Here is a 57,500-nt window from a genome sequence, read left to right as displayed (position 1 = left end):
CACGCCATAGCGGGTGACAGCCCCGTATGCGAAAGTGAGACTTCAGGACTCGAGTAGGGCGGAACACGTGTAATTCTGTCTGAACATAGGGGGACCACCCTCTAAGCCTAAATACTCGTATGCGACCGATAGTGAACTAGTACCGTGAGGGAAAGGTGAAAAGCACCCCGATGAGGGGAGTGAAACAGTACCTGAAACGGATTGCCTACAAGCAGTAGGAGGGCTCATGTGGCCTGACTGCGTACCTTTTGTATAATGGGTCTGTGACTTAATGTATCAAGCAAGCTTAAGCCGTTAGGTGTAGGCGCAGCGAAAGCGAGTCTGAATAGGGCGCCAGAGTTTGATGTATTAGACCCGAAACCCGGCGATCTAGGCATGACCAGGATGAAGGTGCAGTAACATGCACTGGAGGTCCGAACCGATTAACGTTGAAAAGTTACCGGATGAGTTGTGTTTAGGGGTGAAAGGCCAATCAAGCCGGGAAATAGCTGGTTCTCCGCGAAAACTATTTAGGTAGTGCCTCGGATGGACACCGCAGGGGGTAGAGCACTGGATGGATGCGGGGGTCGCGAGACCTACCAACTCTAACCAAACTCCGAATACCTGCGAGTGATATCCGGGAGACAGACGGCGGGTGCTAAGGTCCGTCGTCGAAAGGGAAACAGCCCTGACCTACAGCTAAGGTCCCCAAGTCATCACTAAGTGGGAAAGCATGTGGAACTTCCAAAACAACCAGGAGGTTGGCTTAGAAGCAGCCATCCTTTAAAGAAAGCGTAACAGCTCACTGGTCTAAACAAGAGGTTCTGCGGCGAAGATGTAACGGGGCTAAAGTGATGCACCGAAGCTTAGGGTGTGCAGCAATGCACGCGGTAGCGGAGCGTTCCGTAAGCCTGTGAAGCGATCTGGTAATGGGTCGTGGAGGTATCGGAAGTGCGAATGCAGACATGAGTAGCGATAAAGAGGGTGAGATGCCCTCTCGCCGAAAGACCAAGGGTTCCTGCGCAAGGCTAATCCGCGCAGGGTGAGCCGGCCCCTAAGACGAGCCCGAAGGGGGTAGTCGATGGGAACCACGTTAATATTCGTGGGCCTGGTGGTGTGTGACGGATCTCGTGTGTTGTTCTCCCTTATTGGATTGGGAGGGCTTCGAAGAGGTTCCAGGAAATAGCCCCACCGTATAGACCGTACCCGAAACCGACACAGGTGGTCAGGTAGAGTATACCAAGGCGCTTGAGAGAAGTGTCCTGAAGGAACTCGGCAAATTGCCTCCGTACCTTCGGAAGAAGGAGGCCCTCACTGAGCGCAAGCTTTTTGAGGGGGCACAGGCCAGGGGGTAGCGACTGTTTAGCAAAAACACAGGGCTCTGCTAAGTCGGCTTCAAGACGACGTATAGGGCCTGACGCCTGCCCGGTGCCTGAAGGTTAAGTGGAGTGGTGCAAGCTGCGAAATGAAGCCCAGGTAAACGGCGGCCGTAACTATAACGGTCCTAAGGTAGCGAAATTCCTTGTCGGGTAAGTTCCGACCTGCACGAATGGCGTAACGACTTCCCCACTGTCTCCAGGACATGCTCAGCGAAATTGAATTCTCCGTGAAGATGCGGAGTACCCGCGGTTAGACGGAAAGACCCCGTGCACCTTTACTGCAGCTTCAGAGTGGCATTAGGAAAGAACTGTGTAGCATAGGTGGGAGGCTTTGAAGCGTTGGCGCCAGCTGACGTGGAGCCATAGGTGAAATACCACCCTGTTGTTTTCTGATGTCTAACCCAGATCCATGAAACTGGATCGGGGACCCTCTGTGGCGGGTAGTTTGACTGGGGCGGTCGCCTCCTAAAGAGTAACGGAGGCGCGCGATGGTGGGCTCAGGACGGTTGGAAACCGTCTGTTAGAGTGCAATGGCATAAGCCCGCCTGACTGCGAGACTGACAAGTCGAGCAGAGACGAAAGTCGGTCATAGTGATCCGGTGGTCCCTCGTGGAAGGGCCATCGCTCAACGGATAAAAGGTACGCCGGGGATAACAGGCTGATAACCCCCAAGAGCTCATATCGACGGGGTTGTTTGGCACCTCGATGTCGGCTCATCACATCCTGGGGCTGGAGCAGGTCCCAAGGGTTTGGCTGTTCGCCAATTAAAGTGGTACGTGAGCTGGGTTCAGAACGTCGCGAGACAGTTTGGTCCCTATCTGCCGTGGGCGTCGAAATTTGAGAGGAGTTGACCCTAGTACGAGAGGACCGGGTTGAACATACCTCTGGTGTACCTGTCGTTCTGCCAAGAGCGCAGCAGGGTAGCTATGTATGGACGGGATAACCGCTGAAAGCATCTAAGCGGGAAGCCTCCCTCGAGATAAGATTTCATAGAGCCGTCGGAGACCACGACGTTGATAGATCGGATGTAGAAGTGCGGTAACGCATGGAGCTAACCGATACTAATTGCTCTATTTGCGCTTGAGAGTCCCACCATCAACGACAGCACTGGGTGACCAGCGTGCATCGGACGATGGCTGCGGATGATTAAGCTCACGCCTAATAAACAACTACCATGCCTTCACTGCATAAACGTGCATCGATTTTACAAGAACATCTTGCCGCTCACCGGCTTCATTGCTTGGTGGCTATAGCGTCAGTGCCCCACCCGATCCCATCCCGAACTCGGCCGTGAAACCTGACTGCGCCGATGGTACTATCGCTCAAGCGATGGAAGAGTAGGTCGTCGCCAGGCATTGTAGCCGGTGAGCAGCAAAGATCACTTCAAAGAACCCATTCACATGTCACCTACCCTCGTTCCAACTCGGAACCGTCGCGGGGTGGAGCAGCCCGGTAGCTCGTCAGGCTCATAACCTGAAGGTCACAGGTTCAAATCCTGTCCCCGCAACCAAACCACAATCAACCAAGCCGTTTCAGGATATCCCGAGGCGGTTTTTTTGTGTCTTTTTTCCATAGCTTAAGCCTGTTCCAGAGCCCCCAAACACGTCCCATCCTAGCCCCTGAAATGCCACAACGTCGATTTGCAATCGGGGGTATTTTGGGGGGTATGTCTGTCGGACACCGACGGAGTACCCCCCAATGGCCCTGAAAGAACTCGAAGCGCGATACGCCACGAAGCGCGGCAAGGATTACAAGCTCGCTGACGGGGAGGGGCTTTACCTGCTCGTCCGGCCCAACGGCTCGAAGCTCTGGCGCTTCAAGTACCGCTATGCCGGCAAGGAGAAGCTGCTCTCGTTCGGGGCCTACCCGAAGATCAGTCTGGCTGATGCGCGGCTGCGCCGCGCCGAGGCCAGGGTCGCGCTGGGGCAGGGAACGGATCCGGGTGCCAGGGACAAGCCAGCCGCCGTCACGACGTTCGAGCAGGCAGCGCGCGCATGGCACGCCAACCGAGTTGCGTCGCTCGATGCCGGTCATGCCTCGCGGTTGCTGACCCGACTGGAGAACGATGCGTTCCCGGTGCTTGGGTCGTCCGACCTGCGGTCGGTCACCAGTGCGGAGGTGCTGGCGATGGTGCGCCGGGTCGAGGCGCGCGGCGCGCTCGATGTCAGCCGGCGCCTCAAACAGCATGTCAGCCAGATCTACCGCTTTGCGATCCCGCAAGGCTGGGCCGAGCGCGATCCGGCCGAGCATCTGACCGATCTGTTGAAACCCAAGCCGCGCACGAAACATATGGCACGGGTCGGGGCCGACGAGCTGCCCGCGCTGGTTCGGGCGATCGATCGCTATGATGGCGACGAGACGCCGAAGCGCCGCGCGATCACGCGCGCTGCGTTGATGTTCACGCTCCTCACCTGGGCACGCACCAACGAAACTCGTCTCGCACGCTGGGACGAGTTCGAGGGGCTGGACGGTCCTGAACCGCTCTGGCGCGTGCCGGCATCGCGGATGAAAATGGAGTGCGAGCATCTCGTGCCGCTGGCGCCGCAGGTCGTGGCGTTGCTGGCCGGCGTCCGCGAGCACGGTCGGGGCGACTATGTGTTCGCCGGCGACAAGCCCGGGCAGCCGATCTCGCAGAACACCATGATCTATGGCTGCTACCGCATGGGTTATCGCGGCCGGCAGACCGTGCACGGGTTCCGCGGGATCGCCTCGACCTGGGCTAACGAAGCGGAATGCTATCGGCCCGACTGGATCGAGCTCGCCCTTGCCCATGTCGAGCGCGACGAGGTACGCGGGGCTTATAACAGCGCGCTGTATCTGACGCCGCGCAGGCGCATGCTGGCGGCCTGGGCTGAGGATATCGACAGGATGGTGGCGTCAGGTGCCACCCACACTACAGCCAAAGACGATACTGTGGCAAAAGCCGAATGGGCTGTGTTAACGTAATCCGAGAGACAAGCGGACGCTCGTCTCATCGTAGAGTTCGCGGGTCTACTGTCGGCGACCCTGCAGGCGATTGGCGACGAGAACCGCCACCGTGAGGGAGGTGCTAATGCCGCCTAAGACGATTGAGCTCGCGCTGGACGGGAAATTATACGCGACCAAGGCGACGAAAATCAAAAATGACGAATCCGGAAAAGAACCGGTCATCGCGCGTCTTTATCGGATGCCTCGGCTGGTGGTTCCGGTATGACCTCCAGGGCCGTCTCGATTTTATAACAGTCGCCGGCGAGCCACAGCGAGATTGGGACCATCGGCAAGTCGTGTCCGAGGTCGTTTGCCTCGTAACGCCGGGTCTCGATGTGAGCCATGCCGACCCGCATCCTCGCCCGGTCGCCTCGCATCCGCTTCTCAAAGAGGGCTAGGAGGCAGCCGATCGAAAGACTCTTGCTTGATAGTGGCGATATTATGAAGCGCGCACCGCCGAACAAGTGGAGGCTTTCCTCGTAGCGCTCCATCGCTTGGAGCAGGCTGCGGTAGAGCTGAAAGGGATTCCATTCAGTGGCGTAAATCATGTCGCGGGGTGCGACAGCCATGCGGTCGAAGACCAGCTCGCCGAGCTCGCGAATGATGTTGTCGCCACGACGGGGATCCACCGACTGGAGCGGGAGGACGGGACACACGTCGTCGGGACTTATGCGGGAATAAATCCTCTCAAGCTGGCCCACGACGTCCTCCGCGAGCACGGGGAACCAGACCTTCGGCCAGTCGTGTGACGCTTCTTCCTCGAGCCTGATACCGAGGCTGGGCAAGGGGGCGAGGTCTACGTCGACCTCGCGTTTTGAGATGCTCTGGTCGATGAGCGAGCTCTCCGCGTAGACTATGTGCAGGTTTACCGAGGCCGCCAGCGGGGACGGCTCCGCTGGTCGAACAAATGCGGCCAGAAGTTGGTTGAGGAGCGTGAGGTAGACGAGACGCGGAAGTGTGCTGATGTCGAGGACAACATCGGTGTAGCGGCCGTCGTTACGCGCGACGTCCGCAAAGAGGTGGGCGGTGGCCCTCGATATGTCCCGTATCCCGTCCGCGTCGGTGGGACTGAGATCGCGAATTTCCATACTTTCGCCCGGGAACAGCGCGCGAAGCCCGTCCTCATTGATTGTGCGGAGGCGCACCGCCTCTTCGTCGGTCTCGAAGCATTTCGCCATCTCGATGGCGATGCAGTGGCGGTCCACCTGTGGCCGCTGCTTCAGGATGAGGTTGAGCGAGAAGAGGGCACGAGGATCAAACCCGCGCCCTACTATGACAAGCACCTTACTATTGTCCGTCAGGTGGTCGCGCCAGAAGCCTTGAAAGCTGTCGTCGCGAAAGAGGTTGTACTGGCTCCACCACATGCGCTTGTCCCGAACTAAAGGATAGTCGGCGTGGCCGATGTCTGGTGCCAAGCCCGCAGCCTCGCGATCGACGTCGGCCTCCATCCGCCGGTATGGTAGACGAGGTCAAAATGAGCGCATAGCAATCGATTAAGATAGAGCACGGTCCACATCTTGCCGTCTTGCCGCAACTCACGAACCTCGAAAAGGTTTTGCGCGATGCAGGCACTAAGGATGCGCGCGGTCTCCTGATAGGGATTGCGCGGGTCGCCTGAGGCCCGGATGAGCGCCTCGCGGTCGACCGGCGTAATGCCAATTCCGGTCACGCCGGGAGCATAAGGGGCGTTGGGTGCGAAAGTCTGTTCGTGCGCGAGCTTGCCGATAGCCGTAATAACGCGCTGCGCCTTCGCGCCCATTGGGAACGCCCTTGAGATCTCTCTGAACCGCTTCTCAGCGAGCTTGCGCAGGGCGCGGTCCTGATCGAACGGAGTGACCGTGATTGGTCCCTCGCCTCGAGCGACCCTGGCGGCGTGGAGGTGCTCGTAAAGAACGGCGCAGATTTGCAAGAATTCTTCGACGTTGTAGGAGCTTAGACGGACCACACGGTCGATCCCGTAGAAGTAGGGCAGGCCGAATTCGGAACTGATAAATTTAAGGGCGGCTTGCGGGAGCTTGCTTGTCTCGCGGTTCTCGCGCTCTTCCATGGGGAGGGGCTCGAGGTCGAGTGTCGCTTGGATTCTGTTCTGATCGCGAGCGATCAAGATGTTGGTCTTAGACCATTCGAGCGCCTGGGCCAGCAGATCGAGGGCCGTCGTCTGTTCGGCAGCAGCGATCCACGTTGCGTAGCGGTCGGACGATCTGCCTAAGTGATGGGCGCGGTCTCGCAGTGTCGAGACTGCGGTGGCGAGGCGGCCTTCAAACGCGAGCGGGTCAAGGGTGGAGCCTAGATGGTCGCCGAAACCTTCCGGATCGTCGCGCATTTGGCGCATACGGCGATCGGCGATTCCCGTCACAAACGCAATGAAGCGCCGGTCAGACAGCGCCTGCCATCCGCGCTCGATTTGTACGACCTCGAAGTCGCGACTCTGGATAGCGTCGCTGAAGATTTCCGCGGACTCGAGCACGGCCGTTCGCTCGGCCAGCCAGACCGGCGCAGACGAGCGGTGATCGAGCAGCTCCCTATAGAGCATTGCACGCTGACCCGGTCGCAATCGCTGAACGTCGTCGAACATGACGATCGGACGCACGTCGCAAACCCGTCCCCCGATAGAAAAGCGGACTTGAGACAGCCAAGTCACGGCGTCGAAACTCAGGTGCACGGGGGTGTCCCGGTCGGGCATATCTATCTGGTCAAGGACCGTCAGCAGGCGCGTCTCCACCGCCTCAGCCCAAGCGCGAAGACCCTGGGTGCCAGAGCCTCGCGGTATGATGCCTGCATCCAACAGGCTTAAATCGTAATCGAGCTCGACGCGCGACAGATCAGTCTGATACGAAAGGCCGTTCAACATGCAGATTGAACGCAATGTGCGCAGGACAATGCGAGCATTGACTAGTGCGCGGAACATGCCCCTAGCAGTCGGGTCCTGCTCGGGCGGCTGTAATTCGGAATAACCATTAGTACATGGTATGAGGATGCCCATTGCCCTGACCCCGTTGCCGTCGATCGCACCGATTGCGTGCAGCTGGCGGTAGATTTCATCGTACGGTTGCCTCTGGGCGTTGCGGTGAACTTGCAGCATGGGGCCGGGCGTGAAGATCCTCAGAAGCGAGGTCTTGCCGCCGCCTGGAGACGACCGCAGCACCATTGCACTGGTCGCGAACAGATCCCGCGGCATAATTTCTAAGACCTCCGGCGCAAAATCGCGCGCGAACAGCTCGTCCGTTGAGGAAAGCTCGGACGTGCGGACGGCGAACGCGTTGCGGACCATCAGCCTGCCGCCTTATGCCGTACGATGCGGGGGAACAGTCCGCGCCCACCGTCGTCGCCCGATCCCCAGAGCAAATAGAGGCTGTTGTTGGGCGTGTTGTGTCCAAGGACTAGTGGTAGGGCGCAACCAGCGAAGCCTCTCTTCACGTCCTTCGTCCCGCCCTTTAGCTCATGCTTATCCAGCGGGGCAGTTCGGTAGTACCTGTCCTGATCGGCGAGGCGGAGGAACGGTTGGTCTGTAGGGTTGCCGTCGGTCACCTTAATTGCCTCGGGCAGTTGGTACACGGTGATGAGTTCCGGCACGGTCGGGATCACGTGTTCCGCACAGAATTCGGTCAGTCCCTGGCGGATATGAGCGGCGGCGTCAGCGGTGGCAACATATAGTACGACTGTCATCCGGTAACCGGCGTCGCAAAACAGGGCGGAAGCCTCGCCTCCCGTCCCAAACTGCTTAAGCGCCTTTGGGATTTTGCCCTTCCACTCGCCGTCAGGCTCCTTACGGATGTAGCTAATCCCGCTGGCGGTGAAGTCATCGATGAGGAAGACGCGACCAAAGAACGCTTTAGGGTAGACTTTGCGTAGGTCGCCGATCAGCCCCTCCGTCTTGGCCGAGCTGGGCTCGTAGGCTTGCCACACCTGCTCGTTGTCGAGGTTAGCAGAGCGGCGGAACACGTCCATCCGGGCCCCGTCGCTGAGGCCGAAGAACAGGCTGCACCGGAGCGACCGGCGGAAGGCGTCGCTCTGGGCGACAGCGCCGAGGTGGTGGGTAGCGAGGAAAAGTTCGCCGGCAGCTTCTCGTATGAGCAGTGGCTTGATGTGGTCGGCATACGCCGCCTCGACCAGATGTCGCATTTCAGATTCGGAGATGTAAACGAGCCTACCCTTGACGAATTCGTAGGCGTCCTCCCTCTGCGACGAGTCGAACTGCTCAAGCCACAAGCCGAGCGTCTCGACGAATTTACGACCTGGGCCGAACTGCTGATACTCGTCGTACTTGAAGTTGGCCATACGATCGAGGAGCGGCAGTTCCTCCGCAAGACGCTGCTGGTCCCAGTCCATTACCCGGCGCAGCAGTCTTTCCGCCAGAACCTTTTGCATCAGCTTTCTCAGACCAATCGGACCGCGCCGATGCGACATCGATCATTAGTGGATCGATCCGGCCTTCTCGCAAGGTTTCCGGAACTCTTCAACCATAGTAAGCAAGCGAGTGATTCTTTCAGCGTCCTCGGTCGATCCGTCCCAGAGGCGGGCGAGCGCAGACAAAGGCCCAGGTGGAATTTCGGCCATTGAATGCTCCTCACCCGCATTATTTTTTGCATAATACGATAATGCGATAAGTGCCGGTGTCCAGCGGGCCTGCCCTTCACTCAGCGCGCGGTGTGCTGCGGACTGTGAAACACCCGCGGCTCGAGCTAGGCGAGCCTCGCTCCAGTGGTGATTTTTCCGGAAGGAGACAATTAGCTCGACGGCCTCCCGCGCTCCATCGGCGGAAGATGGCGGACGACCCTTTCTCCTCATTCCCAGTTGACCTCCGCCTTATTCGTGCATAGTATCTTATGCGATAATTAGCTATCATCGCAAGGGGCGGCATGCAGGACGAGATCCGGTTCTACCGCGCCAATGAAAAGCCATATGGGGCCTTCAGCAACCTTTATCGGCGTCCGGTTTTGTTCGAAGACACGATCTTCGCGACCTCCGAGCACGCTTACCAAGCTGGCAAGGCAAGGAAGACGGAGGTTCGCGCTTGGCTTCTTGCCGCGCCCTCGCCGGCACTTGTCGCAATGGCGGCGCATGGACTTTACAGCTGGGACATCGTCTCAGATTGGTCGAGAATAAAGTACAATCGCATGCGAGACGTCCTCAACGCGAAGTTCACGCAACACCGCGATCTCGCCGAGCTGCTCGTCGGCACGGCAGAGGCGCGTCTCATCGAGGCTGCGACCGTCGATAACGCAGTCAATCGAACATGGGGGGAGGTCAACGGGAAAGGGCGGAATATGCTCGGCGTCCTTTTGATGGAAGTACGCGCCGATCTCGCAGCCGGCCGCCTTAAAGTGCAGAGGCCTTTGGAACAGTCCGACGCCGCCGTTCGCGCCGCGATCGGTTGAAGCTTTCAATTTAGTCGGTCGTGCGCGAGAGGGGCGCATGACCTTTTATCAGGATCGATTGGACGCCATTTCGGAGACGCTCGACTATGCGCGGCGGCTCGATGTGTCGGCGCTTACGTCCACCATCAACACGCTCGGCGACCTTCCGGTGGTGACCATCGGATCAGGGGGGTCGCTCGTTACTGCCGCCCTTTTGGCTGACGAGATCGTGCGTCGCAACCGGGTGTCTGCCCGGGCCATGACGCCCCTAGAAGTGATTACCGACCCCCTTGCGGTCCATGGTGTCTGCGTCTGGTTGGTGAGTGCCGAGGGTAGCAATCCCGATATCGTCGCGGCAATGGAGGCGGTCGTCCGCGCAGAACCTGGCCGGCTCATTGTAATCTGCAACAAAGCCGACTCGCTTCTTGCTCAGGCCGCCCGCGACCGCCACCTCGAGCTTTTCGTTTTCCCCACTGAGGATCAGAAGGACGGTTTCCTCGCCACGCACACACTGATGCTCTCGACGGCGGCGATCCTGCGCGCCAGTCGTGGAGGCGACGACGCTATTCCACTGAGCAAACTGCCGGCGGCGGCCGGGGCGCTCTCGCGGGAAGGACCTGCGCTGTTCATGCGCGAGACTCTGTTCGTGCTATTCGATCCGTTGCTCGCCGATGCCGCGCGGTTGGTGGAGACTAACCTGTGGGAGGCTGCCGTAATGAACGTCGAGGCCGTCGACCTTAGGAACTTTGCGCACGGACGACATCTTTGGGCAGCGAAGCGAGGAGGGTCGCTCAGCATCCTAGTGCTTGCCACGGACGTTACGGCGTCGTTGTGGGCGGAGCTCGACCGTGAACTGCCCCCGTCGATCCCGCGTTCGATCGTCTTTTTTGATAGCGCCGACCCGTCCTTGGTTCTCTCCGGCCTTTGGACAGCGATGGTCGTCACCAATGTGGCGGGGTGGGTGAGGGGCATCGATCCGGGCAGGCCGGGCGTTCCCGATTTCGGACGACGTATTTACCATTCACCGGCTTTGCTCGGTGTCGCGGGCGCGGCGCCGGCAATCACGCCCGTTGCCCGCAAGGTTGCCAGTCGCGCCACTGCTTCGGCGGACCCCGAAGCTTGGCGCGACGCCGAAGCCGGTTTTAGGGCTCGTCTCTCCGCCACTTGGTTTGATGCGCTGGTCCTCGATTATGACGGCACGCTGGTTTGGTCGAACGCGCGGCAGGAGCCTCCCGGTTCCGCGATTGTCTCGGCGCTTCGAACCATGCTCGAAAGCGGAATACCGGTCGCCTTTGCCACGGGTCGCGGTGATTCAGTTGGTGTAGCGTTAAGGTCGTGCCTCCCGGAGCGCCTGTGGCCGAAGGTGATAGTCGGCTACTATAACGGTGGGCTGTGCATGAGCCTCGACGAAGCTGTCGATCGCGCCGGCTTGCCCATCAGTGACGGGCTGATGGCGATAAAATCGCAGCTCAACGAGCGCTTCGCCGCGGACGCGCTGACGATTAAGGATCAGACGGTCCAGCTGTGCATCACAAGTGACGTCTTCCCTGTCCGCTCGATCAGGGAGCTGGTGCTTGAGATCATCGCGGCCCAGTCTATCGAGGGTGTTTTGGTGTTGACCTCCGGCCACTCGGTCGACGTCCTTAAGGCGGGCACTGACAAGCGGAACGTTCTCGATGCCCTTGCGGCGCATTGTGGCAAGCCATCGCCGAACATCCTGCGGATCGGCGACTCGGGCGGCTTTCCCGGGAACGACTACTCGCTGCTCGATAGCCCGTTCGGCCTGAGCGTGGATCGGGTCAGTGGTGATCGCGAGGGCTGCTGGAACTTGCTGCCGGCGGGCATCCGGGGTCCGGATGGGTTGGTCGCATATCTCCAACGCCTGAGCATCAAGGGCAGTGGCTTTTCGATTGACGCAATGACACTATGAATCGATCAGCCAACGTTCTATATATGTTCCTATCACCTCGTTTTGGGCGGGAGCTTTAACGACTTGAGCCACTCAAATGTTCTTACCACCGGGTTTGTCGCCTTAGACGTGGTTTGCCAGAATGGTGCGGATCAGGTCCGCTTCGCTGCGGGCGGTTCGTGTGGAAATGTCAGCGCTACGCTCGCGGCGCTCGGTTGCGACGTTTCCTTGGTGTCGCGCCTTGGCGATGATGCCGAGGCCTCCTTCGTACTTTCGGATCTAGATGATGCGGGCGTGTGTCTGACCCATGTCCGCAGAGATCCGTCAATAGCCACACCTGTAGTGGTCCATGAAGTCATGCCCGGCGACGCCGATCACCGCTTCCTTCTGAACGATCCCGCATCGGGCGCCCGTTTCCCCCGATATTGCCCGTTGGAAGATGCGGATATTTTGGCGCTCCTTGCCTCGGCCCCGCCCCGCCTGTTCTACTTTGACCGCCTCTCGTCCCCCATCATCGCTGTGGCAAAATGGGCAAAGGCGGGTGGTGCACTGACCTTCTTCGAGCCGTCCGACCTGTCTTGCGATGTCGAGATCGCGGAGGTCGAGCCGTACGTCGATATTCTCAAAATATCGTCCCAAAGGGCACACGAGTTTGTTGGGCGGCTATTGTACTCGAGCCCGATCCAGATCCTCACCGATGGGCGTCGCGGCCTTGAGGTGCGGATGGGTGGGCACGAGGACTCGGAGCATCACCATCTCGATGCAGTCCGCGCGCCACTTCTAGTCGATTCGGCGGGTGCGGGGGATGCCGTTTCCAGCGGGGTGATCGCGACCATCTTGGAGAACTGGACCGGTGAGCTACCGACCCCCGATTTGATCCTGTTCGGTCTGCGCCTCGGCCAAAGCCTCGCCGCCCTGAACTGCGGCTTCGCCGGAGCTAGAGGCGCGCTCGGCAATCTCGGTTCCGCTAGCGTGATCAAGTATCTGCAGGGGACCGATCTCGCCATGTCCCAGCCGTGGAGCTCGGAGCCGATCGGTGGCATTGATCGCCTCCGGGCGCATCTGGCGTCTCATGGTCTGGAGCGGCGATACGCTGGTCTGCGTACAGGTTAAGCATATCGTGGGGTTTGTGCATATCTTTACGAGACATATGCCCTGATCAAGTATCAGAACCTCAAGTATTCGTCGATGAGCCATGGAAGTTGCAGTCTCTTGTGGCTGGCTTGGAAATAAGGATGCCACTAGGTCTTAGATGGCTTCGGTCGCATCACAGGGTCGGCGGGCATGATCACAGAATCCTCCCAGGAAATTCGACGCCAAACATCAACTGCTCGATCGTCGAAGTCGAGCCGCGGCTGGACGATCTGCCGATCCGATACCGTGAAAGGCATCTGCGACCACTTTGGTGCCGCCGCCTCCAAAAATGCCAGCTCCACCTCCGTGACGCGTGCGACGAGCGTGTCCACATCTATAGGATCGGCCTCCGCGCGCATCTTTCCGAGCGCCAGAGAAAGCATAGGCAGAGTGACTAGGCTCACGTCGAGGCCGGGTGTCACGATGTCGGGAGTGCCGAAGCACGCCCGTGCCAGTAGACTATGACGTATGTCCGCGTGCGCGACCGGCCGGCCCACAGCTCTGCTGGCGATTCGCTCCTGCACGTCGATGGGGAGATCTCGGAAGCTGCGGATCTGGGCGAGGCCTTTCTTCATCTGGTCGGCGAGATTGCGGGTCAGGCGGGCGCCATGGGGCGGCAGCATGCCCTTGGCTTGGATAAGAAGGACTGGTCCTCTCGGTCCTGCGACGATTAGGTCGAGCTCGCCGACATCGCCGCCGTTTCTGAACTTGACGTTAGGCTTAACCTTCCAGGCTCCGCTGTTCAGGAAGAGCGCCTGTGCCTGCCCGATCAGCACCGGCTCAAGATCCTTTGAGACGTGCGTGTCGAACTTGCTCTTGGGTCGATCCTTTCGCGTCCGGTTGGAACGGTCGGTCTGCTGGGCCTCCCCCTCTTTGACCTTGGCGGCCTGTTCGATAATGAAGGCGGAGACGAGATTGCGCAAATGGGTCTGCGTCATTACGAGCTCTGGTGAGAATACGAAGAAGTCGTCGAACCTGGCAAACGGGGGAAAGAACCCATCGCCGCCATGATGCCGGGCGGGCGTCCTGCGGAAGTCGATGCTAAGCAGTTCCAACATACGCTCGACCTGTGTCCGCTTTGTTTGCGAGAGCGTCACGAGCAGATCAATGAACGTTTCCGCATTGTAGCTGACGGAAATCCACTCGAGCGTCTCTTCCGACGAGCCTTTGACCCCATCGCGTAGGGCAAGCGACCATCCCATCTCCGCGCAGAACTCGGCATAGGCCAGAAGAGCCGTACGGATTAGGTAGAACGTCCTGTACTTGAAACCGAAAATATTACGCATGCCGGCCTCGGTGACGAGGTTCGGCTCCGCCATGCCCCCCAGCAGCCGTAGCATCTTGCGCTTGAGCAGCGCCTCGACCAGCACGGCGTCATGCTCGGGCGCCATGGCGGCAAGCGTGTCTAGCTCCGGATCAAGCTTTCGCGTTTCGGCCAGCGGAAAGACTAGTGCGAGCTCGCTGAGCAATATGTCGCGCGCCTCGAAGTCGGCGGACGCCGAGGTGTGGTGCTTGAGCTCGAACGTGACCCCATCGTCTGTGATATCGTACAAGTTCTTGTGGACTTCCGGCATTGTCTCCGAAAAGGCCATATAGCTCAGCAACTGAGTGAACTGACGACCGTCTGGATCCGCGGCCTGGAACGTCTCGATCATGTCGCTCGCGGATTCGCGGCTCGGCGCATTGGGCAGATTGACGATAATCCCTATGAGCGCGCTGAGACGCGTGACAAACCTGTCCGCCATCCCCGGGATTTCCGTAAGCCCCTGTACATTGGCATTGCGAAACTGGAATAGGTATCGGTGGAGACCGGCGAGAAAGGCTCGAGCGCTCAGGCTGCATATTGGAAGCGCGACAATATGACGGTCGACCCGGCCCTCGAAGTCTATCAGGGCCTTTTTCGCTGTCATCGCTTGATTCCTTCTAGGCCAACGGCTCGCATGGTCGCAGGGCAGATATCCTGATCACTCACGTACGGGGAAATATTTTCGACTTGTCACTCGATGTTTTCAACTCGTAGATCGTTACTTCCAACTAAACGAGTTGAAGCGGCTGCTGGGCCAGTCGATCAAACATCTTAAGCGCGCTGCTCACCATCGTTTCGAGAGCGCAGCTTTACCCGCGCCGCCCAGATTGCGGTCTCGTCATCGGCGTTGACAGTAACATTCACAGCCTCGCGCACAATATCGATGCGAACAGCCCGACCTTTACTCTCCCGCCCTTGGCAAGTAGCAGTTTCTAATAACCAGCTTCGACACGTCAGGGCGGTGACCGCGCACAATTGGTCAGGCGCGGCGGTGGTTTGCATCATAGAAAATTGGATTGCGCACCCAGTCATCGACCGCGGAGGCATGCCAGCCGACGCATCGCTCGCTGAGTTGCACGCTTTTTGGAAACGTGCCGCTCTGGACCTTACGGTAGAGCGAGGACCGGCTAAGCCCCGTGCGATCAAGGACGGCATTGAGGCGCAGGATGCGTTCGTGTTGGTCGGCCATAATATCCCGGGGATGCTGCGGTAAGAGGCGTCGAGCAGAAAATGCCTCCTTCCCTATAGGTGCAAGAGGTAGCTCGACGCCGGCGAGTGGTGGCGATGTAAAACCAGCCTTGGCGTAAGCATCCATCGGCAAAATTGGATGAGCGTCTGCCGCTTTGGCGACATCGTGCTCTACGCCGCTGGCGCGTCGCCGGGCCGCTATGCGTCCCGGTCCATCCGGATTGCGATCACTGACGTATTGGCCGTGCGTGCCGCCCGGCCATGCGGTCGATCGCTTGCGCGATCGGCGTGTGCCTCCGGCACGCGACCTGGCGGGGAGGGGCGTCGCTCTCCGGTAGGCCCGTCACGGCGGGTCGCAAGCCGGGCTTTGCCCGGCTCCTCCATTTCATTCCGGCCCTTAGGGTGCAACCCGCCGCTTGCCCGGGCCTGCCGGTCCGCTCCTGCCGCCCACCCCCGCCATTCCGGCGCCGGTTGCGGTGGTTTTGGAGAAGGTAAGATGAAGAACAGGACGCCACGGGATCGAGCGGGCCTCTATACAGAGGTGACGGCTCGCGTGATTGCCGGGCTTGAGGCAGGGCGGGTGCCCTGGGTTCAGCCGCGAAATGCAGCGGCGGGTGGTTGCACCATGCCGCACAATGCGTTGATCGGGCGACGACATTCAGGGATCAACGTGCTGATCCTGGGGGCGGCGATAACCAATGGGCGGTTCAGATCGCGACGCTGGCTGACCGGGTGGCAGGCTGAGGCAGCGGGCGGGACCGTGCGGCGCGGCGAGAAGGGAATTTTCCGCGCCGCGAGCGCTGCCAGCAAGGCGGCGGATCTCCTGCCTGGGTTCTGCCCTGACGCTGGCGATGCGATCGATCGGGAGGCGGGCGCATGATCGACCCACGAAACGCGCTGACGCGCGCCCAGCGGACGTCCGGGCAATCCACCATCTCCAACTCCGCCACGGACGACATCCCGGCCGACCCGGCACAACTTGCGACGATGGAGCGTGCGATGCGCGCGTTGCCGCGCCTCACGCGCGAGATCTTTCTCGCGCACCGGCTCGACCGCCTCGGTTACGATGAGATCGGACGGATCGTCGGCATCACGCCGCGGCAGGTCGAGCGGCACGTCGCGAGGGCTTTCCATCAACTCTCGCGTTACCTGAATGGCGACGAGCGCACGCCGTGGCAACGCCGCTGGCATTCCTTCCTTGCGCGACTTCGGAATTGACTGCCCGAACTGCACGCCGGTCAATCCAGGCGCAAGGCAGCCCGGTTGCGATCTGACGCCCGCGCGGGGCTCGTCCGATGGCAGCCGGGCGAGCCTGTGCTTTCCTGTCATGGCTCGCTAGGATCACCTCATGCGCGATACCCTCGACCATCTTCCCAAGTCCAAACAGCGCGAACTGGCGCACGTCGTTCGCGTGCTGTTCGAGAAGTTCGAAGCCGCGCACGCGCGCGGCAATCAGAAATGGGCCAAACAAGGGCGCATCCTGAAGCTGGTGCTGTACGGATCCTATGCGCGGGGCGACTGGGTCGATGATCCGGTTGGCGGCTACAAATCCGATTACGACATCCTCGCCGTCGTAAGCGACGAGCGCCTAACCGAGTTCGAGTTTTGGTCACCGGCCGAAGATCGGCTGATGCGGGATACGACGATTACCAATGCGCTGACCGCGCCGGTCAGCTTGATCGTTCATTGCCTGAATGACGTGAACGCTCAGCTCGAACGCGGGCGACCATTCTTCGTCGATATCGTTAAACAGGGTGTTGCGCTTTACGACGCCGAGGGGTTCTGTTTTGCCGCACCGCGCGATCTTCCGCCCGAGGAAGCACGCATCGAAGCGCAGGGCTATTTTCAAGAATGGTTTGAAAGCGCTGCCGCCTTTGCAAAGGGCGCAGCATATTATCGAGATATCGGGCGACCGAAAGAAGCTGCGTTCAATTTTCACCAGTCAGCAGAACGTTTCTATCACTGCGCTTTGCTTGTGATGACGCTCTACAGCCCAAAGTCGCACCGGCTCAATTTCCTGCGCTCGCAGGCCGAGCAGATCGCGCCGGAATTGATCGCGGCCTGGCCGCGCGACGACAGGTTCAGCCGGCGCTGTTTCGAGCTGCTCCGCCAGGCCTATGTCAACGCGCGCTATTCGCCGCATTACGAGATCGGCGATGACGAACTGCGCTGGCTAGGCGAGCGTGTCGCCGTACTGCAGGCACTGGTAAAACAGGTCTGCGAGGCGCGGCTCGCGCCGGGCGATCTTTGATCCCCCGGCACTTGCGCGTTCAGTCAAACTTGACCGCAAGTGGTGCGCGCTTTGGCTTTGCTGCGGGCTTTGCGGCTGTTGATCTTGCCGCGCGGCCTTTTTGCCCGAGGCCGATCTTCATCGCCATCGCGCGGCGCGCTTCCGAATAGCTCTCCGCGACCATCGGATAGTCGGCCTTCAGATTGTAGCGCTCGCGATATTGGTCGGGCGTAATGCCATTGGTGGTGAGATGACGTCGCAGGGTGCGGTACGGCTTGCCGTCGATCATCGAGATGATGTGATCCCTGGACGCCAGGGATTTGCGCACCGTCACTGCAGGCGTAAATGTTTCGGCCAAGGCGGCGCTATCCGTTGCGGCAGCACCGGTGCCCGCTGCACCGGTCAGTTCGCTCACCGTGGCATGCATTGCGCGCACGAAGGCCGGCACGTCTTCAGCCGAGACGCGATTGGTCGCGTTGCCAAGCCAGGCGATCGTCAGTTCGGCGGCAAGCACGACAGCGTTGGGTGAAAAGTCTTCGGTCATTCTGGCGTACCCTTATCTTTATTGTGGCAGAGGTTGTCGATTTGAACCGTGTCAGTTCCCACCATGCCCTGCACTCAAATCATTTAATGGGGATCGCGCAATAAAGCGACTGGTCACGCGGTGGAAGTATCGAAAGCCCGTTTTCCGCGCCGTCGCCACAGTGTCATCATCTCATCGCGATCGTCAGCCTGCAACAGCACCGTAATATCGAGCAACGCACCAAGGATAATCGCGCGATCGTCATCGACCAGATCGATGATGCCGGACTTTGCCACCAAACCACCGAGCTCGATCAACTGGCCCGTGCGCTCGCGGCGCGTCACGACCCAGGCCCGTATGTCTGTTCGCGCACGTCTAGCCTCCAGCCGATGTCGTGCCGCCTCCGCCCGGCGCAGCGCCGCCCGCGTGGTCGCGAGCAGGTCCAGCAGCCCGCGCCGTCCGCTGAAAGAAGGCCGCGCCGCGCTTGCGCCAGCTCTCCTTCGCGCTCGCGTCCCTGCTCTCGATTCCGGCGAGCAGAAGTCCGGCGAGTTGCTCCACGGAAAGCGCATCGGCCCCGGTTGCGATGACCAGCTCGCCTAGCTGATGCAGCCGGCGCTCCCTGAGCAGCTTTGCCTTGTCGCCAAGTGCCTTCAGCTCCGAATCGAAGTTACGTGGTTTGCGCATCGGATCCTCCTCAATTGCGTCTTGAGGACGCACCAGTTATCGAAGCGGTTGATCAGCGTAAACAGCGTGACATTTAGTGGGACGCGGCCGTCCCGAGATAAATGAATATTTTCGAGGGCGCGCTTATACGTCGTGCCGACGTCGCTTGTGTAGTGTAAGTGGATGGCCGTCATGGCGATCTACCATTTTTCGGCCAAGGTGATCTCGCGGGCCGCTGGGTCCAGTGCGCTGGCATCGGCTGCGTATCGTTCGGCGTCGCGGCTGCACGACCAGCGGCTGGGCCGCACCCACGACTTCTCCAACAAGGCCGGTGTCGTGCATTCCGAGGTGCTGTTGCCGGACGGCGCACCGGATCATCTGTCGGATCGCGAGCGGCTGTGGAGCGAGGTCGAGGCGGTCGAGGTGCGTAAGGACGCGCAGCTGTCGCGCGAGATCGAGTTCGCCATCCCGCGTGAGCTGTCGCAGGCGGACGGTATCGCGCTGGCGCGCGACTTCGTGCGCGACGAGTTCGTATCGCGCGGCATGATCGCCGATCTCAACGTGCATTGGGATATCGGCGCGGACGGTTTCGCCAAGCCGCATGCCCATGTGATGCTGACCACCCGAGAGGTCGGCGAAGAAGGCTTTGGCCCAAAGAACCGCGACTGGAACCGCACCGACCTGCTCGAGAAGTGGCGCGAGCGCTGGGCCGAGCATGTTAACGCGCGGTTGGCCGAGCTGGATATTGACGCGCGGGTCGATCATCGCTCGCTTGACGCGCAAGGCATCGACCTCGATCCGCAGCACAAGATCGGTCCCGCGGCGTCGCGCATGGCGGGGCAGGGACTGGAGTCCGAGCGCCTCGCCGACCACGCTGAGATCGCCCACGCCAATGGCGAGAAGCTGATCGCCAACCCAGCGCTCGCGCTCGACGCGATCACGCGCCATCAAGCGACGTTCACGACGCGCGACCTGGCGATGTTCGTGCATCGCCATAGCGACGGGAAGGATCAGTACGACCAGGTGTTGGCGGCGGTAAGGACCGCACCCGAGCTCGTGCAACTCGGCAAGGACGGGCGCGGCGAAGTTCGCTTCACCAGCCGCGACATGATCGAGACCGAGCAGCGGCTCGCGCGCGCGACCGACATCATGGCGAACCGTGACCGGCACGCTGTCTCTGACCGTGACCGCGACATCGCGCTCGCAAGGGCGGCGGCACGCGGCATGATCCTGTCATCGGAGCAGCGCAGCGCGCTGGAGCATGTCACTGCCGCCAAGGATCTGGGCGTCGTCATCGGCTATGCCGGGACGGGGAAGTCGGCGATGCTCGGCGTTGCGCGCGAAGCGTGGGAGGGGGCGGGGTATTCCGTCCACGGCGTTGCCCTATCTGGCATCGCCGCCGAGAACCTGGAGAGCGGCTCGGGCATCGCGTCGCGCACGATCGCGAGCATGGAGCATCAATGGGGGCAGGGCAGGGAGTTGCTCGACCGGCACTCGATCCTGGTGATCGACGAGGCCGGGATGATCGGCACGCGGCAGATGGAGCGCGTCGTGGCCGAAGCAGAAAAGCGCGGCGCCAAGGTCGTGCTGGTCGGCGACCCGCAGCAGTTGCAGGCGATCGAGGCGGGGGCGGCGTTCCGCTCGACCGCGGAACGTCACGGCAGCGTCGAGATCACCGACATCCGCCGCCAGCGCCAGGACTGGCAGCGCAGCGCAACGCGCGAGCTGGCGACGGGGCGGACGGCCGACGCAATCGCTGCCTATAACGAGCGGGGCAGCGTGCACGCCGCCGCCACGCGCGAGCAGGCGCGCGAGGAGCTGATCGACCGCTGGGACCGCGACCGGGCCGGCGCGCCGGATGCAACGCGGATCATCCTCACCCACACCAATGACGAGGTTCGCGAGCTCAATCTCGCCGCGCGCGAACGGCTTCGTGTGCACGAGCAGCTTGGCGACGATGTCGTCATCCATACCGAGCGCGGTGAGCGGCAGTTCGCAAGCGGCGACCGCGTCATGTTCCTGAAGAACGAGCGCGAGCTTGGCGTGAAGAACGGCACGCTTGGGCAACTCCAGTCGGTCACGCAAAGCCGCATGGCGGTGATGCTCGATGATGGTCGGTCGGTCGCGTTCGACGTGAAGGACTATAACCAGATCGATCACGGCTACGCCGCGACCGTGCACAAATCGCAGGGCGTGACGGTCGACCGGGTCCATGTGTTGGCGACGCCGGGGCTGGACGCCCACGCCGCCTACGTTGCGCTGTCGCGGCACCGCGACGGCGTAGACCTCCACTACGGCCGCGACGATTTCGCCGACCAGGGCAAGCTGGTGCGCGCGCTGTCGCGCGAACGCGGCAAGGATATGGCGTCGGATTATGGCCCCATCGTCGATCAGGAGCGGGGCGCATCACCACCGCCATCGCGCAATCCGTTCGAGGGTCTGAGGATCACGCCAGCAGTGCCGGCCGCGCCAGAAAGGACGCCGCTCGACAAAGCGGTCGAGCGTTATGCCCGTGCCGCAGTCGGCATCCTCGCAATGCGCGATCGCGGTCTGGAGGAGCTGCCGCACCAGAGCGCCGCGTTTACCGATGCTGCCAAAGCGGTGGAAGCGGTTAGGCCGGATGGCGCGCGCGATCTGCGCGCCGCAATGTGGGCCGACCGCGGCGTCATCGAACAGGCCGCCACCGGCAGCACAAACGCCGCGATCCGGGCGATGGCGCTGGAAGCTGAGATCAGGATCGACACGGCGCAGCGTGCCGACCGGTTCGTCGCCGACTGGCAACAGAAGGTGCGCGGGTTGGAGAAGATCAGCGAGAGCGGCGATTACGCTGTCATCCATCGTGCGAAAGACAGCATCATGGAGATGGCCGACGGCCTGCATCGCGACCCGCAGCTCGAGTCGCTACTCCGCAATCGCACGAAAGAGCTCGGGATCGGGCAGGTTACCGGACAATCTTTGTCCCAGGAGCTCCAGCGACATCGCGTCCTCTCGCTTGGGCGAGGCCTCGGCCGCTAAGCAGTGGCCATGACCGATGATAGTACCCAAACTGCCCCGCCCACCGACATCATCCAGGCGTTCGAGACGCTACGCGGGGAGGTCAGTCTCACGCGCGCTGCACTCGAGGGGCTGACCGCCGCGCGCGAGCGCATCCCCGATTACAGCCTGACGCTCGGGCAGATCGTTCACGATCTGAAAGGCGTAGCAGCCGGCATCGCGAAGATCGAAGCCCTCCCGATCCTCCGGTTATCGCAGAGCGCGCGGACCGCGGAGATCGTCGAGGCGGGTGCCGAAGTCCGTGCCGCGGACCATGCTATGCTCATGGAAACCCGAGACGTCCTGCTTCACTCGATCGGCCGGGTCGACGGGATCGTCGAGCGGGGGCAGGCGGCTGATCGTCAGTGGCGTCGCGTAATCCAGGCCGGATGCGGCGGTGCGCTCGCCGCGACCGTGCTGATGGCGATCCTGCCAGGTGCGGTTGCCCGATCCCTACCGGCCAGTTGGCAGGTGCCGGAATGGATGGCGACGCGCGTCTTGCGGATGGAGCGACACGTGGCAGGAGGCCGCCTGATAGGCATTGAGGAAGCCACGTCAGTTTCGAGTCCGCCAGCGGTTCCAACGCTTGAGCCGGAAATACCGAAGCTGCGCCGTCGCAAACACCAATGGTGATTGTCAGCATCACTAGGACCACACCAAGTGTTCTAAAAGATGATGCCCACGAAACCGCGCCCGGCCGTGCCCTGCGGCCCGAGCTGACCGTCTCCTGCCCGAAGCTGTCACCCGAGGACCGCGCCGGGACGCTCGCCCTCAACCCGACCCGAGAAGGACGCCGGAACCTCACCCACGAAATTCGGCTCACGCTGCTGCGCGAAGGCCAGCTCGGCGACGAGGCGATGGTCGCGACCGTTCTCGAACCGCATAGCCTCACGCGCGCCGAGGCCACACAGGCCCGCAGCTACACCCCCGGCGACATCGTGATGTTTCGTAAAGGTGCGAAGGGCAAGCCGCGCCCCGGTGTCCGCACGATCCATTCGGCCCAGGGGGCTTCAGAAACCCACGTCATCGCCCACTTGGAGTTGTTCCGCGCCAACACCGTCGCTACCCGCGCCGCCTATGGCGCCATCAGCAGGGCGCGGGCCCATGCCGTCCTCTACAACGACATCCGCGCCTCCCTCACCGAGGCGCTCGGCTTGCGCGACGAATCGCAGGTCGGCTCGATCGACGAGACCAAGTCCGGTAGCCGTCTTGCCATCGCCGAAGCCATACTGAGCGGCAGTGCAGGCTTTGAATTTGTCAAAAGTCGATTTCTCCTCTTGCGGCGAAGTTTCAGAGATGATCTCGGTCGGCGGCACGCCGCCTTTGTTAACTTCCGCAGGAGCTTGTCACCTCAGCTCGAATTTGGACTGGAGCAGCATCCCCATAGGGTATGGTCGATGTTTGCTTGGAACTGAATATCCTTCCCTTACAGGCGCTGATCACAACAACCCTGCCATTATTCTCAACCGACACCTTCAGGCGATAGAGACTTCGGCTAGCCACGATCTTCTCGCGTTGGTCGTCAATCACAATCAACACGTCGCGATACACCGACCCCGCTCCCCCGCCATAAGCATCGCTCTCTATAAGCAGGACCGCTTGCGAGCCTGGAAAGGGGATGCGCTCGTCTACATTGCGCTTGCCTTGCCCGCACGAGCAAAGGCCGATAACCAGCCCAACCGCAGCCAAAGCAGCAACAATGTTAAGATTAAACATTATCCTCATCGGGCAAAACAGTTGTTGACGTAGTAATTGTAGCCAGCGGTAATCGGTCCCGGGTCGTCCAGATTGTCGCCGAGATTTATCCCTTTTAATGTCACCGCATCCATAAAGGTCTGAACATTAGCTGCACGGGCCAGAAGTGTCTTCAGAGAGAATCCGTATGCCGCGCCGACAGCGCCGTAATTGAAGTTACCGAAAACTGCAAAACTATTATTTCTGATCTTATAATCCTGCGGTCCATATGGAGCCACTTTCGCAGTGAAATTAGAAACGTTGCTCAGATTTATCCCTCCGATTTCTGGGGAGAACGGATCCAAGGAGTTAACTTTGGCATCTAAGGCTCCCTCTCGGATATTTCTATCAAGCGCAGCCTTGCCAGGACCTGAAGGAACAGCAGGGCATTGTTTTTGCTGCTGCTTTTTTGCCGTGACGATGACATTTCCCTCATCGCCTGCGCCATCACCTCGCTCGTAACGACTTTCACGCGCACCTCGAAAATATCTGTCAAGATCCCACGTAAGAAATACGTTTTCGTACCGGTATCTCGCGGTTACGCCAATCTCGATATCGTACAATCCGCTCGGATCGGTCTTGTTCACCGGATCACCGCCGACGTAGTTGTAGAGGTTCAGCCCGTCGGTGTAGCCAATCGGATCTGGCTGCATGAAGCGCCCAAGGGTTGGCGAGTATGAGCGCGCCTTGAAATGCGCCATCCCGAGTTCCGGAAGCCAAGCCTGACCGGTATACTGGAAGCGCGATGTGTAACTGGCTCCAGGGATGCCGAATTCGTCATAGCTCATGATTTGACTGGCATTGCCGCCATCGTCGGCGGTCGCGACTACGGAACCACGCTCGTCGGCGTAGAACCAACTGCGCCCCTGCGGGCCATAGCTGACAACCGGATCGTCGTTGCCGGTGCTGGGAACATGGCGCTGAACTATGTTGCCGCTGACATCATACTCGGCGATCATCTGATCACCGGCATAGCCGAAGCGCGTGACGCCAGCGCCATTGACGGCAGTGTACGACAATCGCCCCAGCGCATCATAGGCAAGTTGCGCACCCGTACTGGATCCGGTCAGATGGCCGAGTGTGTCATAGCCGTAGCTGATTCCAGCATTGGCATCCGAAATCAGGTTGCCGCGACCATCATATCCCAACGCACTGTTTCCGACCTGGGCATACTGGTTCAGAGTATTCGGCGTGTAGGCGCGATCTGCAGCGATCTGCCCTGTCCATGAATAACTGTCGTTGGACAGAGTATGGATCGTGGTACGCGACAGTCGGTCAAAGGTGGTGCCATAGGTGATATCAGCCGCAGTGCCGGCGAGGTCGTGCGAGAGACTCGTCAGACGTGAAAGGCCATCATAGCCATAGCCGCTCGACGTGGCGTTGCCGCGCGTCATCGCGATCCGCCGGCCTAGCGGGTCATAGCCATACTCAGCCAACACCATGCCGCCATTTTCCCGGACACGCTGCAATAGCCCATCTGTACGATATTCATAAGCGGCGAAGAACCCGTCGTTCCAAGTGATCCGCGTGCGATTACCGGAGGAATCGTACTGGTACGAGGTAGCGCGGGTTCCGATCCCGGCAAGATCACTGGTCTCAGACATCATATTGCCGAGTGCATCATACGCCAGCGAGATTGTGTTCGTCCACGGTGCCTGACCATTACCGTTCGAAGCCGAGGTAAGGCGACCCAGCAGATCATAACCCCGGGAAATATTGCTGTTCGAACCGCCTGCAGGCAAGCTGACGGCGGTAAGCTGCCCCAGTGCGTCCCGCCCGTAGAAAATTGAGGATGCATCGCGCTGGCGTAGCGAAGTCACGTCGCCGTAGCCATTGCGGTTGATATATTCATAGCTCTGATCAGCATAAGTTGTGCGCAGCAGCCGATCGTATCCATCATATTGATAGCTCGTTAAATTTGAATTGGAGTCTGTGACGCTCGTGATCTGACCATTTGCGCTGTACGCATAGCGAGCCAGGGCCACGCCATTCAGCTTCTGGGTCGAGACCCGTCCATCGGCCCCGTAGACGGTCTCCCGAACGTCGTCTGAACTGCCGCCGCCGTTCAGCACCGTGCAAGCATCACCCGAGGCCCCGCCACTACGCCCTGCGGCGCAGCGCAACCGGTCGTCATCGTCATAGGTAAAGTCGGTAATTTGCGAAACGGATCCGCCCAGCGCAACCCTAGCACTTGGACGCCCCTTTGCGTCATATTGCGCCGTTACCAATTGCGCGGTCGAAAATGCGTTCCAAGCGGCATCGTCCAGCCCGCCGACCGTGCCAGTTTCGAAGGAGCTGACGCGCCCGGCACCGTCACGTCCAATCCGGGTAGCCCGCCTGGTGCCTGATCCGTCAGCCGCAGGAGCGGCATTGATCTGACCGACAATCTCTCGCATGCGATTGTAACGTATTGCTAGCGTGTCACCAGCGCCAGCGAGCGGTCCGTCCACAGCAACGGGGTTACCGTAACGATCATAACTTATCGTCGTCGTTGTAACGACCGAATTGTCGCCAGCTCGTACGGTGATGCTGGTGGGCAGGAGATTGTTGGGCTGACCGGGCGTACCGTAAGCGATCTCGGTCACCGTCTCGTTAGCGGTGCCCACGCACGTCGTCGCGACCGAGCATTCGGTCGTTTTTGTCAGCTTCCAGATCGGCGATCCGGATTGTGCCAATGTGCCAGCCGCGTCGCGATAGTAGGCGTACAGCTGCTGATAATCGAAAGTCTTCTGACGACGAGGTGCACCGTTGCCGGACGATGGCCAGGTAACCTTGGTGACCTGGCCATGTGCTGCGCCATATTCATAGTCGGTGACCTGTCCACGAACATCGGTCGTGGTGACCGGCTTATCGCATGCACCGGTCGGGCAGGACGCTGCGTACGTGGCAGAGGTTGAGATTTGCTCGGTTCCACCCTTCGCGACAGTGTTAGTCGTGACGATATTGCCGCGTCCGTCGCGTGTGTAGTTTGTGCGATTGCCTTCAGGGCTGATGATGGAACTCAGCCTATTGCCGCTGTCGTACTCGTACCGAGTGGTTCCTCCGCTACCGATCCGAGCGCCGGTCAGCAGCTTTTGATCATAAAGGCCGGTGACGATGGTCTGCAGGCCCGAAGGTGCCGTTATTGTCGTCGTCCGGTCATTGCCCGATGCCGCGTAGCTGTACTGCCAGGTCGAGCCACCCTTGGAGTAGCTAATGACCCGGTTGCCCTCGTCATAGGCAAGGGTAAGGAAGTTTTCCGGATAGCCTGCCGGTCTGATCGCCACGATGCGGCCCGCCGTATCATAGGTAAGGCCGGTCTCTCGTCCTTCGGCGTTCGTTCGTAACTCGACGTTGCCGGCGGACGAGTATCGCGCGTTGTTCCACGTCGGACTATCGAGAAAACAGGTCTGAATAGTGCAGTTCTGTTCGGCCGTGTTCGCCGCGACGACACCACCAATCGCCATCCAATTTGGTGCGTTGCCCTGATCGAGCCCCTCCTGGCCACCGTATCGATAGCTGAAGAGCAGGCGGTATCCATCATTGCTCGATACTGTCGAGACGCGACTGATCTGGTAGTTGCCACAACCGCCAGCGCAAAAAGGAACCTGTCCCAGATCGTAGGTGATGTCGACGATCTTGCCGGTGGGGTAGGTGATCTTGACTACGCGCTCTGCGGCAACGCGAACCGCCTCGGACCGGACCGAGGCGCTAAACTGATACACTACTCCATCCGCGGTCGTGTAGACATGTCCTTGAGCATTCGTCGAGATCGTTGCGCCTGTGCCGTTGACGCTGTCATTGTGCGAGAAGCTAAACTTGTCAGTCGTGACACCGATGGTGACGTTGAGGTACCCACCAGCGTTCGTGAAGCCGGTCGTATAATCGTCGTCATACCCTCGGTCGCGCTGGATGCGAGAATAGGACAATCCGAAATCATTGCCGGCATCTCCGATGCTGATTTCGGAAGACGAATAATAGAATTTGCCCGTGACAAGATCGACGCCGCGCTCGTCACGTTGATAGCGTTCCGGTGGCGCGGGCTGATCACTGGCGGATTGCGCGATAGCTACAGATGGCAGAAGGACACCACTCGCGATGATCGACGAACCAAGCAAGAACAAAAGCTTCGCTTTCATCTTTTCCCCCGAATCTTTGCTGGCCTCGAATCTGAACCAGTTCTTTAGGGAAATCAGGATTGCTCATGTTTGTGACATGATCATGAAATCGAAATGAGGCCGCGATGTTATACCTGTGTCATATCGTCGTCATCAAAGAATGAAAAATTGCCGATCTGCGAGATCGCTCGTTTCGGGGGCTGCCATGAGAAAAGCATCAGGTTTGGTTATGTTCATCGCTCTGATAGGTGCGCTGCCGCCTGTACATGCCGCTGAAACCGTCACTTATTCATACGATCACCTCGGACGGCTAACAAAAGTCGTCCGGAGTGGCGGTCCCGCATCCGGTGCAATTGTCGATATCACACATGACGCCATGGCGAACCGGATAAGGCTCGTGTCGACGATAGGGCAAACCTCTCCTAGCGGAAATTGCGGGTTCAGAGTGCTGGATGCAGCCGGAAACGGTGAATATACGTTCGAAGTTCCGGTTCAGCGCGTAGGCACATGTACTGGTACGGTCGTTATCAATTATAACAACGGATTCGGAGGGACTGGTCAACTGAGTTTTATTCCTTCGGAGGAATATAAGTACTTCCCCGTTCCAGCAAGCGGTTGTGGCAGTGGTAACTCGACAGCGACTATTACAGTCGCCTCGGGCGATGCCTTTATCGATCGAGGAGCGGCGACCGTGATGGTTTGGGAGAGCTGCTGATGAGAATCAGATCAATATTGTAAATTGAAGGTCTGCATAAGAGATTTGACCCTGCGTCGGCTTGTAAAGGTAATACTGGTGATGTCCTGATATTGAGTTCTTCCGCTGTTCAGTTACATAATCCGGCCATGGAGCAGGTCCCCGTTGATGAGGAAGGGCGGCAGCTCGTCCGCGATGTGATCTCGGTAAGGTCAGGACTCATCGATCAGAGCCAGAAGATGACGGTTGCGGCGAGCGCGATGGCTGAGAAGAAGTCGCTTGGACATCGATCGTAGCGGGTAGCGACGCGGCGCCAGTGCTTTTCAACTTAACACGCAGGCACTCGACACTCGGCTATCTCAGCCCCATAGACTTCGAGAAACAGGCTCATATAGGCTAACTCGGTGTCCATGAGACCGGCAGCAGCTCAACACAAAAGATCAAGCGGTGAGACGATGCTAAGATCGACCATAATGTGCCGCTAGACCCTGGCGGCCTTAGTTCCCTGGCTGCTGCAGTCATCTGGCTTCAGGACACCCTGCTTGGCACAGTCGCCACAACCGTCGCGATCATCGCGGTGGCTGTCGCGGGCATGTTGATGTTTTTTGGCCGGATCGATGTGCGTCGAGGTTTGGGGATAGTGATAGGCTGCTTCGTCCTGTTCGGTGCATCAAGCATTGCAGTGGGCATCCAGACCGCGGTCGCGCCGAGCGCATCATACTATCTTCCCATTTCTCCTCAGCCCGGAGTCCCGGTCGCAATGCAACAACCTCCGGCGCCAAAACCTCGACCACCCTATGATCCCTATGCGGGCGCATCGGTTCCACCGAGATGATCGCCTCGGAACACGCGACTGATTTTGCTGTCAACGGCGAGTAAGTACCACTTCGGCAACACGCCGTCGGCCGCCGTCGCGGGTGAGCTGGACGAACACATCGACCGTCTGGCGGACATAATGATGCACGTCGTCGCGTGAGAGCTTGGTGCCGGTTTGCAGCACGAGCAGCGTGATCTGCTCGATCGCGCGCTCCGCGCTGTCGGCGTGCACGGTGCTCATCGATCCGGGGTGTCCCGTGTTGATCGCGCGCAGGAACGTGTAGGCCTCGGCGCCGCGCAGCTCACCCAGGATAATTCGGTCGGGTCGCATCCTCAAGGACGCGGCGAGCAGGTCGTCGGCGCTGACCTGTGCCTCGCCCAACTGGCCTCGCGCCGCAAGTAGCCCTATCGCATTGGCATGGCGCAGATGCACTTCGGGCGTATCCTCGATCAGGATCAGCCGCTCCCGTTCGGGGATTTCGCGGATCAGCGCGTTCAGAAACGTGGTCTTGCCGGTCGACGTGCCGCCCGAGACGAGGATCGTCTTTCGCGCCTTTACCGCGCGCGACAGCATGCCGGCGATGTCGCCGGAATCGAGCAGCATTGCCAGTTCCGCATCGACGCTTGATTCGGTGCCCAAGGCCCCGCGTTGCGTCTCGTCGAAAGCGCCGGCGGAGATATAGTCGCCAAGCGACAGATCGGGCGACACATGCTTGCGGACCGCCAGTGCGATCGGCCCGCGTGTTGCGGGAGCCAGTACGATTTGCACACGCGCGCCGTCCGGCAGCGTGGCCGAGAGCAGGGGGTGTTCGCGGCTGATTCCCTGATGCGAGAGCGCGGCTATCTGGCGCGACAAACGGATGAGCGTCGCTTCGTCCAGTGCGGGTGCGTCGTGTCGCTCGATCCCGCCGGTGAGCGTCTCGGCCCAGACCTCGCCGGGCCGGTTGACGTAGAGATCCGTGACATCGGCGCGACCGAGCAGGTCTGCCAGCGGCGCCAGATAGGAATGAAGATAGATCGGGCGACCGGCAGCGCTCATCGGCTGCCCGCGACGCCGGTAAAATCCAGATCGCGTGATACGAACACCGAGATCGCGGTGCCCTGCCTGACGGTCAGAGTGGGCTGCTGCGCACGGTTATTACCGAGCAGGGCCGATGTGCCGGTGTTGGCGAGCCCAGGCACCGCGCCGATATACACGCCCGAACTGTTGCCGCCGGCGCGGCTGGCGAGCGCGACGCCGATATCAAGCGAGGTCTGCAGCAAGGCGGTCGCGAAACGTGAGAAGAAGTGGCTGTTGACGCTGCCCTTGATGCCACCACGGCCAAGCTGATCGGCGGCAGGCGATTGCAGCGCGATGGTCACACCGTCCGGACGCACGAGGCGAGTCCACATCACGCCAGCGCGGTTCTGGCCCGGTTGCAGGTCGGCTCGATATTCACCGATCAGTCGGCTGCCGCGCTGGATCAGGATCTGCGATCCGTCAAACCCGCGCACATCATCCTGCACCAGCGCGCGGGCGAGACCGGGCCGTGTCGAGTCCAGTGCTGTCTCGAGCACGGCCGGGATCAGCGTGCCCTGCGGCACAGTCGTCGCCTGATGTCGGATCGTCGTCGAGCGCACGCGATCGGCCGAAGCGAGTGAGGTCGCGCCTTGAGCCGAACCGCCGCTCGCGGGCGCCGGAGCATCGGCGGGCTCGGCCTGGGTCGCGTCATAGACCAGGACGGAGTCGCCGTTTCCCTTCCGCGTCGGCGGTGCCGGGGCCGGCAATATCGGTTGCTGAAGTATGGGCGGCGCTGCCGGCGGCGCGTAGGCGACGCCCGGCTGCGCGGGTGCGCGCAGGAAGATCGGGGGCGTAATTCTCGGCGCAGACGTGACAGCCTGTTCCAGCGGAGGCGGTGCGGGTTCGGGAGGGACGAACAGGAAAGGCGGCGGGACCGCGGCCCGGCCATAGGAATCGGTGCCGTTCGTTCTCAGGGCCGGTGCGGTGAGCGCCGCACGGCGTGCATTGAGCACCGAGAACAGCAGGATCGCGGCAATCGCAATGCCACCGGCAAAGATCCACCACGGCAGCGCGCGCGGCGCGCGCGCGACCAGCGGGCGCACATCCGCCTCCGGCAGTGCGTGTCGCGGGTCGCTGCCGGCTGAAGGCGCACTCGCCACTACTTCCTGGCCTTCGCGCGAACCCGCGTCGCGCTGGCAGTCGCCTTATCGAGGCGGAAGATCAGACGCTCGCGCACGCTGTCGAGCACATAGTGTTCGCCGCGCATTGCGCCATCGACCAGGGTCTCGCGGCCCAGCGCGTCAATCGCGAAGATCGCCGGCAGCGGCCGATCGGGTGCGAACGCGATATAGGTTTTGGCGCCATCGTCGTCGATCGCGATCGGACGAATGGCCCGCATGCCGTGCAGTCGGTAGCGCCCGACCTCCGGTTCGCCGATGACCGGCTTCGCCAGGGTCACCACCGCCGCGCTCGGGTAGGTGAAACGCACGGTGTACGCCATATTGGGCAGCGGACCGTAGAGTGGCGACAGCTCGAATGCGTAGGTCCGGGCGTCCGTCACCACGGTCATGTTGGTCGTAACACCGTTCGCCAGCGCCTTGATAAACAGGTGATCACCGCGCTTGTTGGGAGTGACCTGCCAAGAAGCACTATCGCCGATCGCGACGTTTTCGATCCGCTCGCCGCCGAACTCCACCGTCAGTTGATAGCCACTGGCGGCCTGCAACTGTACGACCTGATTGGCGTCATAGGCGATCGTCTGGATGCGCGGGTCGCCGGGGCCGGGCATCGGCCGCATCTGCGCGCCGGTCGCGGACGCGACGAACAACAGGAGAAGAGGCATCGCCTGTCTCAACGCGGTGCCCCGTCGATCCGGGGTGCAAACTGGGGAGAGCGCAAAGGAATGCTTTGTCGTGGCGTGCCCAGGAGCGGCAGGGCGTTCGCTGACCCTTGGCGGGGCGCAGCAACGCTGGTCTCCGGATTGACCGACATCGCTGGTGCCGGATCCGGGAGCGGTAACGCCTCGGCGTCGCGGCGGTAGCGCAGCACCTGGAACCCGAGCGGGTTCACGAAGCGGTCTTCGCGCTGCATCGGTTCGCCGGAGAAGCGATAGCGGATCACCGACACCCAGGGTTGCCAGCCAGTTGCCTGTCCGCCTCTATCGCGGCGCTGTGTCTCGAAGCGCACCAGAGCACTGTTCCCGCCGAGCGGCGAGATGCTCTTGACCCGCGTCTCGATGATTGTCGTGCGCGGCAGGCGAGCAAGCGGGCTCGACGGGTTGGATGCCTGCACGCTGGCGATATACTCCGAGCGTGCCTGATCGGCGGACCAGAGCGTCGCCTTACGAAAATTGGCCTGCAGCGCATCGGCGTCGAAACTCTCGCGGGCGATGACATATTGCACCAGGAAGGATTGCGTCAGCGCCTTGTCGGGCGACACCCTGTCACCATCAAGGGGTTTGAGCGCCTCGACGAAGCCCGTGTTGCGGTCGACCATCAGCGTATACGGCACGACCGTTTTCAGCGGCATCAGCACGATGAGCGCGATGGCCTCGAACAGCGCGACGACCACCGCGAAGCTTGCGACGATCCAGGCCACGCGCCGCGAGGCGCGCAGGATGTCGGCCCGGTCAGTGGCCCAGCTGTCACCCTCGCGGTAATAGGCGTCGAGCGCCTCTCTCTGCTGTTTTTTCATACTGTCCCGTCCCGCCGGGTGGCGCCCGCGGATATCCGGCTGGAGGTGCGCCGGCGACTGGTCTGTCCAAGCGGCATGGAGTACGGCGCGCCAGCATCCCGAGCCAGTGCCTGCCCAATGCCCGCGGCGCGGCCGCCACTCCCGATTGTCGCCGGTTGTGCAATAGCCTGTTCGCGCCGCTGGTTCGCGGTCACGGCATCGGCGACTAGGTAGGCGCGGCTGCGTTGCTCATGAGCGTCTGGCTGTCGGTTTGTGGGTATGGCCGGTGATGCGCTCGTCCGGATCGACCCCGCCACTTGCGCCGGCCAGGCGCGCACGCTGTCCGGGATGCGGAACCCTTGGGCCACCCGCGCCACCGCGATCAGGGCGGCGATCAGGGTCAGGCCGAACACCAGGCTCATCACCAGCAGCTCGACCGGCGCGGTCGGCGTTGCCACGTCGACGCGGCGCGCACTCAGCACCTGCGCCAACCACGGTTCCAGCAACGCGATTTCGACCCCAAGCACGATACTGGTCGCAAGCGCACCCAGACCGGCCCCGACCACGCCGCGCACCCAGCCTTCGAACAGTCCGCGTGTCCCATCAAACAGCAGAAACAATGCGAACAGCGGCCCCAAAGCGAGCAGCAACCCCGCGACAATCCGTACGCTGGCAAAGCCGGCGATCGCGCCGGTCAGATAAAACGTGCGCCCTTGCGCGACCATCTCGGCATCCTTGACGGGATCCCAGCGCAGGCGTTGCACTGGACGCTGTGCCGCCGGCGCCTGCGGAGGTGCCGTCGAGGCCGCCGGTTCGAGTTGCACGGTCTGCTCGACGCTGTTGGGATTGCCGGTGCCGAGTTCGATCAGCTCGACCAGTCCGTTGTCGATCCGTTGCAATCGCGCGACCAGTCCGCCGCCTGCGCCCGGCAGCGCGCCAGCACCACCGATGCTTGCCGCCAGCTCGGCGGGACCGCGCATCGTGACGTCATAAGCGAGCGTTCGGAACGCCGGCCAGCTTGTTGCGAGTACCAGCACCAGGCCAATCCTGACGATCGCCACCACACCGTCGCGCAGGTCCGGTACATGGCCGAGCAGCAGGCGGTAGCCGAACAGGGCGATGAAGATCGTCAACAGCCCGCCGAGGATCAACGAGACGATCGAGCCCGGCGCGGCGAGCGCGTGCCAGCCGTTCTGCCCGAGGACCTGCGCCTGGCAATCGACATAGTCGAGGACGCCGCTCAGGAACGCACCGCCCGGGCTGATCGCGGGACAGGCCATCACACCTGCTCCAGCAGGCGCGGGATCCAGGCTGCGGGATCGTCGCCGGTCTCACTCCGGATCTCATCGAGCAGCCGCACGGTGCGTTCGCGACCCGACAGGATGGTCAGGATATCGCGCTCGCCCGACAGGTTGAGCCGCGCGACGACCGAATCCGCGCCGTGCTTGATCAGGAAGCAATGCGCATCGTCGGGCAGCGTGCGGACCAGTTCGTATTCGTGCTGCGTCAGCCCGAACCCGTCGATATAGTCCGAGGCGCGCGCCTTCGGGTTGGTCATGAAGATCTGCGTCGCGGCCTGCTCGATGATCGCCGAGGCGATCTTGCTCTCCAGCGCGTCCTGCGCGCTTTGCGTGGCGAACCCGACGATGCCGTTGCGCTTGCGGATCGTCTTCTCCCAATCCTTGATCCGCCGCACGAACACCTCGTCGTCCAGCGCCTTCCAGCCTTCGTCGACGACGATGATCGCCGCCGTCCCGTCCAGACGTTCCTCGACGCGGTGGAACAGGTACATCATGGCCGGCGTGCGGACCGATGGATCGCCGAGGATCGCGGTCATGTCGAAGCCCACCGCGTCGGCGATAAGGTCGGTCAGATCGGTCTCGTTGTCGAACAGCCAGGCGCGTTCGCCATCGCCCCACCACGGGCGCAGCCGCGCCCAGAGATCAGCGGCATGCGGGCGATGGCCGCCGCGAAACAGTTCTGCGAGATGACGCAGGCGGCGATGTTCGAACGGCTGGTCGAAACTGGCATCGACCGCATCCTTGATCTTGCCCAGATCATCGACATCGGCCCCGCCGACGAGTTGCGCGATCCAGTCGATCAGGAACTGACGGTTGGCGGCAGTGTCCTCCATTTGCAGTGGATTGAGGCCGGATGCATTGCCGGGACGCAGCAGGTCGTAGCGCCCGCCGATCGCGCGGATAAACAGCTCCGCGCCGCGATCCTTGTCGAAGAAGATGATCCGGGGCGCGAACTTGCGCGCCTGGGCGAGCAGGAAGTTGAGCACGACCGTCTTGCCCGAGCCCGAGGGACCGATGACGGTGAAGTTGCCCAGATCGCCCTGATGGAAGTTGAAATAATATGGCCCGGCGGCGGTCGTCTCGAGTAATGTGACCGCCTCGCCCCAGTGATTGCCTGCGGACCGCCCGATCGGAAAGTTGTGGCTGCTGGCAAACCCTGAGAAATTGCTGGTCGAGATCAGCCCGCGGCGCGCGATATATTTGAAGTTGCCCGGAAACTGCGCCCAGAAGGCTGGCTCCAGCGCCAGGTCCTCGCGCACGGCGATGATCCCAAGATCTGCGAGCGAGGCCTGCACCTCGGCGACACCCTCATCGACCTCGGCCGGTGTGCTGCCCCGCACTGCGACGGTCATGTGATGCTCGCCGTATCCGGCGCGGCCTGCTGCGACTTCGTCTTTGGCGGTAGAGAGTTCGGCGCGCAAACTGAGCGCCTCGTCCTCTGTCGATCGCATGCGACGCACCGCGAGGTTCATGCGCCCGAGCGCCGCCGCGCGATCGACGAAGCCGAACGATTGCGACACCTGAAGCTCGAACGGCAGGCGCAGCAATTCGTCCAGCATGCCGGACGCGGTCTGCCCCGGATAATCCTTGATCGACACGATGCCGAGAAACCCACGTCCGGCCGTGCCATGCGGCCCAAGCTCAACCGTCTCCTGCCCAAAACTGACGCGGCGATAAGGCAGATAGGCACTCAGATCCTGCAGCGGCATGAGGGCAGGGCGGAGTTCGCCATTGTAGAGCGAGGACAGGAACTCGAGCGGTTCCGAACACACGCCTTGTGCCGTGTCGTACACGCCGAGCAGGCGCGGGCCATAGCTGCCGAGCTGCGCCATTACCGCGTCGCGCGCCTGATTGAGCGCGCGAAGCTCCTGGCGCGACGTTTCTTCGGGCGCTTCGCCTGCGCGACCGAACATTTCGCGGATCCGGTCCGCGACCCCGACCCGCCCCTGCAACGGTCGTCGGATCAACGTCAGGAACAGATCGTTGACGTAGAGTTGCTTGCCCGCCAGCCGCTCGCGCCAGGCTGTATCCAGCGACCCGGAAAAGGCGTCCGGAAACGTTGCTGCCAACGCGACATCGGCGCGCCTTCGCACGACGTGATGATAGAGCGCGAAACGCGACGATCCGATCGCCTGCAGCATCGCATCGCGGAGCGCCTTGCGATAGTTCAGCTCGTCGGTGTCGGCGGTCTCGAACAGCAGGCCGCGCAGGTGGATGAACTGCATGAGCATGCCGTCATGCGTCTCGATCGTGTGATCGTCGAGATGACGCGCATAGGGCAGGTGATGCCCTGCCGCCTTCTCCCGTCCGACCGCTTTGGGGTCGCTGCTCAGGGGCGGTAGGAGTTGCATCGCCAGATCGCATGGTTGCGCACGCGCGGGCAACGGGAGACGCGGATCATCCAGAGATCAAAGATGCGCGGCTCGCGCAGACAGGCGAGCACGCCGATGACGTGTACGAGGACGGCGAACGCCAGCACCCAGAGTGAGTGGAAGATCAGGAACAGTTCGGTCGCGATCACCGCGTTGATCACGAAATAGCTGTAGGTCACGCCGGCGAACATCTGCGGCCGCGTCAGCGCCACGAAGCAGGGATCGCGGTCCAGTCCGTTCACAGGGTCAGTTGCCGAGTGTTGCGGTGGACTGGATGCCGGCCACGATGCTGGCGGCACCGAACACGATGAAGCAGCCGATGATAACCGTTACGCCGTAGCGCCAGTTAATCCGCCCGGTCAGCATCATAAACCCGACCGACGCAATCGCGATTACCGCGACGACCGTTGCGATCGTGCCGAGCAATGTGCCCTGCAGCCAGCCAACCGCCGATACCAGCACGCCGGAGCCGGCAGGATCGGCCAGCGTGTCCTGCGCCTGGGCGACGCCAGCTTGGAATGTCGACGCCATCGCACCGACAGCCATAAGGTAGTTCGATTTAACGGTCATTGTCCCCGGACCCGAATCTGTTCGCTCATGACCATGCGCCAGGATTAAGCGCAAGCCAACACCGCTATTTCCGGCAAATAATCATTAACTGAAATTGGCAACAAAAAACCAAAAAACGCTTGCAATGTTGGAATTGTTAGAGTTGTTTCGTCTCGTGGATCGGGTCGGATCCTACAGGGGTAAGTTCATGGGTGGGATGAGAATGTCGCTGCTCATTGTGGGCGGGGCGCTGGCTGCGGCCGGCACTGCGAGTGCTTCGGAAACGATCACCTATACGTATGACGCCAAGGGGCGGGTTGTTAAGGTCGAGCATACCGGCACCGTCAATAACAACGTCGTTGTGACCTACACGCACGACAAGGCGGACAACCGCAAAAACCAGACTGTTACCGGCGCGCCGTAAGTACGGCGTTCCGTCGACGGACGTTAAGTTTCAGGGGAGGGATTATGACAAACTCGGCACAAGCCGGGCGTGGGCGGTTGCGCGCGCGCCTTGTCGTTCTGGGCATTTCGACCATTCTTTGTTCAGGACTGGCGGCGCCCGCGTTCGCGGAATCGCCGCGCCCGAATCTCGATGCCAATGGCGTCGATCTGATCGATGGGACGTTTAATCTGCGGCTCCCAGTCGCCTCGATCGGGGCCGGCCAGGGCGCCCTTTCTCTCGTGGTGTACGATAGCCAGTTCGACAATTGGTCGGGCTTTTCGTTGAGCCGTTCCACTTACGGCGGTGTCACCACGATGACCGTAAACCTCGCTCGCGGATATGACCAGTTCACCAGTAGCAACGGGTATTCTGCTTCGAAACTTGGCACCGGCGCGACGCTGACCGTGCATGACAATAGCTGGGTAACGTACACGACGCTCGATGGGACGAGCATCGAGTTTCACAATCCAGCGCCCAATGACAGTGGCGGTACCTCGGCCTTCTGCGATTCTTATAATACGACAAGTTGTCGATTGCTGCCCGACACGATCGACCGGCGCGGGGGGATGACAGTCGGCTTCGCCTGGGCCGTGGAGCAGAACTGTTCGACACCGCAGGATCCTGACGCGCCTTTCAATTGCAGCGAATATTGGCGGCTGGGAAGCGTGACCAACGACGCCGGTTATTCGATCCAGTGGTCTTATGTAAACGACTCCGGACCTCCGGTTGCCGCGTGGTTTCGACGTTCGAGTGCCACGCTCGTCAATAACAACGTCGGTGCCGCGAGCTGGCCGACGGTGACGTATGCCTATCCGTCTTCGAACGTGATGACGGTGACGACGCCGGGCGGCAAAACATGGCGTCTCACCGGTAATCCCGGTTCCCTCACCGGCATCCGCCGCCCCGGCGCTTCCAGTGACACAACGACCGTGAATTATGGTTCGGGCGGCGTGACTTCGGTTACGAGCAACGGCGTGACGACAGGGTATGCTCGCTCCGTCTCGGGTAACACGGTGACCATGACCGTGACCGATGCCCAAAGTCACGCAACTACGATCACCTCGAGCCTTGCAAATTTCCGTACGACATCGATCACCGACCCCCTCAGCCGTACGACAAGCTTCGCATATGATGGCGTAGGTCGCCCGACCGAGGTTACCGCGCCGGAAGGCAACAAGGTCCAGTACGGATATGACGGCCGGGGGAACGTCACCGCGACGACGCTCAAGGCCAAGCCTGGTTCGGGGCTGGCGGATATCTCGACGAGCGCGGGTTTTGCGGGGTCTTGCGTCGATCCATCGTGCAACAGTCCGATCTGGACACGCGACGCGCGCGGCAATCAGACCGATTATTCCTACGATGCCACGACCGGCCTGCTGACCAGCGTCAAGGCTCCGGCAGCGACATCGGGCGCGACGCGACCAGAGACTCGCTATGCTTATACCACGGTCTCAGGCGTGTCCTTGGTAAGCGAAGTGTCCGTATGCCGAACGGGTGCCGCTCCCTCGTGCGTCGGCACGTCGGACGAAACGCGTACCAGTACGAGCTACAACATCAACCTGCTGCCGATCAGCGCCAGCAGCGGTGCGGGCGATGGCAGCCTGACCGCGACGGTCACGACGAGCTACGATGCTATTGGCAATATAAGCACGGTCGATGGTCCGCTTGGCGGTGCGGTGGACGTCTTGACCACGCGCTACGACGCCGATCGTCTCCCGGTGGGCACGATCTCGCCTGATCCAGATGGTTCTGGGCCGCTCAAGCGTCGGGCGGTGCGCACGACCTACAATGCTGCGGGTCAGGTAACGCAAACGGAAACAGGGACGGTTACCGGTGCTGGCGACAGTGACTGGGCGGCGTTCTCGAGCCTGCAGCAGCGTGGTATCGACTATGATACGAATGCCCGTCCGGTGCGCAGCGTGGTGACGGCTGGCGGCAGCGCCTATCAGGTCGGCGAATACGCGTACGACGCGCTCGGGCGGGTGGAGTGCACCGCGCAGCGCATGAACCCGTCGGTATGGGCAACGCCGCTTGCCACCGCCTGCACCGGCGGAACGGCGGGCAGTGCGGGGCCGGACCGGATCACGCGGACGACGTACGATGCGGCGGGCCAGGTAGCGAAGGTGACCTCGGCTTACGGCACCGCGGATCAGTCGGACGATGCGATCAGTACGTACAATCCCAATGGCACCACTTCGACGCAGACCGATGCTGTGGGGAACAGGACGAGCTACGTCTATGACGGGTTCGATCGACTGTCGCAGACGCGCTATCCGGTGACGAGCGTGGGCGCGGCGACGAGTTCGACCAGCGACTACGAGCAACTGGGCTATGATGCGGGTGGCAATGTGACAAGCCGGCGTTTGCGCGATGGCCAGACGCTTTACTACGGCTACGATGCGCTGGGCAGGCGGACCTATGATGACAATCCCGGCACGAATGTCGCCGAGGTGGACGTAACCTACACTTACGATCTGCTTGGCCGCCTGTTGCGGGCGCAGGATGGAAACAGCTGGTTCGCCGCCTATGAGTATGACGCCTTGGGGCGCGCGACGCGCCAGTACAGCAATGTTTATGGTAACAGATTCCAGTATGATGCTGCGGGACGGATGACGCGGCAGACGTGGGATGACGGATTCTACGTCACCAACGAATATCTGGTGACGGGAGAAATGAGCGCGATCCGCGAAAGTGGCGGTTTTGTGTTGGCAAGCATCGGGTACAACGATCTGGGACAGCGAGTTGCGTTGGTACGTGGCAATGGGACGAGTAGCAGCTACGGATATGATGCGGCATCGCGGCTGACAGGGCTTGGTTTGCACTTGAACGGCGGAGCAGGGACCGACTTCGGCTTTGCTTACAACGCGACCGGTCAGATCGTAAGTCGAACGCAGAGCAACGACGCCTTCAGTTGGACAGGCGCGACCAATGTCAATCGCGGCTACACGACGAATGGGCTGAACCAGTACACCGCCTCCGGAGCCGTGTCGCCGGCCTATGATGCGCGCGGCAACCTGACCAGCGCGGCTGGACAGAGCTACGTCTACAATACGCGCAACCAGCTGTTTAACACTGGCGTGGCGGGGCAGTTGTTCTATCGTAATCCCACAGGCGTGTTGGGGCAGATATTGGGGGGTAGCCCAGGGCTCAACCTCGACTATGTCGGACCATATCTGACGACGGAGATGCGCAGCGACACCGGCGCTGTCGTCCGCCGCTACGTCTATGGCCCCGGCGCGGACGAGCCGTTGGTATGGTACGAAGGATCGGGCACGAGCGACCGCCGCTGGCTGCACGCCGACGAGCGTGGCTCGGTCGTCGCGGTCAGCAACGATGCGGGCAACGTTACGGCAATCAACACGTATGACGAATACGGCATCCCGGGCAGCGGGAATGTCGGGCGGTTCCAGTATACTGGCCAGAAATGGATCGCCGAGCTGGGCATGTACGATTACAAGGCGCGTATGTACTCGCCCACCCTTGGCCGCTTTATGCAGACTGATCCGATCGGATACGGCGACGGCATGAATTGGTATAACTATGTTGGAAATGACCCGCTTAACCGGACTGATTCCAGCGGGTTGGACGGAGACAAGCCGGAAGACGCGGGTGAAGTTGTTGTTACCGGTCCAAAAAAAGGAAATGAAGCTAGCTTTTTCGGCGGCAACATGGCGGGTGCCGTGTTCTTCAACGTGAGGCCAACTGGAAATTTTGGCGGCGGCCCACTGATTGATTATACTGAAAGTCCTATTGTTGTTACAGCCAATGAGCTTCCCAAAAAGGCTAAGCCAAAGCCAAGAAGTATTCCGTATGATAATTCGTGTAAGCGAGCTATGGATTTGGGTGGTCCGGTTGTAGCCCAATCATTTAATGGGTCGGCTATCCCAGGTGGCGGCGTTCAATATTCGCGGGGCACATTTAATTCTGCCGATGGAATGGTGAAGGGTAGCTTCAGCACTATTGGGGCTGGGGTAGGTATGGACATCGGCGCTGGAGGAACTCTGTTTCAGTACTACGGTGATATCCAAAATTTTGTGGGTCAAAGCTTTAATTTTTCTGGTCAGATTAGCGTCGCGTCACTGACCTTTTCTTTTAACCAAACTATGGATTTTGCTGGCGGATCTGCTTCGGTCGGCACCCCTGGGAAAGCATTATCCATAACAGCTTCGCGAACAACGATTTTTGGATGTAGCTATGCTCAATAGTGCGTATGAAAAGATAAAGTTAGTCGGCGCATTTTTTTTCGTGGCCGCTTTTGGTATGATTATAGCATCATTTCTTTTTCCAAAAAGCTATTTGACTCCGAGTGATGTCCAAGGTTGCTACTTATATAATAAACGTATCTCGTTAACGATCGGACAAAGTAGTTTGAAATTCAGAAATGGGACCCTGCAGGAAGTAAATACCAAATTTAAGCGCACTAACGTATGGAATCAGATAGTAACTTCCCCTGGGTTTGTTGCAGAAAAAAACGGTGATAATTTAATGTTTAAGCTCAATGAGCCTGGTACTATATTAAAAGTTCAGAGGAGCGTAATAGCGGCTATATCTGCGACAGGAGAAGAGTTTTTGCTGAGTAAGGGTAGGTGTTGATTATTCTAGGTGTTTAGTCCCAGCATGTGGTGGATCGGATCGACGATGAACCGCTCAGGCTCTGAAGTCCGGATTTTGGCGATGTATTCGTAAGACGTGCGGCCGCTGAGCGTCCTGAGCCGGCGGGCGAAGTTATAGGCAGGCCTGAAGTCAGCGAGGTGCGTCCGTAGCTCGTCATGGGGCCCTGTCAAAGCAAATGCACCGGTTGTTAGTGTCGGGCGTATAAGCTGCGGCGATGCCCCGCCTCCGCAAACCTGCTAGCCCATTCCGCTACTTCAATTCGTCGCCGAAGGTGATCCGCCTGGTGGTGATGATGTACGTCCGATTTCCGCTGTCGTTGCGGAATGTAGAGGATCTGCTTTTCGAGCGAGGAATTGACATCTGTCACGAGACGGTTCGGCATTGGTGGAACAGGTTCGGCCCTATGTTCGCGGGCGATATCAGACGGCAGCGCGTCAGCGCGATGCGCGGTTTTCGGCATTGGCGGTGGCATCTCGACGAGATGTACGTGAAACTCAACGGGGAGATGGTCTACCTCTGGCGAGCGGTCGATCACAAGGGTGAAATCCTCGAAAGCTATATCACCAAAACCCGCGACAAGGACGCTGCGCTTCGTTTTATGAAGAAGGCGCTGAAGCGCCACGGGGCGCCGGAAAAGGTGACGACCGATGGCTTGCGAAGTTACGGGGCCGCGATGAACGAACTCGGCAATTCCGAAAAACGCGAGGTTGGGCGCTGGGCCAATAACCGGGTAGAAAACAGCCATCTTTCGTTCCGAAGGCGGGAGAGAGCGATGCTTCGTATCCGGAGAATGAAGACGCTACAGAAATTCGCCAGCGTGCACGCCAACGTCCATAATCACTTCAGCCTCGAACGCCATCTCGTAGACCGCCAAACCTATAAGGAACGCCGCTCAGCCGCACTGGTTGAGTGGAGCAAACTTGCGGGCTAAGCCGACGCGCTCAAAGACCAAACTGCATCGGGTGGAGAGCGGTTCGCATTAGACTGACAGCACCCTGGCGACGCATTCACACCCGCTACGATCGTTGCGCCCACACCTTCATGTCCGCCATCGCTCTTGCCGCAACCGTCATCTTCTGGCCCGATCGATGAGTCCTGAGGCTAGTTCGCGCTTGCGGAGCGCTCGGGGCGTTCTCTAGGTTGGAGCGACCGGTAGGCCTGGGGGGAATGCGATGCCGCTGAATGTAAAGTGCTGGAATATCGAGCACCTGAACATGAAGATCGCCCAGACGGACAAGGCCGGCATCTGCGCCGAGATCGCCAAAGCGGACATCACGATCCTGTTAGAGAACAAGAACCTCTCCGACGAGGTCGGCCAAGTGTTCTGCGATCACCTCAATAGAAACCGGACCGGCATAAAATGGGCGGTCGTTAAGATTTCGGCCGGCGGCATCAAGAGTGCCAGCACCGCCGAATTCTACCAGATCCTCTATCGGACCGAGGTGGACGGGAAGGCGGTGACGCTGACGGTGCAGACCGATCTATTGGTCAATGCGATCCAGACGAATACGCGCATGGACCATTTCTTCCAGATCAGCATGAACGCCCACAACGTCATCGAGAGCAGCTATCGCGTCCCGTGCGTGTTCGACCTCGCGGTCGGTGGGGACTCCGTCCGGATGGCAGCGTTCCACGCACCCGGTCCGGGCACGCAAATGGCTCCGACCATCACTAACCAAGCCCTGAACGTGCTGGCCAGTCCGGCGCTCGAAACCGCGTTCATCCTTGGCGATTTCAACTGCTACGGCGGCGGCGAACCCATCCCGAAATTCCATCCCGGCGTGGCTTTGAAATCCCGCACGGAAAAGTTCGTGTGGACCGGCAAGCGGCTCGGCACGACATTTCGCAAGAAGCGGGGGGTGCGAACCAAGCGACGGACATCCAATCCACTGGACCGCGTGCTGGTCAATCGCGACGCGCAGATTACGGTCGAGCCGACCTACGACACGAACCCGCTATACTATCGTGTCACCGACCATATCCCGATCGGCGCGAAAGTATCGTTCCCCGCGGCTCCGCCACCGGGGCCGATCGCTACTGCGAACCGGCGGGGAAAACCCGATCGGGTCGGCAAACTGCCCCTTGCGATAGCCTCCGTCACTCCCGACCTCCATCGGATCGCCGCCATGTTCAATGCAGGCGGGACGGTGGCTTTATGCGACCGTACCTTGGGCACACAGGGCTTTGATGCGCTGATTAAGGCATCGGGGCTCGTCGTGGCGGATCCCGGCACGTCAACGATTACTGTCATATACTCGGGACCGCGGCTCGTCCCGACCGGCACCAAGTTGATCGTCCCGAAGCTCAATTGGCCGATCCCCGGATTCAACGCACTGGCGGCGTCTGCGACGTTTGAACTGGTCAGCGACGGGCTGGCAGTCGGCCTAGACACCGGTCCGAACGGGCCGTTGATGCTCGGTACCACATTCACGGAGATGGCTGACGATCCGTTGGGCGAAATCCAGTTCGCGCACGCGGGTTTCGCATTCAGCTTCGTTCCAAAGCCGGCGCCTGGCGTGCCGACCGGCCTGATCTTTTCTGGCAACTTCCCACTCGATCTGGACGGACCTGCCGGTTGGCTAAAAACCATCTGGGGAAGCAACCTGCCGGGCTCGGTAGCGATGACCGGCCCAATCGCGAACAACACAGTGGACGGTGTCCAGTTCCTGTCGGTCGACCTGCGCGCGGACCTGCCGCCCTCGCCGCCGATCGCGCTGCCGCATTACCGGATGAGTGGTCAGCTCTGGGCAGTCTACAACGGCCTCGCCGCTGCGGCCGGGGCGTGGCTGGAAGACGACACGCTGCCGAGCAGCGGCTGCTACGTCGACGGCTCGCTCCAGCGCGATCCTGCGGCGCTTGGACGCGAACGCACGCTGCCACAGACGATACCCGTCACGGTACTTTGGATACCGTCGGGGGGTGGCGATACTCCCGACTTGTATCTCGCGGCGGTCGGCGACAACACGTTGCCGGTAATGGCGCTGACCGATGTCGCCGACCTGCTGCTCTCCGGGGCGTGGCTGGCCGCGCTGCCGAGCGAGATCCAAGGCTGGCTCGCCCATGTAAATATCCAGCAGCTGCGAATCGCAACCGGCGTCACTGCGGACGAACAACAGCTCTACGAAGCGGCGGTCGATGTCGTGATGAGTGACACGATCAAGCTGTTCGAGATCGGCGACGCGACATTGTCGCTGGAATGGCTCAGCATGACAGTCGGGACGTTTCAGACCGCGCACGATCACGAACTTTCGTTCGGCGCGGCCCTGATCCTTGGCAACCAGCGCGAGTTTGATCTTTCGCTTACCTTCACCGAGCAGGAGATCCTGATCGGTGGCAGTTATTTCGACCCGGACGCGGGCACGTCCGATGCGCTGAGCCTGCACGCCATCATCGGCGAGATCGCGGGCGAAGCGACCGCGGCGCTGGTGCCTGACGAACTCGCAACGATCGCCATCGACCGGATAGACGCACTGGTCGCATACCGGGACCGGTCCTTTGCCTGCGACGCTTATTTCTCCGCGGAGCTGATGGGTATCGGTTTTTCCGGTCTCGCGATCCGCGCGGTTCGAAGCGCGGCCCAAGACGACTGGGCAGCCCAGTTCGGTGGTGTCATCGACATCGCATCGGTACTTTTCGAGATTTCCGGGGTGCTCGACAAGCAGGGCGACAAGGTGCTGACAATCGCCTGGCCGCCGAGCGGCGACGCGATGGGCGAGAAGCTCACGCTGAACATGCTGCTAACGGAGATCGGGTTCGGCATCGCCTTGCCCGCCGGGCTCGATTTCGCACTCACGTCGGCAAAGTTCTGCTACGTATTTGATGCCGCCACCGGAACGCGTGTCCTGACGCTGGAGGCCGAGGTGACGCTCGACGGGATCGCCGCCACTGTCCAGGCGCTCTCCTTGTCTCCCGATGGGGATGGCGCGTCGCGCCGCGCGCTGATCATCGACGTGCCAATCCCGGATACTCTAACCGGACTACCGGTGGTCGGCGACTTGCCCAACCCAGTTAGCCTGCTGCAATTGGTCGGAACATCGACCGACCTGTCCGGCGACGTCGAAGAGGTGAATACTGCGCTGGCTGCGATGGGCAGCACCGTTCTTCTCGACCCCGACGCACTGCAGGAGGGGGTGCATCTCTCGATCCAGCTTGCGGGCGTGAACGCGCCGATCACGATTACACTTGGCGAGGCACCCCACGCTGCCGCCGAGCCGACCGCGCGGACGGCGGTACCCGCAGCAGTGCTATGGGAGGATGTCGATCGGGCGCTCGGTCCAATCCTCCTGCATCGCGTCAGGATCGGCTGGGCGAGTACGGGAGTGGCGCTGGTACTCGATTGCTCCATCACCGCGGGCGGCATTGCAATATCGTTCCAGGAATGCGGCCTGACGATCCCGCTCGACCATCCCACCCACGTAGGCTTCACACTGGGCGGTTTGGGCATCGATTATTCCGCACCGCCGATCTCTATCGGTGGCGGTTTCTTGGCGATGCCGGGCGGCGAATATGACGGCGATGCGGTGATCCAGACGCCCAGCATTAGCCTGACCGCGCTGGGCGGTTATCGAGCGGTCGATGGGCACATGGCGATGTTCGTTTATGGGATGCTCGACAATCCGCCGCTCGGCGGGCCGGCCTTCTGCTACGTGACCGGTGTCGCCGCTGGGTTCGGATACAATCGGCAGCTCAACGTCCCCGCCTTGCCCGACGTCGCCAGTTTCCCGCTGGTAGCGGCCGCCGATCCGGACGATCCCGAAGCGCAAAAGTCGTTCAGCGATATGGCGGCCGACTTGGCCAACGTCATGCCCGCAGCAGTCGGCGAGAATTGGCTGGCCGCGGGCTTGCGCTTTACCTCGTTCGAACTGGTTCGGTCGTTCGCGTTGCTGACGGTTAGCTTTGGCCCGAGTGTCGAGGTGGCCCTGCTCGGCAAGTCGACCGCCGCGGTGCCGAGCGATTCTCCGCTGCTTCATGCCGCGATCGTCCTGTCCGCCGCTTATTCGCCCGACGAAGGCGTGCTCCGCGCAAACGGGATGCTCACGCCCGATTCCTACGTGATCTCGCCCGACTGCGCGCTGTCGGGCGGGTTTGCGGTCTATGTCTGGTTTAAGGATCAGCCCGGTGGGCCGAATGCCGGTGACTTCGTAGTCTCGGTCGGCGGCTTCGCGCCCGGTTACAGCCCGCCACCGGGCTATCCCTCGGTCGCGCCGCTCGCGCTCAACTGGCACATCTCCGACGAGATCACCGCCTCGGGACAGGGTTACGCCGCGTTAACGCCCTCATGCGTCATGGCGGGCGGCAGTTACGCGATCCGGTTCGAGGCAGGTTGCTTGAAAGCTTGGTTCGACGCGGCGATCAGCTTTTACATGGGTTGGAAGCCGTACAGCTACGACTTGGTCGCCGAGATCGACATCGGCGTGTCGCTGTCGTTCGACGTGGACCTGCTTTTCTCGACCGTCACCGTGACGCTGTATGCCGACATCGGTGCCGGGGTCCACATCTGGGGACCGGATTTCACCGGCGACGTCCACGTCAAGGTGGCGTTTGTGTCGTTCACGATCGGTTTTGGCGAAGGCCAGACCAAACCGCCCTTCATCGACTGGGACGAGTTTAAGTCGTCGTTCCTTGCCGATACCGCGCGACCGGTCTGCTCCGTACGTCTGGTCGACGGCGGACTGCGCACTTTGCCCGCTAGCGGGAGCGCATCGGGGGCCTGGGTGGTCGACGCGAACCGCTTGGTCCTGCGCACCCACTGCCTAGTCCCCGCATCAAGCGAGGCGGCCGGTGGCGCGACTGGCGCGGCGTTCGGGATCCGTCCGGTCGGAATTGCCGCCAGCGACGACCTCCGCTCCATCCACGTCGTCGAAATCTTTCGCGGCACGAAGCAGCGCACCAACTGGTTCGACATCTTACCGGTGGTAGAGAGCGTCCCCAAGGCACTGTGGGGCGACCCAGCGACCGGGGGTCCGGACCAAGACCAGCTGCTACCGGGCGTGCTTACCGGGGTGACGATTACCGCCAAGGTCGCGAGCGTTTCACCCGATAAGACCAAGGGCATCCCGGTCACGAATCTGTTGGTACAGAGCCCCGCGTCTAGCATCACAGCGATCTCGTGGAGCGCGGATGCCGTCCCCGCGCCTGCACCGGACCAGCGGCCCGCGACCCGCTGGCACGCCGTGGAGAATATCGTCGCGGCCGCGCCGGCGCGCGACGCGATCCTGGCCGACCTGCACGTGGCGGGCCTCGACCTGCCGACCCATATCGACCTGGGCGGGTTCGGTCGGAACATCCATGCGGAGTTGCTCGACGCGCCGCTTCTACTCGCCATCGCGGAGACCCGACATGCCACCTGATCCCGACCACGCGACCATCATCTTCAGCCAGGATCAGCGGCCGCCGCTGGAATCGGGCGACTATACGATCAAGGCGCGACAGGATCTGTCGGGACCGGTGACCGCGCAATTTTGCGCGCCCGATCGCGTGTTTCACGTCAAGGGCGTCCGGTTTACTCTGCCGCCGCCAACCGTCTCCGCGATGTTCCCGCCCGCCAATGCGTGTGGAGACTTCGCCCACGCATTGCCGCACGTGGTGCTGACGGAGCCAACCCTGCCGTGGCAACGCGATCCGGACGCGCAGGTCGGCGCGTCGTTGCGAGGCGAGAACGCGAGCGATCCCTGGCTCGCGCTCATCCTGGTCCACGAAGGCGACGTCGCGCCGCATCCGCTCGACCAAGCGGTGCCAATTCTTAACCTGACGCAGCGGCAGCTCCGCCACCCCGCGGCTGACACGTTTTTTCCAAACCTGGACCAGGAAGTCACCGACGACGATGATGCCATTTGCCAGGCAGTGGACCTGGAGTTCGCGCTGTTCAACAAAGTCGCCCCCTCGCGTGAGGATCTTGCGTGCCTGACCCACGTCCGCACCGTCACCGGTGCGGCGATGGCGCGCAAGGCGCGGCGCGATGCCCGACCCGACCGGACGCGGCCCGATCTCGTCGGGCAGGACGGCGTCGAGAATGGCTGTTTCGCGGTCGTCATCGGGAACCGGTTGCCGATCGAGGGGGTGCGCAGCCGGGTCCATTTGGTGTCGCTGGAAGGCTATGGGCCGTATCTGCGTAGCCCCAAATCGGTCCCGTTTCCCGTGCACACCGAAAAGGTCAGGCTGACGTTGCTTGCCGAATGGACGTTCATGGCGAGCGCCGAAGATGCCGGTCGGTTCGCCGCACTGCTTGAGCACGTCAGGCTGGCGACGCCGAACACGCTGCAACTGCCCGTGCCGGGTCCGGTCAGCACCCGGATCAAGCCGATCCTGGCCGACGGCCATGTCCCGCTCCAGCATACGCTGCGAACCGGCGATGGCACTGTCTCCTGGTACCGCGGGCCACTGCTTCCCTACCGGCTGGAACCCGACCGGATCCTGTCGCCGAGTACGGCCAGCACTTCGGATACGCTGCTTCACTATGACGCGGAGACCGGATTGTTCGATGCCTCCTACGCGGCGGCATGGCAACTCGGCCGCTTGCTCGCGCTGCAGAGCCGGGACTTCTCGACGACGGTCTATGCCTGGCGGGAGGGTGAGTTGCGCAAGGCGGTCGCCGCGTCGGCGCGGATGGCGCATCGCGCGGCATTCGGTACCGCGCATTCGGGCACAGCGCATTGCGCCGACGACCGCCCGCGCAATGCGCTGCGAAATGTGCTTTCGACTACGCTGCGCCGCGCGCTCGGCTTCGCCCCTGCTGCAGCGGGTCGGTCCGCGCCGGCATTGCCTGACCCGCTGCCCTCCGCGATGACGCGTTGGCTCGGAGCGCTTGCGACGCTGAAGGCCGTGCCGTTCGACTATCTCGTTCCCGACGCTACGATGCTGCCACCGGAATCACTGCGCTTCTTCCAGCTCGACGCGAACTGGATCGCAAACCTGCTGGATGGCGCATTGGGGATCGGCCGGACCAGCGCGGCGCGGCAGCGGCACGACGCCGCCGCGATGCCCTCGATCCGCGCTGCGATCGCCGCCGCTCGGCCGGGCAACCCCGCCGCTGCGTCCGTCATCAGCGGGTTCCTGCTGCGATCGACGGTGGTCAAAGGTTGGCCGGCACTCGAGGTACGGGCGTTTGGCAAGGCCGGCCAGGGTGACGCGCTGACCGTGTTGCGGCTCGACCGGCTCGCACCGGACCTGCTGTTCTGCCTATTGGAAGGCGACCGGGTCATCGCCGAGCTAGAATTGCGCGAACCATCGGAAGGCATGCACTTCGGCGTCGATCTGGTCGGCCAGCAAGGGGAGGAAAAGATCAGCAAGATACTGCGCGATCCGGACACGGGATTACTAACCAGCAAAAGTGTCACCGCGTCGCTTCCCGCCGATGGCCGGATCGACATCGCCAATCTGTTCGGCGTGATCGGCAACGCGCTTGAGGCCACCCCGTTCACCAGCGCGGAATTCGCGCTGCAGATGACCGAGGGCGTGGCGCAAGTGTTGTTCAGGAGCGGACCATCCGCGCCAGGAGCGGACGCATGACGCCGACGACCAGTCCGGAGGCCTTGGTCGTGACCATCGGCGTGAACGCGCAGTGCATCGGTGACAAGGACGCACAGCGCAAGGTTTTCGTCCCGCCGGCGGCCAAATACACGAACCTGCCCTATCGCGACGCCGGGCACGAGTTGCACAATTCCGGGCCGTATACCGATCGTTGCGTCAGCGAATATGGCGCGCTCGACCCCGCGACCGTCCCGCTGGTGGTCCGCGCACGCGGCGTCCATCTCCACTGGATGCTGCCCGAGGCGCTTACCCGCGGACGCGTTAGCGGCACCGGGGGCGTCCCGACCGCCGTGATGGCCAGCATGCCGTCCGTGCCCAACCGCTGGCTGATCGTGCGATCGGGAACGACGGCCGCGAACGGGCCCCTGCCGCAGGCATCATGGGTGGTCGAGAGCGACCGGGTCGCCACCGAGCCCGGCGCTCACGCTTGCGCGCTGGTTCCCTCGCTGCCGGCCAAGCCCGCACACCCGACCGCCGAGGATCAGCTCCCCTACGCGTATCTCGGCCATGCCCAATCCACCCCGTGGCACGAAGGCGGCGATCAGACGGCGCGCTATCTGGGCGATCGCGGGAGCCGACTGACCGCGATCGTTGGCGGCTCGGTCCATTTCGCGTCGCTCTATTCGGAATGCGCGGGCGTCTTCGGCTTCCACGATCCGATTACCGACGACAATGCGCTGCTGGCCGGCACGACGCTCAGCTACGACATCATCGGCTGGTATGGTGGCCAGCAAACCGATATCCTGCATAGCTTGCCCGAGCGGCTCGAGCAGACCGGCTGGCGCGAACAGGTTGTGCGCGAGCTGGGCTGGACCCTGCCGGACGAAATGCATGATCGGGCTGACGCGCAGGTGCGGCCCGTCGACAGCGTTTATCACGGGCGACTGACCGGCATCTCCTGGGATCCGGGCAAATCCTATCTGGGCGGCGATCCCGGCGATCTGGATCTAAAAAAGGTCGCGATCGGCAATTCGCCGGGCGAAGCGACCGCGGCGCTGCTCGCGCATCTTGCCAACAATGCGCCGCCCGCAGTAGAGGATCTCATCAACGCGCTGATGCTGGGCAAACTGCCAGAAATCGATCGGGCTGCCGATATCGAGGCCGCGATCGCGGGTACACTCAAACGCGCGCGGTTTCGGTCGATGCCGGGAGGATCGATCTCTTGCCTGAAGCAGCGCCCGGCTTCGGATGGTGAGCCGGCCACGCCGCTCAACGACGACATCGCCGCGCAACTGTCGCAAGTGGTCCGGCTGGAACGAACGACAAATGCGCTTGCCCGTCGGATCGACACGATGCGCTGGCAGGTGTTCGTCGATTGGGGTAAGTTCTTGGAACTCAATTACGGCGGGGCACCGGACGCGGCAGCGGCGACGAATGTCGGCAATTATCTGTTCCGGTCGCTCACCGACCCGGCCGCCCCGCTCCCCAGCGCGCTGGCAGACATCCAGACTGCCCGCACGGTCCACCTGCCGCTGCTGCGCGAGCGCCTCGCGCATTCCGTGTCCGGCACGAGCTGGGACGTCATTGCCGTGCCCGACGCTCCGTTCTGGCAACCGAATCCGCCTACGGTGTTGCTGTTCGGCGACGGGGCCTTGCCGGGAGAGTTGCACGCGGAGCGCCGTGCAGTTTGTACTCTCGCCAGCGCGATCATCGCCGAGGCGGGGCCGGCGCCGACCGGCGAAACACCCATCCTGCTCGGATGCCGCCATCACTCGTTGATTGCCGCGCTGCTCGCATCCTGCGGCGACGGGCGGGAGGCGTCGTGGCGGCCGGACTGGAATCCCTTCATGCTGGGATGGAGCGTTCAGTTCGCGCCCGTCCAATGGCTGTCGAGCGAATTCGCGTCGATCAACAGCTACGCGTCCGATTTCCTGACAGAACGCTACGCCGCGCCGGTCGAGGGCGAACTGCATTTCGCCGGGGCGACCGGGCCAGGGGAGTATCAGGACTATCACGGCCACGCGTTCATGACGCCGCGGCCGCGCCAGACGATCGCCGACGCGCTCGCGCTGTATGTCCTGGATCATCCGGACGATCCCGTCGATCCCGCGGTGCAGGAGATCATTGGCGCTTTGCAGGACATTCCAATCCTCACCCAGAGCCTAAGCGGCTTCGACGACGCGCTACGAATGCGCCGTAGCGGCAGCCAGCTTCCCGTACTGGACCCCGTGGGCGACGCAATGACCCGGGCGCTGGTCGAAAGGGTCGCCGCCCATGTCGTGGGTATGACGTCGACGTCGCCCTGGGTCACCGGCACCTTCAACCCGATCCGCGCCGGGTTCGTGGTGCCCACCAGCCTGCGCCTTATCGACACATTCGGCCACTGTCGGGTGATCACCGACTTTACCGACAAGCTCGTCTTCGCGCGCAGCATGGTCGCGCCGAGCGGTGCCGATCCTTCGCTGGCCGAACTGTGCCCGCGCTTCGCTCAGCCCAGCCGTTTGTCCGGCCGCTGGCTTCCGGCGCGCGACGACGACTGGATCGTCAGCGCGGCACCGGGATCGACCCCCGTGTTCGGATGGGTGCTGTTCAATCACGTCGATCGCGCGCTGGCGATCTACGACGCGGCCGGGAACGGCATTGGGTCGTTTATCCTGGGCGGGGCTGACGATACAGTCGCGTGGCAGGCATTTCCGGGATCGGGCAAGAGCGACGATCCCGTTGTCGCCTTCGCCGATCAAGACCCCCGGCTTGCCGATCTCGCCATCAACGGATTATGGCACTGGCCGTCTGCATCGGCACCGACCCCGGCGGTCATGCTGAAACCCCTGCTGGCCGCGCTCGGCCGCGCCACCGATATCATACTACCCGAAAGCTTTCTTCAGACCCGCGGTAACGCCCTGCTCGTCGGTCGACCGCTCGCGTTGGCGCGGTTGGCGATCAAGCTCGACCTGTACGGCGAACCAGCGTGCGGAGAGGAAGCCGCCTATTTCGCGCGATCAAGGTTCGACCCCGACCAGCCGCCACCGCGCTGGACCGCGGGTTTTGCGCAGGTCGCGGTGCCGACCCAGCTGGGGGGAACCGGGACTGCGGACGATGGTGTGGTCGGATATTTCGCCGAGCGCGCGGGCAAGCCCTCATATGACCTGTTCTTCTCGTCGTTCGCCGATGGCCTCGACGGGCCAGTAGCGTCGCCTGGCGCGTTCCCGCTCGAGATCTGTGCTGATCCGGCGGCATTAGCGCATAGCTTTACCGTTCTCGTCGATCCGCGCGCGCCAGCCCCGGTCGAAAGCGCGTTGCATCCCGCAGACGCGCTCGCCCTGGACCCCGCGCATTTCGCGGACGCGGTGGAGGCGATCCGGGTCGCATTCTTCACTGCGCCTGTGCTGACCGATCCGGATCAGCTCGCAATGCCGCTGCCCGCGCAGGGTGCGGGCAAGTGGCGCTGGGTGTATCGCGACGCGCATGGCTGGCAGTCGACGAACGCGATCGGACGGCCCGGCGAGACCGCTATGCCGAGCGCACATAAGCGGACGCTGCGCGAGGGATGGCTGGTGCTAGATCCCGGTTTCCACGAAGACGACGGGGGTTTGCGCTAATGTTGAATGGCATTTCGCTCTTTTACGTCCTGAACGAAGCCGCGCCGATCCAGGGCGCGGATGCCAGCCCGACGATCACGCTGAGCAACGCCGATCCGACGCAAAATGACCTGAAGCTGATGCTGGTCAACGCCACGGGCAAAGACCAGATCTTCGTTCCCGCCGTGGCACCATCGGCCCCGGGTACGGGCTCCGCATCGACGATCTATTTGCAGATCGTGGAACAGACTCCGGCCGAGAACAACGCCATCAAACTGGTGGCGGCCAGGAGCGGCGACTGGGCGATCGCGGGCTTCGACGAATTGATCGGCCTGTGTCCGACCAAACCGTTCGTGCTGGGCAAGGCGCACGATGCGACCAACCCCTATGTCGTCCACCTGACGCATATCGCGGTCGCGAATGGCCATGCGGCCGGCACCCTAAACCTGAACGACGCCAATTGTCCCGCAGCGCTGGGCTGGCTTCAGTCCGACCAAGGCATCACCTACACAAGCGCGGGCACGCCGGTGCCGGACGGATTCTATGTGCTGGAACTGACCGATGCGGCAACTGCGGGGGCGCTCCTCAACATCACGAACATCGTCGCGGCGAACCGTCTGCAGCTGACGCTGATCAATGGCCCCTCCGCGCTGACAGCGAACGCAGATGCCGCGTTCAATCTCACTTTTTCCTATGGTCCCTGGAGCGACGACATCGCACCCGAAAGCCTGTTCGATCATGTTGCGATAGCGCCCGAGGATGCCACTTGGACCTGCGCGAAGACCACCAACACCAGTTGGGTGCTTCGGCCGCCGCCGGGAACGTTCCTGGCCGCCAATGCCGAATACCGGTTCCTCCTCACCGGCCTGCTGACCGAGCTCGATCCGGCGCAGGAGGGCAACATCTGTTACCTGACCGTGGCCAACCGAGCCATCGCTGGCTATACCGACGGCGGTGTTCGGCTGGCACTGACCAAGGGCTATTATGCCACGATCGCGACCTTCGTGCTGGAATCCAAATACGAAGGCGACAACAACAAGCACGAGGTGTGCACCGGCGTCGGCAACTGCAGCTTTTTCGCGGGCGATACCGTCGACATTTCCTGGCAGACCTGCGGCAGTGATCCCAAAGCCACGACACCCTGTTCGTTGTTGCTCGGAACGACCACGCTGCACGCTGGCGCGGCCCAGGACGACTGGAGTTGGAACCCGGCTTCCAGTCATCAACAGCAAATGACCTTGATCTGCGAGGGTAAAGGGGCAGCTGGTGCATACATGAAGCAGGTGACACTGGCTACCAAACCGCCCGAGATCCACGCTTTCACCGGCGCGCCGCACACGGCCGGATCGCCGGTGATCCAAATGAACTGGTCCGTGCGCGGGGTGACGATGAAGATCACGCTGAGCGGCACCGGCATCGACGCGCCGATCGACGTCACCGCCCGGACCGTCGCCAGTGGCGGCGTCGACCAACTGTTGAGCGGCTGCTATCTGCCGCCGACCACGACCGGCTACCCCGGCGGGAATTACAGCTTCACGCTGACCTGCGACGACGGATTCAATCCGCCGGAGACCATGACATGTTCGGGGCCTGTGGTCGCGATCACCGACATCACCAGCGTGGCGTACCCCGTGCCAGGCGGTATCGCCTTATGGTTACCCGGCAACAATCCAGCCAAGCAACCTTCACCCGGCGATTCGTCGCTGGTCACCGATATTACGACGAACATATGTCAGGTGGGACCAGCCGGCTTCACGTTCGAACAACTCATGATCAACTGGTCGACTGCGGCAGGACAGGTCAACGGTATCTACGCTGGGATGGGATCGAGCAGCGTCCCTTCTACCAGCGTATCATACGCCCAAGCGGGTAAAATCTTATGTTCTGTCGTCTTCGACCTAAGCTTTAATCCGGTTCTATTATACCAGACACCGCAACAACCCGCGGCGATTTCGTTTGCGGGTGCCGGACTCCCTTTGACGCCGCTCAATATCTCGTCGCGGCTGCCTTTAGCCAGGATTCGTCATCTCCCATTTATTAATGGTGAGCTGGGCATTGGCCCGTTAGGCGACAGTTTTTGGGCTTTTGCCGATATTGCTATCGGCATGATTGTGGCCCCGTGTGGCTCTTCGCAATACTCGACCACGACCAGTAATATGAGCCCTATTGTCGACGTCGCCGGCGGCCCTGTATCTGAATCATATTATTCCGTAACTGCGACAACGGATGGTTACTCAATTTATTGTAATACTTTTAACAGCAATGGCCAAGATGTCAGCTTCGAGAGGTGCGGCAATCTCGTTAACTTCGATACGTCGATCATGTCGTTAACGCTGGATACCGGATTGACGGCTTGGACGATAACTCAAAAATACCTGTATTGGCTCGAGAAGATCCCCGGCCAGACCGAGCACATGCTGTGCCGCTGCATCAAGGAGGGCGGCGACCGCGGGGAAGTCGCTGTGCTGACTTCCGACCCGTCAGCCTCGGGATTGGCAGTAGTGGGGCCGGTAAGTTTCTGAACCTAAAGCCAACCAATTGGTCCAAAAGCCGGTATCCATTATGCAGAGAGCGGTTCGCTTTGGACTGACAGCACCGCCAGGCAGGTTTCTCATCCTGCCTCTTGCCGTCTCAACGGCACCTTCTCACGAAGCAAATCAGCGCCTTAGGCGTCGCACGCCGTCTCCTCCGGCTTCACGTAATCGCAACCACCCGGGCACCCGGGGGCATTGCGGGGGCACGTGATTGGGTCGGGAGGGGGCACTGATGTCGGATGCTACGGCCAAGAAGCCGCGCGTTCCCCTGGACTCCAAAAAGGTTAAGCACGCCAAGCCTGACGAGCGCACTACAAGCTCGCCGACACCGGCGGCCTCTACCTCTTCGTCTCGACCAGCGAGGACCGGACCTGGCGGCTGATATGGCGGCGGCGAGCGTAATCCAATTACAATTAAACCCGTTCACTTGACGGGGGCAGGTCACGGCTGCGATGACCAAAAATTCAGCGCACGGCGTTGCTCAAGCATTTTGACCGTTTAAAGTCGACTACACCGAAAAAAAACTTTACGGTAGCCGTCAAAAAAGATCCTTTCGATCTGGAAGTGACGAGGCAAATAGCGTCAACGGACTGCCCCGGATGAAACCCCCTCCCGTAAATATAAGTATTTGTTGATCATCGCTAGGAAACGGTGGTCGCAGCTAGCATGATAACGGTGAAGTGAGCAGTCTGGAAGTAGACGAGATGGCCGCCACGGTCGGTAGCTTCGGCTTTAGAGAGCGCTATATCGCCTTGAATTGTTGCGTTAGAATAATTAATTAGGTGATGAACAAGCGACTGCTTTCGGCCGGCGGTAAATCGATCCGGAACTACTAATTATGGGTCATTGGATCCTATTTGCGTTATCCGATGAGCCTCGACTGCAACGCCACGGAGAAAATGCGTTCGAGCTTCGAGGCGCCTTGCTCGGTAAGCTGGAAAAGGGCTCTATCGGTG

General features: G+C 61.4%; 36 protein-coding genes, 1 tRNA gene, 2 rRNA genes and 2 pseudogenes (1 of these 41 running past the window's edge). 22 read left to right on the top strand and 19 right to left on the bottom strand.

The genetic code is table 11. The features are described from left to right. From U1738_RS14725 to U1738_RS14710, 4 genes are all read left to right on the top strand, one after another. Positions 1–2,443, top strand: a 23S ribosomal RNA gene (locus U1738_RS14725) (it extends 349 nt beyond the left edge of the window). Between the two features lie 154 nt (positions 2,444–2,597). Further along, positions 2,598–2,712 (top strand): 5S ribosomal RNA (gene rrf, locus U1738_RS14720). Between the two features lie 79 nt (positions 2,713–2,791). Further along, positions 2,792–2,868, top strand: a tRNA-Met gene (locus U1738_RS14715). 188 nt (positions 2,869–3,056) lie between these two features. After that, positions 3,057–4,304 carry a tyrosine-type recombinase/integrase gene (locus U1738_RS14710; RefSeq protein WP_332789811.1) on the top strand — a complete coding sequence of 416 codons (1,248 nt, stop codon included), beginning with the start codon at positions 3,057–3,059 and terminating at the stop codon, positions 4,302–4,304. Between the two features lie 200 nt (positions 4,305–4,504). Here U1738_RS14710 and U1738_RS14705 read toward each other — a convergent pair whose 3' ends face one another. The 3 genes from U1738_RS14705 to U1738_RS14695 are packed head-to-tail and all read right to left on the bottom strand — an operon-like array spanning position 4,505 to position 8,693. Then, positions 4,505–5,773 carry a hypothetical protein gene (locus U1738_RS14705; protein WP_332789810.1) on the bottom strand — a complete coding sequence of 423 codons (1,269 nt, stop codon included), beginning with the start codon at positions 5,771–5,773 and terminating at the stop codon, positions 4,505–4,507. Further along, complete coding sequence (locus tag U1738_RS14700) at positions 5,704–7,596, bottom strand: ORC-CDC6 family AAA ATPase (protein ID WP_332789809.1); 1,893 nt, start codon at positions 7,594–7,596, stop codon at positions 5,704–5,706. Before U1738_RS14700 ends, U1738_RS14705 begins: the two co-directional genes overlap by 70 nt. Next, positions 7,596–8,693, bottom strand: coding sequence for a phosphoribosyltransferase-like protein (locus tag U1738_RS14695; protein ID WP_332789808.1), 1,098 nt, complete (start codon positions 8,691–8,693; stop codon positions 7,596–7,598). Before U1738_RS14695 ends, U1738_RS14700 begins: the two co-directional genes overlap by 1 nt. A 491-nt stretch (positions 8,694–9,184) precedes the next feature. On the opposite strand from U1738_RS14695, the gene ybiA reads away from it, so the two are divergent. The 3 genes from ybiA (at position 9,185) to U1738_RS14680 (ending at position 12,704) form a co-directional block, all read left to right on the top strand. After that, entirely contained in the window at positions 9,185–9,703 is a 519-nt protein-coding gene (ybiA, locus tag U1738_RS14690) for a riboflavin biosynthesis intermediates N-glycosidase (RefSeq protein ID WP_332789807.1), read from the top strand. Positions 9,704–9,740: 37 nt separating this feature from the next. Then, positions 9,741–11,612 (top strand): hypothetical protein, encoded by a 1,872-nt coding sequence (locus U1738_RS14685; protein ID WP_332789806.1) that lies wholly within the window; start codon positions 9,741–9,743, stop codon positions 11,610–11,612. Between the two features lie 63 nt (positions 11,613–11,675). Next, a complete protein-coding gene (locus U1738_RS14680; protein WP_332789805.1) occupies positions 11,676–12,704 on the top strand; it encodes a PfkB family carbohydrate kinase in 1,029 nt (342 codons plus the stop codon). 128 nt (positions 12,705–12,832) lie between these two features. Here the strand turns inward: U1738_RS14680 and U1738_RS14675 are convergent, their stop codons facing one another. Together U1738_RS14675 and U1738_RS14670 are read right to left on the bottom strand one after the other, a co-directional pair. Beyond that, the gene (locus U1738_RS14675) at positions 12,833–14,635 is read right to left on the bottom strand and encodes a hypothetical protein (protein WP_332789804.1); all 1,803 of its coding nucleotides are present in this window, start codon (positions 14,633–14,635) and stop codon (positions 12,833–12,835) included. 375 nt (positions 14,636–15,010) lie between these two features. After that, the gene (locus tag U1738_RS14670; RefSeq protein ID WP_332789803.1) at positions 15,011–15,346 is read right to left on the bottom strand and encodes a helix-turn-helix transcriptional regulator; all 336 of its coding nucleotides are present in this window, start codon (positions 15,344–15,346) and stop codon (positions 15,011–15,013) included. A gap of 12 nt (positions 15,347–15,358) precedes the next feature. Between U1738_RS14670 and U1738_RS14665 the strand changes: the two genes are divergently transcribed. The 3 genes from U1738_RS14665 to U1738_RS14655 all read left to right on the top strand — a co-directional run bounded on the left by U1738_RS14665 (position 15,359) and on the right by U1738_RS14655 (position 17,470). After that, complete coding sequence (locus tag U1738_RS14665) at positions 15,359–16,099, top strand: ArdC-like ssDNA-binding domain-containing protein (protein ID WP_332789802.1); 741 nt, start codon at positions 15,359–15,361, stop codon at positions 16,097–16,099. Further along, the gene (locus U1738_RS14660; RefSeq protein ID WP_332789801.1) at positions 16,096–16,437 is read left to right on the top strand and encodes an RNA polymerase sigma factor; all 342 of its coding nucleotides are present in this window, start codon (positions 16,096–16,098) and stop codon (positions 16,435–16,437) included. The genes U1738_RS14665 and U1738_RS14660 overlap by 4 nt, the downstream gene beginning before the upstream one ends. Before the next feature lie 130 nt (positions 16,438–16,567). Then, on the top strand, positions 16,568–17,470 hold the full coding sequence (locus U1738_RS14655; RefSeq protein ID WP_332789800.1) for a HEPN domain-containing protein: 903 nt from the start codon (positions 16,568–16,570) through the stop codon (positions 17,468–17,470). 19 nt (positions 17,471–17,489) lie between these two features. Here U1738_RS14655 and U1738_RS14650 read toward each other — a convergent pair whose 3' ends face one another. The 3 genes from U1738_RS14650 to U1738_RS14640 form a co-directional block, all read right to left on the bottom strand. Continuing rightward, positions 17,490–17,993, bottom strand: a complete 504-nt coding sequence (locus U1738_RS14650) for a Ros/MucR family transcriptional regulator (protein ID WP_332789799.1) — start codon at positions 17,991–17,993, stop codon at positions 17,490–17,492. Positions 17,994–18,106: 113 nt separating this feature from the next. Further along, entirely contained in the window at positions 18,107–18,316 is a 210-nt protein-coding gene (locus tag U1738_RS14645) for a conjugal transfer protein TraD (protein WP_332789798.1), read from the bottom strand. A 31-nt stretch (positions 18,317–18,347) separates the two neighbouring features. Continuing rightward, a complete protein-coding gene (locus U1738_RS14640; protein WP_332789797.1) occupies positions 18,348–18,656 on the bottom strand; it encodes a conjugal transfer protein TraD in 309 nt (102 codons plus the stop codon). A 171-nt stretch (positions 18,657–18,827) separates the two neighbouring features. Between U1738_RS14640 and traA the strand changes: the two genes are divergently transcribed. The 3 genes from traA to U1738_RS14625 are packed head-to-tail and all read left to right on the top strand — an operon-like array spanning position 18,828 to position 23,083. Next, positions 18,828–21,650 carry a Ti-type conjugative transfer relaxase TraA gene (gene traA / locus U1738_RS14635; RefSeq protein WP_332789796.1) on the top strand — a complete coding sequence of 941 codons (2,823 nt, stop codon included), beginning with the start codon at positions 18,828–18,830 and terminating at the stop codon, positions 21,648–21,650. A gap of 9 nt (positions 21,651–21,659) precedes the next feature. Beyond that, on the top strand, positions 21,660–22,301 hold the full coding sequence (locus U1738_RS14630; RefSeq protein WP_332789795.1) for a hypothetical protein: 642 nt from the start codon (positions 21,660–21,662) through the stop codon (positions 22,299–22,301). Then, a complete protein-coding gene (locus U1738_RS14625; protein ID WP_332789794.1) occupies positions 22,295–23,083 on the top strand; it encodes a hypothetical protein in 789 nt (262 codons plus the stop codon). The genes U1738_RS14630 and U1738_RS14625 overlap by 7 nt, the downstream gene beginning before the upstream one ends. A 306-nt stretch (positions 23,084–23,389) precedes the next feature. Here U1738_RS14625 and U1738_RS14620 read toward each other — a convergent pair whose 3' ends face one another. Beyond that, complete coding sequence (locus tag U1738_RS14620; protein ID WP_332789793.1) at positions 23,390–27,520, bottom strand: RHS repeat-associated core domain-containing protein; 4,131 nt, start codon at positions 27,518–27,520, stop codon at positions 23,390–23,392. A gap of 184 nt (positions 27,521–27,704) precedes the next feature. Here U1738_RS14620 and U1738_RS14615 point away from each other — a divergent pair, with 184 nt between their 5' ends. Then, a complete protein-coding gene (locus U1738_RS14615) occupies positions 27,705–28,214 on the top strand; it encodes a hypothetical protein (protein ID WP_332789792.1) in 510 nt (169 codons plus the stop codon). Between the two features lie 205 nt (positions 28,215–28,419). Here the strand turns inward: U1738_RS14615 and U1738_RS14610 are convergent. After that, positions 28,420–28,515: pseudogene (locus U1738_RS14610) on the bottom strand (IS5/IS1182 family transposase); the annotation flags it as partial. Between the two features lie 153 nt (positions 28,516–28,668). Between U1738_RS14610 and U1738_RS14605 the strand changes: the two are divergent. Continuing rightward, positions 28,669–29,028, top strand: a complete 360-nt coding sequence (locus tag U1738_RS14605; RefSeq protein WP_332789791.1) for a TrbC/VirB2 family type IV secretion system protein — start codon at positions 28,669–28,671, stop codon at positions 29,026–29,028. Positions 29,029–29,058: 30 nt separating this feature from the next. On the opposite strand, the gene virB11 is transcribed toward U1738_RS14605, so the two are convergent. The 8 genes from virB11 to U1738_RS14565 all read right to left on the bottom strand — a co-directional run bounded on the left by virB11 (position 29,059) and on the right by U1738_RS14565 (position 36,925). Continuing rightward, positions 29,059–30,048 (bottom strand): P-type DNA transfer ATPase VirB11, encoded by a 990-nt coding sequence (virB11, locus tag U1738_RS14600; RefSeq protein ID WP_332789790.1) that lies wholly within the window; start codon positions 30,046–30,048, stop codon positions 29,059–29,061. Next, a complete protein-coding gene (locus U1738_RS14595; protein WP_332789789.1) occupies positions 30,045–31,112 on the bottom strand; it encodes a TraB/TrbI/VirB10 family type IV secretion system protein in 1,068 nt (355 codons plus the stop codon). Before U1738_RS14595 ends, virB11 begins: the two co-directional genes overlap by 4 nt. A 56-nt stretch (positions 31,113–31,168) precedes the next feature. Continuing rightward, on the bottom strand, positions 31,169–31,798 hold the full coding sequence (locus U1738_RS14590) for a TrbG/VirB9 family P-type conjugative transfer protein (RefSeq protein WP_332789788.1): 630 nt from the start codon (positions 31,796–31,798) through the stop codon (positions 31,169–31,171). A 62-nt stretch (positions 31,799–31,860) separates the two neighbouring features. Further along, positions 31,861–32,703, bottom strand: a complete 843-nt coding sequence (locus U1738_RS14585) for a VirB8 family type IV secretion system protein (protein WP_332789787.1) — start codon at positions 32,701–32,703, stop codon at positions 31,861–31,863. Beyond that, a complete protein-coding gene (locus tag U1738_RS14580; RefSeq protein ID WP_332789786.1) occupies positions 32,700–33,962 on the bottom strand; it encodes a type IV secretion system protein in 1,263 nt (420 codons plus the stop codon). The genes U1738_RS14585 and U1738_RS14580 overlap by 4 nt, the downstream gene beginning before the upstream one ends. Then, positions 33,962–36,334 (bottom strand): VirB4 family type IV secretion/conjugal transfer ATPase, encoded by a 2,373-nt coding sequence (locus tag U1738_RS14575; protein ID WP_332789785.1) that lies wholly within the window; start codon positions 36,332–36,334, stop codon positions 33,962–33,964. Before U1738_RS14575 ends, U1738_RS14580 begins: the two co-directional genes overlap by 1 nt. Further along, a complete protein-coding gene (locus U1738_RS14570) occupies positions 36,313–36,597 on the bottom strand; it encodes a VirB3 family type IV secretion system protein (protein WP_332789784.1) in 285 nt (94 codons plus the stop codon). The genes U1738_RS14575 and U1738_RS14570 overlap by 22 nt, the downstream gene beginning before the upstream one ends. Positions 36,598–36,601: 4 nt before the next feature. Beyond that, positions 36,602–36,925, bottom strand: a complete 324-nt coding sequence (locus U1738_RS14565; protein ID WP_332789783.1) for a TrbC/VirB2 family type IV secretion system protein — start codon at positions 36,923–36,925, stop codon at positions 36,602–36,604. A 202-nt stretch (positions 36,926–37,127) separates the two neighbouring features. Between U1738_RS14565 and U1738_RS14560 the strand changes: the two genes are divergently transcribed. Continuing rightward, a complete protein-coding gene (locus tag U1738_RS14560; RefSeq protein WP_332789782.1) occupies positions 37,128–37,328 on the top strand; it encodes a hypothetical protein in 201 nt (66 codons plus the stop codon). Positions 37,329–37,372: 44 nt separating this feature from the next. After that, on the top strand, positions 37,373–41,554 hold the full coding sequence (locus U1738_RS14555; RefSeq protein WP_332789781.1) for an RHS repeat-associated core domain-containing protein: 4,182 nt from the start codon (positions 37,373–37,375) through the stop codon (positions 41,552–41,554). Positions 41,555–41,947: 393 nt separating this feature from the next. Here U1738_RS14555 and U1738_RS14550 read toward each other — a convergent pair. After that, positions 41,948–42,121 (bottom strand): annotated as a pseudogene (locus U1738_RS14550) (IS481 family transposase); the annotation flags it as partial. Positions 42,122–42,177: 56 nt separating this feature from the next. On the opposite strand from U1738_RS14550, the gene U1738_RS14545 reads away from it, so the two are divergent. From U1738_RS14545 to U1738_RS14520, 5 genes are all read left to right on the top strand, one after another. Then, a complete protein-coding gene (locus U1738_RS14545; RefSeq protein ID WP_332789780.1) occupies positions 42,178–42,894 on the top strand; it encodes an IS6 family transposase in 717 nt (238 codons plus the stop codon). 283 nt (positions 42,895–43,177) lie between these two features. Then, positions 43,178–48,313 (top strand): DUF6603 domain-containing protein, encoded by a 5,136-nt coding sequence (locus tag U1738_RS14535; RefSeq protein ID WP_332789779.1) that lies wholly within the window; start codon positions 43,178–43,180, stop codon positions 48,311–48,313. Further along, on the top strand, positions 48,303–50,471 hold the full coding sequence (locus U1738_RS14530; protein WP_332789778.1) for a hypothetical protein: 2,169 nt from the start codon (positions 48,303–48,305) through the stop codon (positions 50,469–50,471). The genes U1738_RS14535 and U1738_RS14530 overlap by 11 nt, the downstream gene beginning before the upstream one ends. Then, on the top strand, positions 50,468–54,031 hold the full coding sequence (locus tag U1738_RS14525) for a hypothetical protein (RefSeq protein ID WP_332789777.1): 3,564 nt from the start codon (positions 50,468–50,470) through the stop codon (positions 54,029–54,031). The genes U1738_RS14530 and U1738_RS14525 overlap by 4 nt, the downstream gene beginning before the upstream one ends. Then, the gene (locus U1738_RS14520; protein ID WP_332789776.1) at positions 54,031–56,532 is read left to right on the top strand and encodes a hypothetical protein; all 2,502 of its coding nucleotides are present in this window, start codon (positions 54,031–54,033) and stop codon (positions 56,530–56,532) included. The genes U1738_RS14525 and U1738_RS14520 overlap by 1 nt, the downstream gene beginning before the upstream one ends. Positions 56,533–57,500: the final 968 nt, after the last annotated feature.

The sequence above is a fragment of the Parasphingomonas caseinilytica genome, assembly GCF_036663755.1.
GTDB lineage: Bacteria > Pseudomonadota > Alphaproteobacteria > Sphingomonadales > Sphingomonadaceae > Sphingomonas.
The sequence above is the reverse complement of the archived record's forward strand: the minus strand, read 5'-3'. Positions and strand labels throughout refer to the sequence as shown.

Coding starts and splice junctions, on each gene's coding strand:
- U1738_RS14665 (WP_332789802.1), top strand. CDS start 15,359: ATGAGCGTCTGCCGCTTTGGCGACATCGTGCTCTACGCCGCTGGCGCG.
- traA (WP_332789796.1), top strand. CDS start 18,828: ATGGCGATCTACCATTTTTCGGCCAAGGTGATCTCGCGGGCCGCTGGG.
- U1738_RS14640 (WP_332789797.1), bottom strand. CDS start 18,656: ATGCGCAAACCACGTAACTTCGATTCGGAGCTGAAGGCACTTGGCGAC.
- U1738_RS14650 (WP_332789799.1), bottom strand. CDS start 17,993: ATGACCGAAGACTTTTCACCCAACGCTGTCGTGCTTGCCGCCGAACTG.
- U1738_RS14560 (WP_332789782.1), top strand. CDS start 37,128: ATGTCGCTGCTCATTGTGGGCGGGGCGCTGGCTGCGGCCGGCACTGCG.
- U1738_RS14555 (WP_332789781.1), top strand. CDS start 37,373: ATGACAAACTCGGCACAAGCCGGGCGTGGGCGGTTGCGCGCGCGCCTT.
- U1738_RS14525 (WP_332789777.1), top strand. CDS start 50,468: ATGACGCCGACGACCAGTCCGGAGGCCTTGGTCGTGACCATCGGCGTG.
- U1738_RS14620 (WP_332789793.1), bottom strand. CDS start 27,520: ATGAAAGCGAAGCTTTTGTTCTTGCTTGGTTCGTCGATCATCGCGAGT.
- U1738_RS14520 (WP_332789776.1), top strand. CDS start 54,031: ATGTTGAATGGCATTTCGCTCTTTTACGTCCTGAACGAAGCCGCGCCG.
- U1738_RS14685 (WP_332789806.1), top strand. CDS start 9,741: ATGACCTTTTATCAGGATCGATTGGACGCCATTTCGGAGACGCTCGAC.
- U1738_RS14625 (WP_332789794.1), top strand. CDS start 22,295: ATGGTGATTGTCAGCATCACTAGGACCACACCAAGTGTTCTAAAAGAT.
- virB11 (WP_332789790.1), bottom strand. CDS start 30,048: ATGAGCGCTGCCGGTCGCCCGATCTATCTTCATTCCTATCTGGCGCCG.
- U1738_RS14535 (WP_332789779.1), top strand. CDS start 43,178: ATGAAGATCGCCCAGACGGACAAGGCCGGCATCTGCGCCGAGATCGCC.
- U1738_RS14710 (WP_332789811.1), top strand. CDS start 3,057: ATGGCCCTGAAAGAACTCGAAGCGCGATACGCCACGAAGCGCGGCAAG.
- U1738_RS14675 (WP_332789804.1), bottom strand. CDS start 14,635: ATGACAGCGAAAAAGGCCCTGATAGACTTCGAGGGCCGGGTCGACCGT.
- U1738_RS14630 (WP_332789795.1), top strand. CDS start 21,660: ATGACCGATGATAGTACCCAAACTGCCCCGCCCACCGACATCATCCAG.
- U1738_RS14580 (WP_332789786.1), bottom strand. CDS start 33,962: ATGGCCTGTCCCGCGATCAGCCCGGGCGGTGCGTTCCTGAGCGGCGTC.
- U1738_RS14655 (WP_332789800.1), top strand. CDS start 16,568: ATGCGCGATACCCTCGACCATCTTCCCAAGTCCAAACAGCGCGAACTG.
- U1738_RS14660 (WP_332789801.1), top strand. CDS start 16,096: ATGATCGACCCACGAAACGCGCTGACGCGCGCCCAGCGGACGTCCGGG.
- ybiA (WP_332789807.1), top strand. CDS start 9,185: ATGCAGGACGAGATCCGGTTCTACCGCGCCAATGAAAAGCCATATGGG.
- U1738_RS14705 (WP_332789810.1), bottom strand. CDS start 5,773: ATGGAGGCCGACGTCGATCGCGAGGCTGCGGGCTTGGCACCAGACATC.
- U1738_RS14695 (WP_332789808.1), bottom strand. CDS start 8,693: ATGCAAAAGGTTCTGGCGGAAAGACTGCTGCGCCGGGTAATGGACTGG.
- U1738_RS14590 (WP_332789788.1), bottom strand. CDS start 31,798: ATGCCCGGCCCCGGCGACCCGCGCATCCAGACGATCGCCTATGACGCC.
- U1738_RS14585 (WP_332789787.1), bottom strand. CDS start 32,703: ATGAAAAAACAGCAGAGAGAGGCGCTCGACGCCTATTACCGCGAGGGT.
- U1738_RS14670 (WP_332789803.1), bottom strand. CDS start 15,346: ATGGATGCTTACGCCAAGGCTGGTTTTACATCGCCACCACTCGCCGGC.
- U1738_RS14700 (WP_332789809.1), bottom strand. CDS start 7,596: ATGGTCCGCAACGCGTTCGCCGTCCGCACGTCCGAGCTTTCCTCAACG.
- U1738_RS14575 (WP_332789785.1), bottom strand. CDS start 36,334: ATGCAACTCCTACCGCCCCTGAGCAGCGACCCCAAAGCGGTCGGACGG.
- U1738_RS14615 (WP_332789792.1), top strand. CDS start 27,705: ATGAGAAAAGCATCAGGTTTGGTTATGTTCATCGCTCTGATAGGTGCG.
- U1738_RS14530 (WP_332789778.1), top strand. CDS start 48,303: ATGCCACCTGATCCCGACCACGCGACCATCATCTTCAGCCAGGATCAG.
- U1738_RS14545 (WP_332789780.1), top strand. CDS start 42,178: ATGCCCCGCCTCCGCAAACCTGCTAGCCCATTCCGCTACTTCAATTCG.
- U1738_RS14565 (WP_332789783.1), bottom strand. CDS start 36,925: ATGACCGTTAAATCGAACTACCTTATGGCTGTCGGTGCGATGGCGTCG.